The following is a 57,671-nucleotide window of genomic DNA, read 5'->3' on the forward strand; positions in this document are numbered from 1 at the left end:
TTAATCCTTCAGTGGTTGGGTAAATAGGCGTTAGTGTTTCATCAACTGTAATATCTTGTTCATTGGCTAAAATTCGATATTCGGGATGAATCATTGCAAATTGATTAGCAAATTCGCGTACTTCACCAAAAGCACGTAACCATGTATTCGTTTTAAGAGTATGTAATTGTTGCTTATTAAAATGAAAAAAGCGTAGCCTTAAGAGTCCACTTGTTTTATCCTGGACATAACAATCAAGCATCGTTCGTTTGCCATATTTAACTTCAATTTTGCAAATTTGTCCGACGATAACACAGTATTCATTGGGACGTAGGTCTTGAATAGGGGTAATGCGTGTTCTATCTTGATAACGATAGGGAAGATGAAAGATAAGATCGCCAATCGTTTTAATACCGCATCGACTAAGCTTATCGACTAATGCAGGCCCGACGCCCGGTAATATTTCACAAGATTGAGACAGCACGTTATGATAATTAAGATAAAAGAAAGAATAATAGCAGGAAATGGGGCAAGTGTTGAATTGGAAAGTGAAAATTAGGGGAGTTAGGGGATGAATCGTACTGTTACCTTTGCTGCAGGTACTGTTTTAGTCTGTTTGATTGGATTTTTATTAATTGTCGGCAGCGGTTTACTTATCCCACTTGTTTTAGCCATTTTTATTTGGAACTTACTCAATACAATTAATGTGTCGATGCAGCATATTCCTGTGTTCGGCGTGCGCTTACCAAGCTGGCTTAGGATGGTACTGTCTCTACTAGTAGTTACTTTACTAGTGATGATTTTAGTCAACATTATTTCTAATAATGTCATAGAAGTAATTGATGCAGCTCCCCGCTATCAAGAAAATTTAATGGGAATTTTTAAAGGTATCGATGATTTTTTTCATATTAAAATGTTAGCTCGCTTTGATAGTTTTATTAAAAATCTTAGCGTGCAAAATTTATTAGTTGGTGTCTATTCTGTCTTTACTACCGTGACAGGCTCAGCTGTTCTTATTACGTTATATGTTGTTTTCTTATTTGTTGAGCAACATTTTTTGAGGCAAAAAATGGATGCGCTTTTTCCACAAACGGAACATCGGGAAATTGTAGATAATATTATTAATCATATCGTACACGATACCCAGACTTACTTAGGTATAAAAACCCTTCTAAGTGTGATAACAGCACTTACCAGTTGGGTATTAATGAAAATAGTTGGTTTAGATTTTGCGGAGTTTTGGGCACTGCTTATTTTTTTCTTAAATTTTATTCCTAATATTGGCGCTATTATTGCCACCGTTTTTCCCGCTCTATTAGCGATGATCCAATTTGATAACTGGTTGCCCTTTTTAATTATTTCCATAGGGTTTGTATTTATTCATTTTATTATTGGCAATTACCTTGAACCAAAGTATTTAGGGAAGTCTTTAAATTTAAGCCCTCTGATTATTTTATTTTCATTAGCACTCTGGGGAGCAATCTGGGGTGTATTAGGGATGTTTCTGGCTGTACCAATTACGGTCATGATGATGATTGTCTTTGCTCATTTTGATAAAACGAGACCGATTGCGATTATCTTATCGCAAGATGGTTACATTAGAAAAGCCTATGAGAAATTGCCAGTTGAGGAGTAGAAAATACAAATCTTTACCTAAAATAGTAATGAGCAATTAGATTAATTAGTAAAGCTTTGCTTCTGGCATGAAAAAGCGCATAATAGTTGCCTTTTGATAAACGAAAAATCTAATGAAGTACATTGTCGAACAGTTATTGACAGATGCGCTCGCTAAGCTTAAAGCGCAAAATATCCTTCCTACCGATCTGGCTATCGATATTAAGGTTGATCGTACTAAAGAGATTAGTCATGGTGATTTTGCTACCAATTTAGCTTTATTATTAGCAAAACCTTGCCAAAAATCCCCAAGACAGATCGCTGATTTGATTATTAATACAGTTGCTCCCCATCCGTCGGTTGAGCGCATAGAAATTGCAGGTCCCGGATTTATTAACTTTTTTCTACGCAATGACACGTTATTAGAAATAATTGCTCACATCTTAAAAGAGCAAGACCGATTTGGCTGCTCTAATCTTGGCCAAAATAAAAAAATTATTCTTGAATTTGTGTCGGCAAACCCAACTGGCCCACTACATGTTGGTCATGGCCGTGGCGCGGCTTTCGGAGCGACCTTAGCTAATATCTTAAAAGCGGCAGGCTACCATGTTAGTTGCGAATATTATGTCAATGATGCTGGCCGACAAATGGATATTTTGGCTGCCAGCGTATGGCTTCGGTATGTGGCGTTAACAGGCGAGGACATTGTATTTCCTACTAATGCTTATCGCGGTAGCTATGTGCAAGATATTGCCAAAGACTTTCTCCATAACCATGATCGCCAATACAGTTATCCGTGGTCAGTGATTAGCCAAGAGTTACCGCCTGATGAGCCGCAGGGTGGCGATAAAGAAATTTATATTGATGCCATCATCGCACGAATGAAATCATTATTAGGTATTTCAGGTTTTAACTTATTTCACAAGCAGGCGCTTGATTGTGTCCTTGCTGATATTAAAGATGATTTAGATGAGTTCGGTGTGCATTTTGATTGTTGGTTTTCTGAGCGCTCATTGCTAGAGGGTAAAGCAATTGAAAAAGGAATTAATACTCTAAAGCAGTCAGATCATACCTATGAAGATGAGGGCGCTTTATGGTTTAAAGCACGTGAGTTTGGTGATGAAAAAGACCGAGTACTAATTCGAGCCAATGGACAAACAACCTACTTTGCGTCAGATGTTGCTTATCACTGGGACAAATATAATCGAGGCTTTGACCGGGTGATTGATATTTTTGGCGCTGATCATCACGGCTATGTTACCCGAGTACGTGCTGCTGTGACGGCATTAGGCCATGATGAGCAGGCGTTAGATGTTATGTTGGTGCAGTTTGCTATTTTATATCGTGGTGGCGAACGCATGCAAATGTCTACCCGTAGCGGCTCATTTGTAACATTAAGGGAGTTGCGCGAAGAAGTTGGTAATGATGCAGCGCGCTTTTTTTATGTGATGCGCAAACCAGAACAACACATGGATTTTGATCTTGATTTAGCGAAGTCGAAATCCAATGAAAATCCAGTTTATTACATTCAATATGCTCATGCACGCATCTGCAGTGTTTTTCGTCAGTTACAAGAAAGAGGGCATACTTTTAATATGGAGCAAGGATTACAAGGTGTTAATCAATTGGCTGAGCCTGCTGAAATCGCGTTATTAACTCTTTTAAGTCGTTACCCAGAAACCATTAACTTAGCAGCGTCTAATTGCGAACCTCATCAATTAGCTTATTATTTACGAGAACTAGCTAATGGTTTACATAGCTATTACAATGCAATAATTTTATTATGTGACGATGAATCAATACGTAACGCCCGCCTGTGCTTACTTAGTGCGGTACGGCAGGTGTTAAGAAATGGATTACAATTATTAGGTGTTTCAACCCCTGAGAGCATGTGATGGCAAAGGATTATGTTAGAAAAAGACATGTTAGGCAGCGCAGTAATGTGCCTAAACAATTAGTGATGCTGCTGACTTCTTTTTTATGCGGTTATTTAACTGCAACCGTATTTGATTTTACAAGCTTAACCACGTGGGTTAATAAAAATGTTTTAAATAGTGACAAGCCTTCTGAAGTAAAAAAAGTAGTAAAACACCAGTCTGTTAAGCCAAAATTTGAATTTTACACACTTTTAGCGAAAGATAACTCGCCACCCATGCCAAGTAATCGTGTCATGGCAAATAGTAAGTCTTCTCGTCAAACGGTGTCATCGCCCTTATCTTCAACTAATTTAGCGACGCAAGGGGCTGCTGTACAAGGGGCTACGACGGCTCAACCCACTTTGCCGCAACCTGCATTTAATCAGCGAGGTGCTAGTTCGTTAGCCCAGGCAACTACCCAGCAAAGCCGACAGCTGCTCAATTCAGTTGATAATAAACCGATAATGCCGACTAATCGCCATGCGAAAGAGGCATTTTTAATTCAAATTGCTGCTTTTAATAAGCGTCAAGATGCGGAACACTTAAAAGCTTCTTTAGTATTGCGTGGTTTTGATGTTGCGATCTCTCCTTTTTTAAAAGAGAACATCAATTGGTATCGAGTAGTGGTTGGGCCTTTCCCATCCCGGGCTGAAGCAGAAAAAGCACAGCTTGCTGTGGCAAGGAGTGAACGTATGAAAGGCATGATTCGCAAAATTGATGTCTAGTAACCCCTTGCTAATCCACGGACATTGCTTTCTATCATTTGGTAAGTCATTTCATTAAATCTAGGCTGAACAGATAAAGCAAGTAGCGGCGCTTCTTTTCGGTGGTAATTATATACGAAGTATTTTAAAGTAGAGCGTTTTCTATTTGGTTATTTTTCCTATGAAAAAAAAGATTATCTTTCAAGATTCTTTTCTTGTTTCTGGCATTATGTGTCCTGAAAATTGTGGCAGTACCATTGAAACCCTTCTTCATTCGTGTATTGATGAGTGTATTGAAACAAAACTCCTTCCTGCCGATGCCAAGCTTATTATTTACTCTGAGCCTAGCGTTTTAGGTACTCACTACTACACAATCACTATTCAGAGTGAGGCAGATAATTTTTTTAAAGCAGACAATTTTCACACCATTTTGTCAGCCAAGATTAAAGAAGACATCGCATTTGAAGTCATTGATAATCCAAAAGAGCAGCAAAATAATCTACACAATAAGACTAATTGGATAAATATATTAATCAACCTTATTGCTCTGGGGGCGGTTACTACTCTGGCTCTTATTTTCCCACCTTCAATTTTATTGACGGTTGGTTTGACGGCATTTTCTTTTTTAACCACCGCATTTACCGCACGCGACTATTTGATTAACTTTTTTCGTAATTTACGTACTAAAAACGTAGTTAATATGTCGACTACCATTAGCCTTGGTTGGTTTTTATCATTAGCACATACACTCTTTCACAGTATAAGTATGCCTTTAGCCAGCAGTTTTTCCATGATCTTTATGAATTTTATGATGCCAATTATGTTAATAACGTGCATCAATGGTATGGATGAACTTAAACGCCTGATTTTTGAAAAATCTAAAAAAATACAATTAAAGGGGATAAAAACCTTATTCCCACAAATGGCTGAAAAATACCGCTGTTACCAATTATCAGAAATGGATGAATTAGCGCTTCAATCTCATATGAATGTCATCCTTAACCAGCAAAGTCAAATTGTTTCTGAGGCTGTTCCTTTAAATGAGGGAGATGATGACAAGGCATCGTTCATTCAAAAAATATTAACCACAGCAGAAACAAGAGAAGAACAGAAAAAATTATTAACAAAAGGCATGATTATTGAGGTTAAGCCGGGCGAGTGCTTTCCGGTGGATTGTATTTTAATTCAGGGCAACACAATTATTGATGCTTCCCTTTTAACAGGGGAGCCGCAACAAAGCAAGCAGCTGTGGCAGAACATTCCTGCAGGTGCAGTTAATCTTGGCCAAGCAGTCACCGTATATGCGACCAAGGCTGCTTATAATAGCACAGTTAATAATTTGCTACTTCGTGCAAACCGCGCTAGAAATACGTCTACCCCAGCCGCAGTACCTCAATTTGCCTACCTCTATACTGCTTTAATTATTATTGGTCTTATCGGGGCTATAGTCACGCCTGCTGCCTTTGGTTTGCTACCCTTCATTCTACCAAACGTCATTGGCTTCTTGTTTTCATTATGCCCATGCACTATTACGATTGCTCATCAACTACCAAGCTTACTCAGCATATTTTACCGCAGTAAAAAAGGAATTCATTTGCGTGATGAAAGTTTATTAAGTACGCAATCAGATGAAATACATACGATTGTATTTGATAAAACAGGAACGTTAACTACAGGCAACTCAGTCGTTGAATCTTCTGATATTCCTATAAATTCGCCACTGTGGCAAAGAATTTATTTATTAGAAAAAGCCTATGGTAGAGAGCATCCTTTGGCAAAAGCAATTAAAAAGCATTATGAAGTAAATGCAACAGGGCAAGTCCTTTTTGATGAAATTAAAGACTGCAAAATAGATGAGAAAAATCGTGGGTTCACGGCACGTGTACAAGAAAAAGTAATTCAGATAGGGAGTGCTGCCTATCTAAAAAATAATAACATTCTACTTCCAGAAATTAATAACTCAAAAATTGAACAAGGTTTTTCAGCGGTTTATGTCGCCGAAGATGGTGTCTATAAAGGGGTTATTTATATTAAACATGAGGTAAGAAAAGGTATTGTAGAAGCACTTGCCCGCTTAAAGAGCGAGGGCAAGAAAATAATTATGTTAACAGGCGATAATTACCTATCAGCTATAGGATTTAATAAGCAGATTAATTCTGTTTTTGCCGAAGAGGATATACACGCAGGTCAAACACCAAAAGACAAAGAATTATTTTTAACTAATCTTATAAATACGCCTGGCATTAATCCAAAAGGAGTCTGTTTTGTCGGTGATGGCTTAAATGATGCACCTTGTTGTCGCGTTGCACCATTAAGTTGTGCGATGGAGTCAAGTGATAAAACAGCCTTTTTTACGGACATCTGTTTAAATGGCTCATTAGATTATTTATTTAAACATAATCAATTAAATCGTTCTCTAAAGCAAAATATCGCTCAAAATCAAGGCATTTTAATTTATAGTACCCTTGCTTTTTTAGCGTTTATTATTAGTTTTTCTATAGCTGGTATCGCTGTTTCCCCATTAATTCCTATGGGTATCATGCTATCAACAACGCTTTTTGTTTTATTTAATTCTTATCGAACCCAGCTTGTTATTGACAATACGCTTGATGACGCTGTTTCATGGCCTAAAAAACTCTTGGGCTCGAATTTATCAATCGGTTTATTACTAGGTGCAAGTACCTTGCTTATTTGCAGCGTTTTAGCCGCCACTATTGCCACAGGTGGCTTGGCATTACCAATGATTGCATTTACCACCGCTGTTGCCGCGTTTAGTAGTGTGTGCACGTTATCTGCAATTGGCTTATTAAGTACTTTCGCTATATTATTTGCAACTTCTTTGTTGTCTGAACAAGGTCACTCAGTAACTAACGATGAGCCTAGTTTAACCAGTAAAGAAGACTTAAGTGCTCAGGCCTTAATAACTGATAGACCTGTGATTAGTGAAGAGCTAAATCATAGAAGCTTCATTTTTGACAAGTGTGTTAAAAACAATATTAACCAAAGGCCAGACATTGCTGAAGAAATCGTGTCGAATGGCTTTGTGGTCTAACTATTCAATTATATTTTAAATAGGTTAATTAGGGATTACCCGTAAATTAGAAGCTTAGCGGGTAACACATACTCGTACATCGTTGGCGTTTTTAATAGCATGTGGCTTACTAACACTAACACTCACCTGGCTTAGATTAAATTCTTTTTTAATTAACTGGGCGACACTATCTGCAATTGTTTCAATTAAATTAAATGAATTAGATTCAATGAAGGTGGTCACTAGCTCTGCTAATTTAGAATAATCGATTGTTTTATTAAGATCATCGGCGCAATCAGTAAAATCAGATGGGATAGAAATATTTAATAATAAACGCTGTATAATGCGTTTTTCCCAATTATGTACACCAACTTTTGTGGCAACGGTCAGGCCTGAGATTTCAATATGATCCATTTCATCTATCCGCTTAAAAAAAATTAGCATAGCAATTCATTATCGCTAGAGCAATAAAGAACAATTAACTTTTTTAATGGAATAATAATTTATGGTATAAGACACATTATCAAAATAATATTATTGAGCTCTCTTAAACTGCTGAGTTAAGTAATAAAAGAGAAGGTTAAAATATGTTTAGCAAAGTTAATTTACCGCTCATGCAGAAGAAGTCAGTGAGCGAACAAATATCTAATATTTGTGATCCCATTAGTCTTGTTATCCCTAATGATCCTGTATTTATTTATTACGGTGAGCACCTTCCTAATGTGCGTATATTTTCTAAACAAACATTAATAAGTTTACAACATCTACTAAAAACAAGCCGTCATTTATATACACAAGGGCTGGAAGATAAGTCATTTATTAAATTAGCGCTAGCCCAGCATACACCTCGTAATGAAGAAGAGGCAGTTTATAAGGAGCTCCTACTCTTAATGGTAGAAAAAAATCTTAACGGTATGAGCCTTACCACGGTCTGTCAACGGTTGGATGTTACTCTTTTTTTATTAATCAATCTGCCCCTCAATTTATCTATTACTCTCCAGCCAATTAACTGGTTTAGTGAATTTAATTTCATTCGTAATTACATTGTTCGTATTCATGAAATAGTACGTAATCGGCAAAGGTATGAAGGCAATACTGCAACTATTGAGCATCATCCTATTAGCGCCTTCTTAGAAGAGCTTATTCTGTTACAAACAGGAATCATAGAAGAAAATAGAAAAAAATTACTCTCTACTAAGGGAGAAATATTAAGCTTAAATCAAATTCTTTGCCCCTATACACGCTATGTGATTGATGTAGAAAAAACACTAGCAACGATTAACCAAGCTAATCTTTTTTTAAAATTAGTTGTAGCATTAGCAATGCTTACTGATCTTAAAGACGCAGAAATTGATAGCTTTTTACAGGCACAACCTCCCAATTATTTGCAAAATGCTTATAAGGAGTTAAAAGACTATATTGAGAACCAGCCTAATGTTTTTACTTTACAGCAACAAAAATTTTTAGCTGACATGGGTATACTAGACATTATCAAACAAACTCGCCTAACTGTTCTTAACAAGCGGTATCAGCATTTATGGAATGAGGCAAATAGCTTTAAAGACAATACACTAGCTATACTTAATGATTATTCTAAACTAACTTACCCTTCTCCTCAGTTCCAGCTATTTATTACTGGCCATTGGGCTAGGCATCATCATGTTATAGTAAAAAAGGCAATTGAGCAGATTGAAGAAGGTATAGCCCTTGAACATGTTCTTGCTAATTTAAGAGCACATGCTAGGTGCCATCCAGGTTTTGATCCTAAAGGTTCATTGGCTAGACGATTAGAATTTATTGACTTACATTCAATAGAGCCACTAAATACAGACACTAATTGTTCTATTCGCCCTTAGTCAGCATTGAAATTAATGATACTGCAAAAACCATGGATACCGGTCAAGCCATGGCATTTTGTGAATTATCATGTAGCCTGGGTGCAGGCCCAGAGGGCCGGAACCCGGGTTGCACTTCGTTTCACCCAGGCTACATTGCTTGACCGCGGTATCCAAGGATGTTGTGCGAGGGTAATGAAAGCTAAGTATTTTATAGGGCGTTCATTTAGCGATCCAAACTTTACGCTATCGTTTTTGTACCGAACTCACATTATTTAAGCAATTATTTTTATCCCTTATCAAAGTGATGATAGAATAAATTTTTTTATATTGGATAGATATGATTGATGTTACTAATTCTCTTTTAATAAGAGCGCTACGGCGTGAACCTATACCTCGTACACCTGTTTGGTTAATGCGGCAAGCAGGGCGCTATCTCCCTGAATATCGCCAAGTACGTGCCCAGGCCGGGGATTTTTTAAGTTTATGTAAGAATGCTGAATTAGCCTGCGAAGTCACCTTACAGCCCTTACGGCGCTTTCCCTTGGATGCAGCTATTGTATTTTCAGATATTTTAACTATTCCTGATGCGATGGGATTAGGTCTTTATTTTGTAGAAGGTGAGGGGCCTTGTTTTCATAAGCCACTCCATTCAATACAAGCGATTGAAGAAGTAAACGTCCCTAAGACAGAGCATGATTTAGCTTATGTGATGGAGGCAATCAAATTAATTCGGCGCGAAATGCCTACTGATTTACCCTTAATTGGTTTTTCTGGCAGCCCCTGGACTCTAGCTTGTTACATGGTTGAAGGTAAAAGTAGCCGTAACTTTAACCGAATGATGGCATTAATTAATAGTCAACCTAAGAGTGCTCATACTTTGTTAGCCAAGCTTGCGCAAGCGGTAACTGAGTATTTACTTGCACAAGCGTTGGCAGGTGTGAATGTTGTCATGATTTTTGATACCTGGGGTGGGCTATTAACGACCGAACAATATCAATTATTTTCTCTGAACTACATGCAGCAAATTGTTACATCCTTTAAAAAGCATTACCCACAGATCCCCATTATTTTATTTACTAAAGGGGGAGGGAAATGGTTGAAGGAAATGGCGGCGACTGGTTGTGATGCGTTGAGTATCGATTGGACTTGTGAATTAGCTGATGCCAGAGCTTTAGTTGGCGATCATGTTGCATTACAGGGAAATTTAGAGCCTAGCCTTCTCAATCAGGAAAATTCTGCCCTGCGCGATAGTGTAAAAAAAGTTTTAGCCTCTTATGGGCATGGGTCTGGGCATGTATTTAATTTAGGCCATGGCATTACACCTGATATAGCGCCTGAGAAAGTGGCTGTTATGATTGAAGCAGTACAAGAATTTAGTCCAGCATACCATACTTAATAAATGATAATTAATAGTAGTTTTAAACCAGCATGGTGGTTACCCTCTGCTCATACGCAAACCATTTATCCAACATTGGCTCGCAAAGTCAAAGCCCCTGTTGATAAAATAGAGCGTGTGGAATTATTAGATGGGGATTTTGTTGACTTAGCTTGGGCTAGTAACGGATTGCCCACTGATGCCCCTTTAGTCATTTTATTGCATGGTTTAGGTGGCAGTATGCAATCACCCTATGCTGGCGGCTTAATGCAGGCATTAAATAACTGTGGTTGGCGTGCAGTCTTAATGCATTTTCGTGGATCCAGCGGCGAGCCGAATCGTTTGGCTCGCGCGTACCACTCTGGTGATACCATGGATTTTGATTTTATTGTTAAGCGCCTAGCTCAAGCAGAACCACACAGCCTTAAAGCAGCGATAGGTATCTCACTTGGTGGCAATGTATTATTAAAATGGCTAGGCGAATCTGGTAAGCAGGATTTATTAGTCACCGCTGTAGCAGTATCTGTTCCTTTTCAGTTAAGATTGGTTGCGGACAGAATTAATCAAGGTTTTTCTCGTGTTTACCAAAACCATCTATTACGTCGTTTACAACATGTGTTTGGTAATAAGCGCGCAATTTTAACTAATAATTTACCCGAGGCTTTGCAAAATATAGAAAAATGGCGCTGTTTCTGGACATTTGATGAACATGTCACGGCACCTTTACATGGTTTTGCTAATGTTCATGATTATTATCGTAAGGCAAGTTCTTATAATTATTTACCAAATATTCTTACCCCAACACTAATTATTCATGCACAAGATGATCCCTTTATGACACCTGAAGTTATACCATCTGCTGAGCAATTACCAGATTGTGTGACCTTAGAATTAAGTAAAAAAGGTGGGCATGTAGGGTTTATTAGTGGTAATACGCCAGGTAAGCCTATTTACTGGCTAGATGAAAGAATACCTGATTATCTAAAATTATTTTTTACTTCTACCACCGTTTAATACCAAAAAGAGCGTTAAAGCAATCATTATTAACTTGCAACACTAAGGAGAGCTTATGCTAAGGTATAAAGGGAAAGTGTTAACTAAATTGAATGGCACTTTAGGTGGTAAAAATCAAATAAAAGGATTTTACGAAGATTCCGAAGGGCAGGTTTATTTTATTAAAAAACCAACTGATCTCAAAGAATTATTTACAGAATTATTAGCAGGTTTATTATTAAAAGAATTTAAAAAAAGGCACTTAATTCCCTCGCGTTACATGGATTCATTAATTGATGCCGATTGGATTCAATTTGAAGATGGCAGTTATGGGTTAATTCAACCAAAAATAGAGTTTACTGAATTACACAAAATCATTGGCACAGGGTTTAGAGATGGCTCTGATCGTAACCCACTTATTGAAATGCTAAGTGGCTCCAATCGTTATGCGCAACTAACCAAAAAATTAACGCCCTATTATGGTTTATCCATGGCACTTATGTTTTCCATACTGTTTGGAGATTATAGCGTGCATAGCGGCAATGTTGTTTGTTGCAGGCATCAGTCAACGCCTGAGGGTCAGTTAATCACACAATTTGCTCGCATTGATTGGGGCGCTGCATTTCGGTATTTTGGTTATTATGACGATATTCTTAATCCGTTTGAGTATCAGGGCTGGTTAAATTTTAAAATTTATTCGAAAGGTTATATCTTTAATTACAAAAAAATTAAAGGCTTATTTCCTGCTATGGCAGAGAAGGCAACGAATCTTTTAGAAAAAATTGATGAAGATTTAGTTCAAGAGATGATTTGTAGTGCCTTACAATCGCTGCCAGTAGATTTGTTGACAGCGTCAGTCCAAAAAGAATTAGCAACTTATCTTGGTATCCCTTCATTTGAAAAAGTAATGTTTGATGAGCAAGCGAGTTATCAGCCTTTTGCCATTGATTTTTGTAACATCTTATTTAAGCGTTTAGACAAATTACGTACCTTAAAAGATTTAACAGGAAATCATTCTTTCTTATATCAAAGTATGATTTTTGCAACCCCACTTACTGATATGATTTTTCATTCAGAAGATAAAGAATTAACTAACATATTAAAGGATAAAAATTTAGATCTTGTTTTAAAAAACGAAGCAAATAAAACAGAAAGAAATAAAATAGATATAGAGCAAGAAATGGTGTTGATGAAAAGATTTTATCATGAGTTGTTACAAGACCATATTTTTAAAAATACCCTATCTAGTTTGGAAGAAATAAATTTTTCTCTGGATCTAATAAAGGATTTATTAATTTTAAAAGATTTTTATAAGCTTAAAAGAGGATTAAATAATGATGATAATCTTGATAGATTTGATCATGATCTTTTAGATGAATTTTACAAAAATACATTACTAATTCGTTTATCAAAACAGGATAAGTTAAGCCAAGCACAAAGTTTATTAGCCATTGCTTATCAGTTCTTTGCGCCTAAATATTTGCGTGTAGCCATTTGGCAAGATATATTAAATATGTTGGGAAGTTTATTTAACGGTGAGAATTTAATTCTTAAAATAAATCATCAAATGAGTGAAAAAGAAAGGTTTTTTAAACCTGTTTTTACAACTCCTTACACTGAGTCATTGGATTTAACGAAGCATGGCCTAGCTTAATGATTTTAAAAATAGGAGATTAGATTAAAACTTTAGTGGGCCTTAAGGAAAGGGAAGGATAACTTATATAAACAAAAATGTTGCACTTAATCAAAATCTGAATTTGTAAAAATGACGTAGTAAGCTGCGTTTTATAGGTATTTGATTGATTATTTTTTTTTACAATGGCACAGTAATAATTGCAAGGATGTTAACTTTAAAATAAACAGGAGTTTATTATGCGAGTCAACAATTATATTGCACCATTTATTTTAAGTCCAATTTTAGCCTTCGCCAATCCAAAAGATATACCAGAAAATATAATATTTTCAATGCCTGTAGCCCCTGAAAATACTATTGTAAGCCACTATTCAAATGAAACAGATTCGCTACCACAAGATAACTTAATAACAAGAAAAAATTATCCAACACAGATTGTACGTATTAATGGCGTTATAAAAAATCGGAATTTAACTTGTGCGGAAGTAAATAAAGAAATTGATAAAATTTTTATTAACAAGATAAGGCCTAACCAGTTTTATTACAATACCTATATTTTTTGTGGTTATAATCCCGATAATTATTATGCAGTTAACTTTTCTATTAATAGCTATTTTGACCCACTAAACGATGACGCAATTGATTATTTACAAACTTATTTAAAAGAATTTAATGGCCGTGACTTGCTCGGTACAAAGTTTTATGTGGAAAGCGCAAAAGGGGTGATTGCCGCTTTAACCATTAATGTCGGTACAAAAAAGGCCTCCAAGGGGCCATTAATTTTATACCGACAAGATCACAGTAACTTTTATTTTAATAACAATCTTGAATTGCGCACGGAGCTCGTAAACGATATTCGGCAGCATTTTTTTTCTACGGATCCCGATGAGCTATTGGCTTTTTTCGATAAATGGGTTTTCCCTAATGCCGGCTCATTTTATCAACGTATTTTAATGGATTCTAACTACATGGAGGCCCAGCCTGAGGCAATCTTTTTAATGGATAATGAGCCTAATCTATTTGTATCTAATTTAAAGTATTACTATTCCAACAATTGCGCAACAAATCCTAATAAGCACTGTTTATAAGGAACATACGTTTGACACAAGAGCTAAGTAAGCTTTTGTGTCAATAAACGACAGTTATCTAGTTAAGAGATGATGCAGCAATTAGAATTAGAAGGTTCATCAGCATTTTTTGGTTCTTCTGCAGGAATACTAGGGCTGTGAAAACTATAAAGTGTATTACTTACTTTTTTTAAGCTTGTTGCTTGAATAGCACGCTTAGCTTCTAACCGAATGGTATTAGAGAGATGTTTTTGAAATTCTATATCTAGAAATAATTGCTTATCTAAGCTTATATGCTGACTTATAATTTTTGAACCATTATCAATATCCGTGTGCTGGAGAGTGGCATAGGCTTGCGGAAAAGCCGTGTTAATTCGGCTTACTAATCTATTGGCTGCGGCAGTCGAGATATTTAAGTAAATATCAATGTCAAATAGCGCATCCATCCTATTTTCACTTTGAAAAAAGTGCGTGTAAGTAGGTTTTTCCTCTATGTTAAATGCTGTTAATAATATTTCTACAAAAATGAACGGCGTAAAGGGCTTTTTTAAGGGAGTGCATTGGCTTTGAAATAACAATAAAAGATAATCAAGTGATATATTTTGATAGTAACTTAGATTCTGATAGGCTTCTTTAATTCTATTTTTAGCCAGTAACGTGTTAATTAGACAGACATGCCAGTCTGGTAAAATTTGTTCTATCAGGGTAGGCAGGTCGACTTTAATTCTTGGGTTTTGAAATGGATTTTCGCTCTGTGCAATAGATGCTGTTTTATCACCATAGCGAGTATTTAAATTGTCTACCAAGGCAATAAGATTATCTAGAGTTAAGTCTAGTTCAATAAAAAGATGCGTAGTAGGAGACACTAAATGATTAGGATGAGTCGTTTTATTCTCATAAATTTTGCAGAAAGTAGGAAATTGGTTGATTTCCGCTAATTGTGCCAAGACATAACCGAAGATATTGATACAATGTTTCGTGATGCCAATAGTATTAGTTAATTGGCCAAGTGCTAGATTAAAGTAGTTATAATCGTAATAGGAAGGTTTAAATTTAAATATCACTTTAGGATCAAGCGCAATATCATAATTTAAAGCGGCCTTACGCAAAGCAAAATGAGTAGCTTGTTGGAAGATAAGCTGATTAGGTATTTCATTATCTCGTTTTATAAAACTATTAACAATCATCCGCTCTAATTGCATTGTTCGAGTTAAGTTCTCAATATATTGTTTTATAACGTCATCGCCTGTAAGCGTGCTAAATTCATCGCTTAATAAATTATTAATTGCTTTAGATAATTCAGCTATTTTTGACTTAAAAGTAGTTATCGTAGAGCCTTTTAATTCATAATCGAAAAAGTTGATAAGCGAGGTCAACCATATACCTGTTTGCGAGACAAGGTCTTTCTGCAGTTTTTCCTGCAGAGGAAGAAAAGACGTTTGAATTTCTCCTTTTTTCTGCAGTTTTTCTTGTAGAGAAAGAGAAGACGCTTGAATTTCTTCTAATTTAGAAACAAGAAATGCATCCATCTGGCGCGATAACTTAAATAAGATATTTTTTTCTGATAAGAGTAAGCAGAAAGGAGCGCCAGCCATGTTACGTGTTATGCATTCTAGTGTTAAGCTTAAGGGGATTAAATCTTTTGGATTTATTGCTTGCTTGCTGTTTATTTTTTTTAGCGGCTCATTTAGTAATGTACCAATGATGCTATTTATTTGTTTAGGAAAATTTGGAATAGGTTGCAATCGATTTTTATCTGTTTCCGGTTTGCCTTTAGTGTTAACAATTTGTGAAAATGCTTGCCAGCTAGTAAAAATTTCCAAAGCCACTTCTTCGCGATTCATAATAGCAGCATTCATATTTGCCATGAGAACGTCTTTAACAGCCTCCCAGGTGCAAAAATCTGCTGCACCAACCTCTTTATCCACCTTTTGTGCAATAGCATAAAGAATACAGGCATTAGTAATATCATTTATAGGTTGGTTTACTCCCTGGTAATTAATTTGTTGTAAAACATTTAATGAGTAAAAATTAATATGACCAAGGTAGTCAAAAATAAGAGTATACGAACTATCATTAGATGGATTAGGAGCTAAACTAGAAAAATAGTGAGCATTAGTAGGCATAACATATCTCCATAAGGCGTCCCATGTACTTTAAGTCATTTTATTCCAAGTTGACCAGCACCTATTGCTTAAATTGCCTGCTAAGTTGAATAGCCATTTCTAATGATTGCTCATAATTAAGCCGTGGATCCACTAAGCTATGGTAAGCTTGCTTAAGATCATCTTCATTCAAACCACGTGCACCGCCAATACATTCAGTTACATTTTCGCCGGTAAGTTCAAAATGTACACCGCCTAGGTAGCTAGACATGCTATGGTGAATAGTTAACGCTTGTTGGAGCTCAGATAAGATATTATCAAAGTGGCGCGTTTTAATGCCTTCTGGGGTTGTTTCAGTATTGCCATGCATAGGGTCGCAAGACCAAGTTACTGGGATGCCTGTTTTTTTCACTTCTTCAATAAGCGGTGGCAGCAGCCTTCTAATGTCTTTAGCGCCTAAACGAGTAATAAGCACAAGTCGACCTTCTTCTCGCTTCGGGTTGATGATTTTTAATACTTCCTTAAGCCAATCGCTGGTGACTGAGGGGCCAACTTTAATACCAATAGGATTTTCTACACCTCGTAAAAATTCCAGATGAGCACTGTCTAGCTGCGCTGTTCGCATGCCTATCCATGGAAAATGGGTTGATAAATTATACCAACCATCTTCAAGTTGCCGAGTTAAAGCTTGCTCATAGTGTAAGTGTAATGCTTCATGCGAGGTATAAAAGTCAACTTTATTAATACTGCTGCTGCGAATGCCATCAATGGCTTCTAAAAACTCTAAGGAATCGGCTATCGATTTGACAATATCGTGATATTCACTGGCTTGTGGAGAATGCTCTACGAAACTTAAATCCCATTGCTGCGGGTGATTTAAATCGGCAAAACCGCCACTAACCAACGCACGAATAAAGTTCAAAGTCATTGCGGCACAACTATATCCTTGTAACATCAATTTTGGATTTGGAATACGAGATTGCGCATCAAATTGTTGTGAATTAACCAAGTCACCCCGATAACTAGGCAAGGTAACGCCATTTATGGTTTCAAAATCAGACGAACGTGGTTTTGCATATTGTCCAGCAATACGGCCAACCCGAATGATGGGTTTACGCATGCCATAAAGCAAAATTAAGCTCATTTGTAACATGATTTTTAGCTTATTGCTGATAACATCAGAACGACAATCATTAAATGATTCCGCACAGTCGCCACCTTGTAAAATGAAGGCATCACCTCGGCCTGCCAAAGCAATCGCTTTTTTTAGATTTTTGATTTCACCACTTGTGATTAAGGGCGGTAACATACTTAATTGATCAACAACTCGCGCAACTTGCGTTGGATCAGGATAAGTTGCAGCTTGATGATATGAGAATTGCTGCCAAGAAATGGGTGACCATGCACTCATAGAAAAACCTTTTTGCCTAGCTTAATAGCTAAGTATGCGATAAATGGGCATTAGCTGCAAGCCATGCCAAGGTGCTTAACGCTGGTCATTTAAAAAATCATACTAAGACAGATTAAAATTATAAAAAAATTTTTGCAAAGACTTGAATTTTTTATACTTGCCCCCAAATTAGGTGGTCAATTAATTCTGGAGTGTTTTTTCATGAGTGACAATACCACGAAAGATTGGAAAAAATTTAAAGAAAAGAATGAACAAAACGAAAATAATGAGCAGTTAGATGACTTGCAAAATGAAGAACAAGAAACGACTGATGAGGATGATGGCGAAGGAGAAGGCGGAGATAGCCAGGAGAGCGCCCTAGGTCACGCAAGTTATACCGCATTAGAGGAACAGCTAACATTAGCTGAACAAAAAGCGCATGAAAATTGGGAAAAAGCTGTGCGTGCTGTTGCAGAACTTGACAACTACAGACGTCGTGCTGAGCGTGATGTTGCAAATGCACACCGCTATGGCTTAGAAAAGTTCATCACCTCGCTACTCCCAGTATTAGATAGCCTTGAGCAAGCGCTACAAATAGCTGAAAAAGAGCAGCAAACTGGCATGTTAGAAGGTTTGCAGTTAACGTTAAAGTTATTTTTAGATGTTTTAAATAAATATGAAGTGACGCCAATTGATCCACAAGGAGAAGCATTTAACCCGCAGGAACACGAAGCGATGTCTATACAAGAAGTACCAGGCGCTGCGCCAAACAGTGTTTTAACGGTGTTCCAAAAAGGTTATAAACTTAGCGACCGAGTTATTCGGCCCGCACGGGTTATTGTAGCGAAAAAATAAATTTTAAGACAAAAATGCATGATTATAGCTTGAAATTGTTAAATTTTACCCCATATGTGAATCATTGCAGATTAAACTTCTTACTTGGAGCAAAATAAATATGGCAAAAATTATTGGAATTGACTTAGGAACAACAAACTCCTGTGTAGCAATCATGGAAGGCGATAAACCACGCGTCATAGAGAATGCTGAAGGATTACGCACCACCCCTTCAATCGTAGCATTTACAGATAACGATGAGATTTTAGTCGGCCAATCAGCAAAACGTCAGGCGGTCACCAATCCTGAAAATACTATTTTTGCTGCTAAGCGTTTAATTGGACGTCGTTTTGATGATGCTATTGTGCAAAAAGATATCAAGATGGTGCCTTACAAGATTGTTAAAGCGGACAATGGCGATGCTTGGATTCGAGTAAAAAGCCAAGATAAAGCGCCACCACAAATTTCTGCTGAAGTATTACGTAAAATGAAAAAAACAGCAGAAGATTACTTAGGTGAAGAAATTAAAGAAGCAGTGATTACCGTACCTGCTTACTTTAATGACTCACAAAGACAAGCGACTAAAGATGCTGGACGTATTGCAGGCCTTGAAGTTAAGCGGATTATTAACGAGCCTACAGCAGCAGCCTTAGCCTATGGTATGGACAAAAAACGTGGTGATTCAACCATTGCTGTCTACGACTTAGGTGGTGGAACATTCGATATTTCAATCATTGAAATTGCGGAAGTTGATGGCGAGCACCAATTTGAAGTATTAGCGACCAATGGTGATACCTTCTTAGGTGGTGAAGACTTTGACTTAGCTTTAATTGAATATTTAGCTGCAGAGTTTAAAAAAGACTCAGGCATTGATTTACATAATGATCCATTAGCACTACAGCGCCTTAAAGAAGCAGCTGAGAAGGCTAAAATTGAATTATCATCATCGCAACAAACAGATGTTAATTTACCTTACATTACCGCTGATGCATCAGGTCCAAAACACATGAACATCAAGCTAACACGCGCTAAGCTTGAATCATTGGTTGAAAAATTAGTAGAACGTACTATTGAGCCTTGCAAGATTGCCTTAAAAGATGCGGGACTCAATGTGTCACAAATTAATGAAGTCATTTTGGTCGGCGGTCAAACTCGCATGCCTTTAGTACAAAAAACCGTACAAGAGATATTTGGTAAAGAGCCACGTAAAGATGTTAACCCAGATGAAGCGGTAGCGGTTGGAGCGGCTATTCAAGCTGCGGTATTATCAGGTGATGTAAAAGATATTCTATTATTAGACGTAACACCATTATCTTTAGGTATTGAAACACTCGGTGGTGTAATGACTAAGCTTATCGAAAAAAATACCACTATACCTACTAAAGCTACGCAAGTATTCTCAACTGCGGAAGACAGACAAACAGCAGTGACTGTACATGTTCTGCAAGGTGAGCGTGATCAGGCTTCAGCGAATAAATCGTTAGGCCGATTTGACTTATCGGATATTCCACCAGCTCCACGTGGTGTGCCACAAATTGAAGTTACTTTTGATATTGATGCCAATGGTATTCTTAATGTTTCTGCTAAAGATAAAGCAACTGGTAAGGCACAATCCATTGTCATTAAAGCATCAAGTGGTTTAAGTGATGAAGAAATTAATGCAATGGTTAAAGATGCGCAAAGCCATGCTGAAGAAGATAAAAAATTCAAGGAAATGGCAGCGTTGCGCAACCAAGCAGATAGTTTAATTCATAGTAGCGAAAAATCACTGGCTGATTTAGCAAACGAGCTGGCTGAAGATGAGAAAAAAGGCATTGAAACAGCCATTGCTGAGTTGAAAGAGGCGGTTAAGGGAAGCGATAAAGCTCAAATAGAAGATAAAATGAAAATTTTAACGGATGCTTCAGGGAAAATGGCTGAGCGCATCTATGCTAAGAAATCAGCTGAAGGCCAAGCTAGTGGACCACAAGCTGGTGAAGCAGGTGGACAGGAGCAGGCTGAACAAGCGCCTAAAGATGATAGTGGCGTTGTTGATGCTGAATTTGAAGAAGTTCAGGATGATAATAAAAAGTAATTTATCTTACTTGATGAGATAGATATTGGGGAGGAGTGTGTATATCGCACTCCTTTGTATTTTTTGCAATTAGTTAAATAAATGCAGTTATTAAATTGGTGTAACTATGGACCAACGGGATTATTATGAGGTTCTTGGCGTTGATCGAGGCGCTGATGAGAATGCAATAAAAAAAGCTTATCGTAAATTAGCGATGAAATATCATCCGGATCGTAATCCCAATAATACAGAAGCTGAAGAGAAATTTAAAGAAATTCAAAATGCTTACGCGGTTCTCTCTGACTCCCAGAAACGAGCTATGTACGATCAATACGGTCACGCTGGTGTAAATGCAGCTGGCGGAGGAGGCTTTGGCGGTTTTGGTGGCTTTGAGGAAGTCTTTGGGGATATATTTGAGAATATTTTCTCCGGCGGCCGCACACGTCAGTCGCGGGCTCATCGAGGGTCTGACTTACAATTTAATGTGCAATTAACCTTAGAAGAAGCAGCAGTAGGCAAACAAATAGAAATTAATGTGCCTCGCCATACAACCTGTCAAACATGTAGCGGTTCTGGCTCTAAACCTGGTTCGTCACCTAAAAATTGTGAAACATGTAATGGTGTTGGCCAAGTGCGTATTCAGCAAGGCTTTTTTTCTATTCAACAAACCTGTCCTACTTGTCACGGTGAAGGTAAAGTCATTACTGATCCCTGTTCAGGCTGTCATGGTCAAGGGCGAGTACGAGAAAGTAAAAAGCTAACAGTAAAAATCCCAGCAGGCGTTGATAATGGTGACAGGGTACGTCTAAGCGGTGAAGGAGAGGCTGGAGTGCATGGGGGAGGGTCTGGTGATTTATATGTCCAGATTACTATTAAAGCCCATAGTATTTTTGAGCGTCATGAAAATGATCTACACTGCGATGTTCCTATTAGTTTTGGTACAGCAGCCTTAGGAGGTTCTATCGAAGTGCCTACCTTAGAAGGTCGAGTCACTTTGAAAATCCCCTCAGAAACACAAACCGGCAAGGTATTTCGTTTACGGGGTAAAGGAATGAAATCCGTACGAGGACATGCACCTGGTGATTTATTATGTAGAGTCGTGGTAGAAACACCGGTCAATTTATCTCGTGAGCAAAAAGAGTTATTGTCTAAGTTACAAGAATCATTAGAAAGCAGTAAAAAAACGCATTCGCCACGGTCAAGTACTTGGTTTGATGGGGTAAAAAAATTTTTTGAAGACATGAAATTTTAAAACTACACAATATTGCGCCTTTAAACTATAAATTTAGCAATTACTGCTTAAAAATGAGTACTGGTAAAGGCCTGAACTTGCGGTTTTTGTAAACACATAGGAGCTAGCTTGGTGCTCATAAAGTTTATAAATTTAAAAAACTTAAGCTAAGCTCTTCTCTTAGTAGCGATTAATTAGAATAATTGCTGCTATACCTTACTATTGTTTACGTTATAGTCACTTATGGTACTATACTTGCTAACAAGTCATTCGGTATAATATGCAACAATTAAACATTTTTAGTTTTCTATTGTCTTAGTATAGGGTTTTTTCATGCTTAATAAGCCAGCTATTTTAGCGCTTGCTGATGGCACCGTAGTCGAAGGTATTTCAGTAGGTGCCAGTGGTGATTGTGTCGGTGAGCTAGTATTTAATACAGCCATGACAGGCTATCAGGAAATGCTTACCGATCCTTCTTACGCAAAGCAGATTGTTATGTTAACGACAGCCCATGTGGGTAATACCGGCTGTAATAATGAAGATATGGAATCATCACGAGTCTGGGCTACAGGCCTTGTGATGCGTAATTATTCACCTATACCAAGTAATTATCGTTCGAATCAATCTTTGTCGGATTGGCTTAAAAAGAATAATATTGTAGCTATTGCTGGGATAGATACTCGCCAATTAACAACCTTAATCAGAGAAAAAGGCGCACTTGGCTGCTGCATTAGCACAAATGTTGCTAAACCTAAGTTAGCACTAGCGAAAGCTGAAGCTTTTTCAGGGTTAAACGATGCGGATTTAGCAACTGAGGTTTCTAGACAAACCATCGAACGTTGGGATCAGGGCCGCGGCCTGTGGAGTGAAGCCTCAAAGCCTTTACATTATCATGTTGTAGCATACGATTTTGGGGTAAAAAATACTATATTACGCATCCTTTATGATAAAGGTTGTTACATTACCTTAGTGCCTGCTCAAACAAGTGCTGAGGAAGTATTAGCTCTAAATCCTGACGGCGTTTTTCTATCTAATGGCCCAGGTGATCCTAAAGCATGCCAGTATGCTATTGATGCAACTAAAACATTTCTAAAAACTGAAATCCCAGTGTTTGGTATTTGTTTGGGCTTTCAAATTCTAGCTTTAGCCAGCGGCGCTAAATCAGCCAAAATGAAATTTGGCCACCATGGTGCTAATCATCCCGTTATAGCGACAGAAGAAGATAAGCAAGTGTTTATTACTAGCCAAAATCATGGATTTACCATTGATGAACATACGTTGACTGATAACTGGGATATTACTCATCGTTCTTTATTTGATCAAACATTGCAAGGCATTAAACATAAATTTAAGCCAGCTTTGGGTTTTCAGGGCCATCCTGAAGCAAGTCCCGGGCCTCATGATATAGAGGTTTTATTTGATCAATTTATAACGATGATGCACAATGCTAATAATCAAAGAGGAATAAAGTGAACGAATTTCATGTCTTTACTTCAGAGTCGGTTTCTGAAGGCCACCCGGATAAAATTGCTGATCAAATTTCAGATGCTATTTTAGATGCTATTTTGAGCAAAGATCCCAAAGCACGTGTTGCCTGTGAAACGTTAGTAAAAACTGGAATGGTTTTAATAGGTGGAGAAATTACTACTTCAGCGTGGGTTGATGTGGAAGAAATTACCCGCAGAGTGGTAAGAGACATTGGTTATAATAGCTCGGATATGGGTTTTGATTGGGCCTCTTGTGCAGTATTATCAGCAATCGGTAAGCAATCACCCGATATTTCGCAGGGCGTAGACAACCCAACTACTAATATATTGGGCGCAGGCGATCAGGGGCTCATGTTTGGGTATGCAAGCCGAGAAACAGATGTCTTTATGCCTGCTCCTATTGCTTATGCACACCGACTAATGGAAAGGCAAGCTTTACTTCGAAAGCAGAAGAAATTACCTTGGCTTAGACCAGATGCTAAGTGTCAATTAACTTTGCGTTATGAACAGGGCAAACCTGTTGGAATAGATACTGTAGTCTTTTCAACGCAACATGACCCTGATATTTCATATGAAAATATAGTAGAAGCGGTTCATGAAGAAATCATTAAACCCGTACTGCCAAACGATTGGTTAACAGCAGACACACGTTATTTCATTAATCCAACCGGCCGTTTTGTCATCGGAGGACCTTTGGGTGACTGTGGTTTAACGGGCAGGAAAATTATTGTAGATACATACGGTGGCATGGCAAGACATGGCGGCGGTTGCTTTTCTGGTAAAGATCCTTCAAAAGTAGATCGCTCAGCAGCCTATGCAGCGCGGCACGTTGCTAAAAACATTGTAGCTGCTGGAATCGCAGATAAGTGTGAAATTCAAGTGTCCTATGCAATTGGTATTGCCGAGCCAACTTCAATCAGTATTGATACCTTTAATACAGGTAAATTGTCTAATAAAGATATTATAAAATTGATTAATGATCATTTTGATTTAACCCCGCAAGGCATTATCAATCATCATGACTTGCTGCGTCCTATTTATCAACAAACTGCTACTTATGGTCATTATGGTCGAGCTAATTTGCCTTGGGAGCGCTTAGATAAAGTAGACGTACTAAGACAGGCTTTATAGCGTTAGTTTTTGTATTGCAATCTTGGGTATTTTGGTAACTAGCAATTTTGTTATCTATTGTTATTATTTAAACTCAGTTACTAAAGAAATAGACTGAAAGTTTAACTATGATTTATATACTGTATTTGGTAAAAGGATAATTTATGAACACAACCACTGTTGCGACTGCCAGTACGACTGCAGATGACTTTAAAGTAGCAGACATTTCCCTCGCTGCCTGGGGACGTAAAGAAATCGCTATTGCTGAAACTGAAATGCCAGGACTAATGGCACTACGTGAAGAATTTGCAGCCGAGCAGCCATTAAAAGGCGCGCGCATTGCTGGTTGTTTACATATGACTATTCAAACAGCTGTGTTAATTGAAACATTAACAGCTTTAGGCGCAGAGGTGCGTTGGTCTTCATGCAATATTTTTTCTACTCAAGACCACGCGGCAGCAGCGATGGCAGAAGCCAATATCCCTGTCTTTGCCTGGAAAGGGGAAACGGAAGGGGAGTATTGGTGGTGTATTGAGCAAACGATTTTAGCTAGAAACGGCTGGCGGCCTAATATGATCTTGGATGATGGGGGTGATTTAACGTTTGTAATCCATGATAAATACCCAGAACTACTTAATGATATACGAGGTATCTCAGAAGAGACAACTACGGGTGTTGCTAGGCTTTATGATATGGCGAAAAAAGGCTTGTTAAAAGCGCCAGCAATCAATGTAAATGATTCGGTTACAAAGTCTAAGTTTGATAATTTATATGGCTGTAGAGAGTCTCTTTTGGATGGTTTAAAGCGAGCCACCGATGTTATGGTTGCTGGTAAAGTAGCTATTATTCTTGGCTATGGCGATGTAGGTAAGGGGTGCGCTCAAGCCCTACGCGGGCAAGGTGCCACTGTTTTAATTGCTGAAATAGATCCTATTTGTGCACTACAAGCTGCAATGGAAGGGTATCGGGTAGTGACCCTAGATGATGTCGCTGAGCAAGTAGATATTGTGGTTACCGCAACGGGTAATTATCATGTCGTGACGCATGAGCACATGATACGCATGCGAAACCAAGCGATAGTTTGTAACATTGGCCATTTTGACTCTGAAATTGATATTCAGAGCTTGCGTCAATATCGTTGGGAAAATATTAAGCCACAAGTAGATCATGTTATTTTTCCTGATGGAAAGCGTATTATTGTTTTAGCTGAAGGACGATTAGTAAATCTTGGTTGTGCAACAGGCCACCCCAGTTTTGTCATGTCTGCTTCGTTCACGAATCAAGTATTAGCTCAAATTGAACTCTATAATAATCATCATTATAAGTGTGAAGTGTATACGCTACCAAAACATTTAGATGAGAAAGTAGCCCGTTTGCATCTAAATCGAATTGGCGCAAAGCTCACGCAATTAACTGAGCGACAAGCTAATTATATTGGCGTAGATATTAATGGACCCTATAAGCCAGATCATTATCGTTATTAATAATTATATTACCTTACTTTTAGCTAAGGTTTATCATTTAACTAACGATTACAGAGAGTATTTAAGCGACAACATGCAGGACTTAATTTATTTTATTTTACATATAGATACCTATTTAGTAAATTTTGCTTCGGCACATGGAGCTTGGACTTATTTAGCGTTATTTGCAGTAATTTTTTGTGAAACAGGCTTAATTATACTGCCTTTTTTGCCAGGAGACTCCTTACTCTTTGTTGCTGGGAGTTTTGCAGCTCACCCGGATAGCCCGCTTAATGTTATGGTATTGTTTTTATTATTAAGCTTGGCTTCTATTATTGGGAATCAAATTAATTATTTCGTAGGTAGATTAATTGGGCCGCGTGTTTTCACCGCGAAAGAAACACGCATCTTTAATAAAAAACACCTAATGCAAGCTCACCAATTTTATGAAAAGCATGGTGGTAAGACGATCTTTCTAGCTCGATTTTTACCTATTGTGCGTACGTTTGTGCCTTTTGTGGCAGGTGTTAGCTATATGAATTTAGTTCAATTTACCTATTATAATGTTTTAAGTGCCATATTATGGATTGGAAGCTTACTGGCTTTTGGCTATTTTTTTGGCAGTATTCCCATTATTAAAGAAAATTTCTCTGCAGTTATTTATGGCATCATTATCCTTTCCTGCTTGCCTCCTTTAGTCACTTTTCTTTTTGTGCAAAATAAAAAACCTTAACTACTTAAGCCCTTGAACTTGTCAAAAGTAAACTCATTAAACTGAGCTAAAATTAGTAGCAAGGGCATAAAATTTTATAGGGCTAAGCCTTGGTTTTTGCAAACTAAAATTCCAATTTACAGTTTGCAATAGTTAAATTTTTAAAGAGCTTTCTATTTAGAATATTTTAAATTGATTGAATATCAGCAGCTTAGGGAAATGAAATTAAATTTAAATGCCCTATACGTTCAGGATATGATTATGAAAAATATAAATAAATCAAGCTCATCAATGTTTAAAGCTAATGAATTAACTCATTTGATTGGCGCTGCTGATACTAAGTCGGCAATTACTGATAAGAATAATATTCAATTAAAGCAGATGCTAGGTAATTGCAGTCATACTATTTTCATTGGATTATTAACACCTGAAGGTACTTTTGCTTATGTTAATAAGATTGCCTTTGATTTAATAGGAATGAAGGCGGAAGATGTATTGAATAAGCCCCTGCCTAAAGTTGCTTGTTGGTCTTTCTCTCTTGTCACTCGCAAACTTTTACGCAAAGCAATTAAATTGGCTGCAAAGGGTAATGCCAGTCATTTTGAAATTACCATGCAGGATAAAGAGGGTAAGCTACATATTACTGACTTCTTTTTACATCCCTTATTTGGTTCTACAGGTGAAGTCAACTATTTAGTGCCTTCTATTCAAGACATTACTGCCCGACAACGTTTGGAGTCAAATCTGCAATTAACGCAATTTGCAGTTGATCATGCGGAAGATGCTATATTGCAAATTGGTGCGGATAGTAGAGTTAAGTATGCTAATGAATCTGCGTGCCGGCACCTAGGTTATTCACACAAACAGTTAATTGGTATGTCAGTCAATGAATTTGATCGATACAGTCGAGAAGTTAATTGGAAGTCTCAATGGCATGAGTTAAAAGCTAAAGGGGCAAGGCGGGGTGAATCCATTCATTGTCATTGTGATGGTCGAGAAATTCCTGTTGAAATTTCAGCAACTTATTTTGAGTACCAAGGTGAGGAATACTGCTTTATGTATGTTAAGGATATAAGTGAGCAGAAAGCAGCTGCTAAACGAATTGAATACCTAGCCCATTACGATCGCATGACGCGATTACCTAATCGGTTTTTATTTACTGAACGTTTAAATGAAGCGCTTAATATTGCAGCAAAAAATAAATCGTTATTAGTAATTTTTTGTATAGGGTTAGATCGATTTAAATTAGTCAATGATACCCTAGGTAATGCGGGTGGTGATGAGGTGTTACAAATAACCGCGAATCGATTAATATCTAGTGTTCGTGATTTGGATGTAGTGGCGCGCATTGGGGGTGATGAATTTGCGATTTTATTAGAAAAAAGTCCAAAAAATAATAATGAAGTCATAAAAACTGCGCAACGTATTATAGATATTTTTAATCAACCTTACTTAATAAATCGCCAAGAAATTTTTATTATGTGTAGTATCGGTATTGCTACTTACCCTAAAGGCGGCCGTGATGCCGATGAGATTTTAAAAAATGCGAGCGCTGCCTTACAGCAAGCAAAAAAACAAGGGGGTAATAGTTTTTGTGTGTATACATCAGCGCCTTGTAGTCGCGATCCTGCACGTTGGTACTGGGAAGCTGATTTACGCAATGCCTTAAAGAATAAGCAGTTTGAAATTTACTACCAACCACGGGTTGATTCTAATACCGGTAAAATTTTTGGAGCAGAGGCGCTCTTAAGGTGGCATCATCCGACTAAAGGATTGGTCCTACCCGATCAGTTTATAGGTATTGCAGAAGAAACGGGCTTAATTTTACCTATTGGTGAATGGGTTTTACTCAATGCCGCAAAACAACGAAAAGAATGGGAAAACCAAGGTTTTTCATTAGCAAGGCTTGGTATTAATTTGTCTGCACGTCAATTTCACCAAAAAAATTTGGTACAAATTATCCAACGTATTTTAATAGAGACAAATCTTGATCCTGACTTAATAGAATTAGAATTAACCGAAAGTTTAATTATGCAAGATGTAGGACTTGCTATAGAAACAATGAATAAATTAAAGGATTTAGGTATTCATATTGCGCTTGATGATTTTGGCACGGGGTATTCAAGTTTGAGCTATTTACGTTATTTTCCTATTGATACATTAAAAATTGATCGCTCCTTTGTTAATGAAATTACGTTTGATAAGAATAGCGTGGCCATTGCGGAAGCCATTATTATTATGGCGCATCGCCTAGATTTAACAGTGATAGCAGAAGGCGTAGAAACCTTTGAACAACTTATGGTGCTTCGCCAAGGCGGATGTGATCAAATTCAAGGATTTCATTTTTCAAAGCCCCTTCCCCCTGAGGAAATGACACTATTATTAGCCAGTGAAGTTTCAGTAAGAAATTGGGGTGAATCTTATTCTTATCGACATTAATGTGAATTTGGCACAGAACACTGTGAGAGCGTTTGTGTCACTAAATTTCTTTATTAAACCTATTTTTTACTTTAACCGTGCGGTTTTTTAAGTTCTGTAAATTATTTTTTTAATCGATAGGGAACATAAACTGGGTTCCAAATATGCTTTTTAAGGCATGCTTCAATTTCCTCATCACTCATGGGTTTGGCTAATTGAGAGCTTACAGCTTCTTTTGCTACAGCTAAGGCTACTTGATAAGATACTTCTCTTACCTCGGTTAAAGGGGGTAGTAAATTAGCGCTGGCATCTTTTTGGGCGGGTGAGCAGTTAGCTAGGGCTCTAGCTGCAACCATAAACATTTTATCGGTCACATGGCGCGCTTGCACAGAAATCAAGCCTAAGCCCATCCCTGGAAAAATATAAACATTGTTAGTCTGATCAACTCGAAACAATTTACCATTTTTGACAATATTGCCAAATGGACTTCCGGTGCCAATGACTGCCCGATTATCTGTCCAAAGCATTAAATCGGTAGGTACTGCTTCACTGTGGGTGATAGGATTAGAAAGCGGTAAAATGATAGGTTGTTTGACATGAGAGGTCATCTCGCGAATGATTGCTTCGGTAAATAAGCCTGGTTGGCCTGATACACCAAGTAAGGCATGCGGGTGCAAATTTTTGACCACATCCATAAGACTAATCATATTTTTATTTTCATATTTCCAGTCAGCAATTGCTGCACGTGACTGGGTTAATTTCTGTTGAAATGGGAGTAAGTCTTTCATTTCATCCAATAATAGCCCATTCCTATCGACCATAAAAATTTGCTTACGTGCTTGTTTCTCAGTTAAACCATCTTCCATCATGGCATGCACAATGAGTTCCGCTATACCACAGCCTGCAGTACCTGCGCCTAAAATAGCAATTCGTTGATCACGCAATGGAATACGCGTAACTTGTACAGCTGAAAGCAAGGTTCCTGTAGCAATGGCTGCTGTTCCCTGGACATCATCATTGAATGTACAAAGTTTATTACGGTATTTGTCTAATAATCGCGTCGCGTTTTGCAGAGCAAAATCTTCCCATTGGAGTAAAATGTGCGGGAATCTCTTCTTGATAGCTCGAATAAAAGCAGCAATAAAATCATCATAGTCTTGGCCACGAATTCGCTCATGTCGCCAGCCAATATATAATGGATCATTTATTAACTCAGCGTTATTGGTGCCTGTATCTAGTAAAATGGGTAAGGTAGCGCTTGGATGAATACCTGAGCAAGCGCAATAAAGAGCAAGTTTGCCAATAGGAATTCCCATACCGCCTGCGCCTTGATCACCTAGTCCTAAGATACGCTCGCCATCTGAAACAACGATTGCCTTCACAGAATCAAAACGTGGGTTAGCTAAAATTTGATCAATACGATCTTTATAAGGATAAGCAATAAAAATACCACGTGGACGACGGTAGATATGGCTAAATGATTGGCAAGCCTCACCAACTACTGGTGTATAAACGACGGGCATTATTTCCGTAATATGCTCAATTAATAAGCTGTAATAAAGTGTCTCATTGGAATCTTGTAAGTCACGTAAATAGATATATTGTTCAAGCTCGGTTTTTTTATTTTTAAAGGCTTCGTAAGAGCGGGCTCGCTGTTGCTCGATTGTACTTACTTCTGGAGGCAGTAAACCAAATAAGTTAAATGTTTCTCTCTCTTCATTAGTGAAAGCAGAGCCCTTATTTAAAATAGGATTTAAAATGAGATTAAAGTCTGTGACCTTAATTTCTTCAAAATCCTTTTTATTAGGTGACTTGCGCTTCATTAAAGCCTCCTAGCTATCTATTAATAAATAGATAATAGACCAAAAATTTGACAAAATCATCTTTTATACTACAATTAAAGTGTAGGTCAAATAAAGGTTTAAATACCTTAGTTAGACCTAATCAAAAACCACCTTCGGGTGGTTTTTGAGCTTATAGGGTTACTAATAACAACTTAAGATATCTATAACACAAGCGCGTTTAATCTAAGTTAATTTTTTGCGCAGTTACTTTAAAGTTAACTTGAACCTCATCTTTAATACTACTAACATCAGCCCATTCACCTTGACCTACACCAAAGGCAGTTCGCTTGATAGTCGTATTTCCTTGAACAACAGTATAGTCTCTATCATTTTCCTCCGCTGTAAAGGTTAGGGTTACAGGCACGGTTTTATTACGAATGGTCAGTGTTCCTGCAGCAGTATAAGTGTTTTCATTAATTTTATTAAAGCGCGTTGCTTTAAATGATGCAGATGGAAAACGGCTTACATCGAACCAGTCAGCTGAGAGCAGCATGGTAACGAGATCGTGATAGGAAGCAGATAAAGAAGTCATATCGATGGTAATATTAATTTGGCTAGATTCATAGCGCTTAGGATCAACGGCAATCTCGCCAGTAAAACGCTTAAATTGGCCTGATATAGGTGCATTATTTTGTATAGCCGTAAATGTTATATTACTTTGGGCAGGCAAAATTTCCCATTTGGGTAAATCGTTAGCATAAAGCATGACTGGAAACAGGCAAAAAAGGGCAGCCTTGTATTTACTTAAAGTAGATTGCCTTTTCATGGCAACATCCTCCGGATGGTATCGTCTTTATCATAAAAATGATGTTTTAGAGCAGCAAATAAATGCAATACAATTAATGCAATTAAAACATTAGATAAAACTTCATGTGTTTGCGCAAAAAAATCGCGTAAGTAATCATTAGGCGCAATTAGATTTGGTAGGGTAAATAAACCAAAGAAAGAAACAGGAAATCCTGCTGCCGAAGACATAAGCCAGCCGGTAAGGGGCATTGCTAACATCAAAATATACAATGTCCAGTGCACTGCTAGTGCCGCGTTTCTTTCCCAGCGAGGTATAGTTAATTTCGGCGTAATATTAAAAAAGCGCCATAAAACCCTGATTATAACTAAGGTTAAAACGACAATACCAAACTCTTTATGTAGACCATAAAGCTTAAGCTTCTCAGGACTTGTTTTTAGTGAGGTCATGTATAACCCAACGCAAAGTAAGGTAATAACAATAAGTGCTAAAAGCCAATGTAAGGTGATGGCAACTAGGCCATACCGAGTAGTCGTGTTTTTTAATTCCATAGTCCTTTACCTTATGATTGAGTTGGATTAACTTGATAAGCTTCAGCGCCAATTTCAATTTTTACATCATCACCCAGTGCTTCTTGTAGATTAGTCATGCCAAAATCTGAACGTTTAATGGTCGTTGTTGCTGAGAAGCCGGCTGTCATCCTTTCCTTCATTGGATGCTTACCTATGTTATTTAACATGACATCTAAAGTGACAGGTTTAGTTACGCCACGCAACGTTAGCGTGCCGTGAACTTTAGCTGTGTTTTTACTAAGCATTTCAACTCGGTTACTAGAAAAAGTAGCCGTAGGGTATTTAGCCGTATCAAAAAAAAGCTTTTCTCTTAAGTGCTTATCTAATTCCGGTATACCGGTAACAACATCAGCAACTTGAATGCTGGCTGTAACTTTGCTGTTTTGAGGGTTATTAGGGTCAAATATAATCTCGCCATTGGCAAACCATTTACCAGTCTGATAGGAAAAATTTAAATGCTTAATAGTCCATAAGACATAGGTATGCTGATTATCTAAAATCCATTTTTCAGCAGCATAGGAAGAAAAAGTAACAAGACTAATGAGTAATACTAAGAATAAACGGTTTAAATGCTGAGCCATAACTAACTCCAATGTTATTGTTATTTTTAATCTGGATTCCGTGTAAATGCCCCACATTGCACAGGATAACACTCGCTTACATTATTTAATTTCTTTAAGGACAGCTAGCTAACTGAATTTTAGCAAAAATCTTAGTTAAGTAGGAAGTGAAGATTACTGCAATTTATATTTTACAAATAGGTAATAACACGGCTAATATAAAAAGTGAATCACAATTCGCTGTGTGGAGGATTCATATTATTTTCCTGTAACGTAAGGAGTTAGCAAATGTTAGGATGGGCGTTAATATTTTTAATTGTTGCAATTATTGCCGGAGCTTTTGGATTTAGAGGAGCAGCTTCAACAGCGGCAAGTATAGCTAAAGTACTTTTCTTCTTATTCCTGGTAATCTTCATTGTCATGTTAATTATGGGATTATTAGGCGGTGGCACTCCTGCAGTACCAACACCTTAATTTTCAAAAATAGCCGCGATTGCGGCTATTTCATTTTTAATATAAGGGTTTAGATTCCAAAACAGGTTGTGTGGTTGATTTACTTTTTGATTTGGCATAGAGCCCATGGACATGAATACCGTCTTCTGTTTTGTTTATTGCATTAGAAGCTGGATTTATCGAAGATTCAGATAGGACGGAAATTCGTTGGTTTTCTGCTAAAAAAGCAGCGCGTTGTTGACGGAGCGTTTCTAGCTCTTCTCGTGCTTGTTTTAATTTTAATTCTGTCATACCCATTTTCTCTAAACGCTCTACTTGAGTTTCTTGCCGGTCTAATAACTCATGGTAGCGATTATTACTTTGCTCAAGCTGCTCTTTCACTTCCCTAAGTTCTTTTTCCAATGATTGGACTCTGTCATTGATAACTAAGAAACTTTGCTCACCACTATCAATAACCTCAGTGATTCTCTTTTGAAAAATTTCTCGATTTTTACCATCTTTGATAACGGTGCCAGATAAGGTTTTTACGGTACTTTGTAGCGCTGTGGCAACATTTTTAGCTTTTTTAACTTCGGCTTCTAAGGTGGTTTTAACTTCCACTAATTCGGTGACTTTTTCATTAAGTTGCCGCCGGCTTTGTTCATAATCTTTTCTTACTTGAGTTAGCTCAATGGCATTTTTTTCTAATAACACCTCATTCTCTGAGGCAGATTGTTTAAGCCTTTCGGCTTCTTTTTCTAATTTTTCCTGCGTTTCTTTTAGTAATCTTTCAGTAGCGACAAACAATTCAATCTGATTGGTAAGTGATTCAATTTTCTCACTTAATACGGCAACATTATTCGCTAATTTTTGGTTTTCAGTTTTAAATTTTTGAATTTCTACAGATAAATCTTCACGTATTTTATCTAATGCAGAAATGGTAATGGATAGTATATCAGCTAGGTAAAAGATTCCTTTTTTTAAATGCTCAGTGATATTTTTATTATAACTATGATGATCATCAAGGATAATACTGCCGGTTGCATAAACAACGACAGTTGCGCCGCTAAGAGCAAGTAAGACGCCTAAATGAGCAGCTACACCTGCAGCAAGGGTTGGAAATGATAGTACAACGCCTCCAATTATTTTTTGCCAGATGGGTAAATCTCCCCAATAATCAGATGCTTTAGTAAAAATACTTTTATCTTTAGAAAGGAGATCAATAATTGCACCCAGATTATTTTTAATTTGCAAAAGATGTTCTTGGGTTAATGCTATTTTCTTAAGATTATCTTGTTCAAATTTATAAGACTCTATTATAACTGCGTCAGAGAGTTGTTCTTCACCAATAAGATCTTTTGCGTTAGATGACATGGCCACTCCTTGTTGCAATTTTTTCCTTTGAAACTTATTTATAAGCATAAAATGCTTTATTGTGCAAGAAGAAATTCATTTTACTGAATTTTAATCAGGTAAAAATTAAGCTTTAAATCTAATAATTAACGCAATTTGGTAGGGATTTAACCAGCTTTAATTGCATAAGAACCATGACTTTAATAAGCCATGTGCCTTAATGTCAAAGGGCGTGAGGTTTTATCCAACCCATGCTAAATGCTAAGAAAAGAAAAAGAAATAACGCTAAAGATAAACCAATACGCCAAGTTAATGCCTTAACAGTGCGTTTTGTTTTGCCTTCATCGCGAACTAAGAAAATTAAACTACTTCCTAATGCAGCCAAAATAACTAGCATTACAGTAATAATAAAAATTTTGGTGAACATTTGTTATACTCCTCGATTTTATTGTAACGCTTTATCTGTTAATTATCTACTTAAGTGATCGTAAATACAGCAGATAGTTTACTAAATTGTTTTAGCATTTACTCAATTAGGAAAAAAGATGGCCAGTTTAACGTGTTTTAATCGTAGTTTCACCCCTAATTGGCTATTAGCATTAGTCGTTATTTTAATAAGCGCATTATTTATTTATTTAGGTATGTGGCAATTAAGGCGGGCAGAAGAAAAAAACCTGATGCTTGCGGCTTTCCAAAAACAAGCAACGCAACCACCATTGACATGGCAACCAGGTATTAAGCTTAAGCAATATCAACGCATTACAGTTAAAGGACATTACCTTACCCAAAATTTTTTATTAGATAATCAGCATCATCAGCATCAATTTGGTTATAATCTTTTAACGCCTTTGGTGCTTGCTGATGGCAAGGTCATATTGATTGATAGAGGATGGCTTCCAGGTGATTTAAATAGACGTAATCTACCGACCGTTTCTTTTCCAGAAGGGGAATTGCAATTAGCAGGGCAAGTTTATTATCCTTCCTCTAAAAATTGGGTTTTAGGGCAGAATTTGGAAGTAAAATCTGCAAATCTAGCCCTGGTAGAGCAAATAGATGTTTCACAGATTAGCCAATTTTTGCATAAATTTGTTTATCCATTTATCATCCGCTTGGATAAATTAGAAGAAGGTGGCTATGTCCGTGAGTGGGCAATAGTTTCTATGCCGCCGGCGCGCCATAAAGCTTACGCGCTGCAGTGGTTTACTATGGCGTTAGTAATTTGGTTAATTTTTATTGGATTGAGTGTAAAGAAAACGAATGAATAAATTAAGTAAGGGTAACTACATTGTATTAGTCATATTGATTTTAATATTTATTTTTCCTGGCGTTGCGGCTTATGTATTCTACACTCATCCGCAATGGTTACCAGGGCAATCTCTTAATAATAAAGGTAAGTTGCTAAATCCTCCCGAATTATTAGGTACAGCTCCTGGGCCCGCTAAATGGCGTTTAGTGTTGTGGAATCCTAATGATTGTAAGAAAAAATGCTTAAAACAAATTGATAAATTAGCTCGTGTCCGACTGGCCTTAGGCAGGCGCTTATTAAATGTTGATGAGTTAATTGTCCTAACTAAGCAGAGCCAATTCCCAAGCCAACTTAATGATGAACTTCATGAGAAAAATATTCATTTACTTTTACTCTCTAAAGAAGAGCAAGCTCGACAAAAACTGCTTGATGAACGTATGCGAATTTTTATTGCTAATCCTAATAATTATTTAGTGTTAGCCTATGAAGCTAAAACGAAGCCTGAAGATATTTTTCATGATATCCAACAATTATTAACTACCAGTGAAAAAGGTAAGTAATGTTTAAAGAAATAACAAAATTGCAGCGCTATGCCGTAACGTTAGCAGCAATACTTGCGTTAATTGTAGTGATGTTAGGCGCTTTTACACGGTTAACCAATGCGGGTTTGGGCTGTCCTGATTGGCCTGGGTGTTATGGGCATTTAGTTTTACCAAGTAATGAAAAGGCGTTAACTGCGGCCCAATTACAATACCCACAAAATCCTATTGAAGCAAGTAAAGCCTGGACTGAAATGGCGCATCGTTATGCGGCTGGTCTATTGGCTTTATTAATTTTTTCAATTGGATTTTATAACCTAAAGCTTTGGTATGATAATAACGCCGAGACTAAGGCTCTGCCTATAGTACTTATGTTACTTGTCTTATTTCAAGCGGCCTTGGGCATGTGGACGGTTACCTTAAAATTATTACCTATCGTTGTGATGGCTCATTTATTAGGAGGAATGGTAATTTTCTCATTGCTGTTATGCTTGAGAATGCAATTAACTCAGGTCAAAGCGCCTGTTAAGCGTTTCCCTAAGTGGCAATTTTGGGTTGGTTTGGGTGTGGTTTTAGTGTTTTGTCAGATTGCTTTAGGGGGCTGGGTAAGCGCTAATTATGCCGGTATCGCTTGTATAGGCTTTCCGCAGTGCAATGGTTCGTGGCTGCCGCCATTACATTTAAGCGAGGGTTTTTATTTATTCTCACCAGTTGGTGCTAATTATCAAGGCGGTTTGTTAGAAAATGAGATAAGGGTTACTATTCAATTTATTCATCGCTTAGGTGCATTGATTGTTACCCTGTACATGCTTTCTTTGGCGACTTTTTTATTGTTAAAAATTAGAGATAAAGCAATACGCATTACTGCTACGTTGGTTATATTATTGGTTTTTGTCCAAGTTACCTTAGGTATATTAAACGTCATTTACTTACTACCACTTAGTATTGCTGTTGCACATAACGGCATTGCTGCATTACTATTAGCAACTTCCTTATCGTTGCTTTATTTTACTCAAAGGAGAGTAAGTGATGTCTCCTAATGGGTCAACTGTATTGTCTATTGTATGGCGTGACTATTTAGAATTATGTAAACCACGCGTTGTTGCTTTGATGCTACTGACTGTTGTAGTAGGAATGTATTTGGCTGCTCCTGGCTGGGTGCCTATGCCGACTTTACTTGCAACGTTAGTCGGGATTGGTTGTTGTGCAGGCAGTGCTGCTGCAATTAATCATTTAGTAGATAAACGCATTGATGCGCTCATGCAGCGCACTAATAAAAGGCCAGTAGCCCAAGGGAGGGTTTCTGTTAAGCAAGCCTGCTATTTTGCATTCCTGCTAGGCGTTATTGGTTTAGGTATTTTAATCGCTTTCGTCAATAAGCTAACAGCGGTCATGACATTTATTACCCTCATTGGCTATGCAGGTATTTACACAGGTTATCTTAAGCGTGCCACGCCACAAAATATTGTTATTGGAGGTTTAGCGGGTGCCGCTCCCCCCTTGCTGGGATGGATAGCTATTACCAATCAGCTAGACCCTGAAGCGCTATTATTGGTTTTAATTATATTTACCTGGACTCCGCCCCATTTTTGGGCATTGGCAATTTATCGGCTTGAAGAATATAGGCATGCAGCTATTCCTATGCTACCTGTTACGCACGGGGTAAGATTTACTAAGTTAAATATATTACTGTATACGATTCTACTCTTAACCGTCAGTGTATTGCCATTTATCATTGGTATGAGCGGTAAATTATATTTAATTGGAGCACTTTTATTGGGAGGGCGCTTTTTATATTGGGCTATTCGCCTTTATTTGCAGGAAAAACCTAGTATAGCTATGGGTACTTTTCGATTTTCTATCATCTACCTAATGATGTTATTTATTTTCTTATTATTTGATCACTATACCGTTTAAATTTCTGAGGGTATATCCTGACTGAATTAGATGCTAAGCATAGAGGAGCATAACGTTAATGAAAAAAACTAAAGTAGTTGTATTGGGTGGTATATTTGCTTTTGTCGCTTTAATAGCTGGCATGGCTTTATCACAATATACTCAGGCTGAGAAAAAAATAGATCCTAGCCAATTTCATGGGACTTTATTACAAAAGCCGCGGGGGGTTGAACAATTCAACTTGGTTGGCGTGGATAATCAGCCTTTTAACAACAAGAGCTTACAAGGTAAATGGACCATGGTGTTCTTTGGGTTTACAAATTGTGGTTACTTATGCCCAACAACAATGAGTGAATTGGCAAAAATGTACCATATACTTGAGCATGAGGGCGTTAAACCGTTGCCGCAGGTAGTGATGATTTCTATTGATCCAAACAGAGACTCATTAGATACATTAAAAAATTATGTCTCTACATTCGATTCTCACTTTTATGGAGCTCGTGGGGATGAGGATAAAGTAAAGAAAATGACGCGTGAAATGGGTATAGCGTATAGTAAAGTAATCCTACCTAACGCTAAAGATAATAAAAATTATGATATGCAGCATAGCGGGGCAGTCATGTTATTTAATCCCAAAGGTGAATTACGTGCGTTTTTTACAACACCACATCAAGCTAATTTGCTTGCTAAGGATTATCAACTTTTAGTGGGCTAAACAACTTTAGCTAATTAGCTTACATCAATGGAAGAATTATATCCTTTTTTAGTTAATAAAAGGATATAATTTGGCTTTACTGATCAAGACATAATACTTTCTTTGCTTACTTTAACTTGGCTAACATCTTCTTAAACAACATTTATAGAAGTGAGCCAAGCTATACTTAGCTTATAAATGGATGTTAACAAATCTTTTGATTTGATCACTATTAATTGGTGAAAGTTGAGCACTGAAAAGCAGGAATGAATTTGTGGTCGTGCCCGCAATAAAATTATTTAGGAACCAATTGTTATGAGAATTGCGATTTTAGCCACTAATCCTAATTTATATTCACACCAACGGTTAAAACAAGCAGGAGAGGAGGCTGGGCATGAAGTTAGTATTATTAACCCGCTTTATTGCTATATGAATGTTGCTTCATCTTGCCCTAAAGTACATTATCGGGGCGGTGAGCCTTTACCCCAATATGATGCAGTCATTCCGCGTATCGGTGCTTCTATCACCTACTATGGCACAGCTGTACTTAGGCATATGGAAACCATGGGTATGTATGCTTTAAACGAGTCAATTGCTATTTCTAGATCAAGGGATAAATTTCGTGCTTTGCAATTATTAGCACGAAAAGGGCTGCCTATGCCCCTTACAAGCTTTGCTCAGTCGCCTGACGATACTGAAGATTTAATCAGGATGGTCGGCGGTGCACCACTGGTCATTAAATTATTAGAAGGAACACAAGGAAAAGGCGTGATTTTGGCTGATAGTCATCAAGCTGCCGTGAGTATTATTAATGCCTTCAAAGAGATGTCTGCTAATATTTTAGTGCAGGAATTTATTGAAGAATCTAGAGGCACCGACATCAGGTGTTTTGTTATAGGCGATAAAGTCATTGCTTCTGTTAAGCGTCAAGCAAAAGAAGGAGAGTTTAGAGCGAATGTTCATCAAGGAGGAAAAGCAATTAAAGTAGCCTTAACACCTCCAGAACGTGCTATTGCTGTGGGCGCTGCCAAAACCATGGGCTTAAAAGTGGCAGGTGTGGATTTAATTCGTTCAAGGCATGGGCCCCTGATTCTTGAAATCAACTCATCGCCAGGGCTTGAAGGCATAGAAAAGGCTACAAATGTTAATATTGCCGGTAAAATTATCCAATATATTGAAAAGCATGCTAAACCAAAGAGCTCTAAACAAAGATTTCAAGGGTAGGTTAGAAAGATTATGATTTTTTTTGCTCACTTTTCCCGAGTAACCAATCTGCACTTACTTCTAGCTCATCGGCTAAGATAGCTAATAAATTAGAATCTGGGATAGCTGCGCCATTTAAAAAAGCTTCAGCTTTAAATTTAGGCACCTTTAATAATTTGGCAAAGACTTCAACTCGCTCATTATTTAATAAAGGAACGCCTATATTATCTAATTCTTTATTAAGCCTATCAGCAAATTGCTTGTTAGCCATATTTGCTCCAAATATTTTTGTTATTAATTTCTATAGCATAAAAAAAGGGTTTTGCAATAATTTCAGGTCTCGACTATAAGCTTATAATAATGAATAGGAAAAAAGGACATAGTCTATTAAGCATGTTTTCAGGCATATAATTAACGTAAGTTCACTATAAAAGTGATGATATAATTTGCGTCTTGCTAGCAGAAAATGTGCAGTATTTAGATAGAATTAAGATTAAAGGCCAATTAATATAAGATTGTTTTTAATTGTGATGCTAATTAAATGGAGTAACTTGTGGAATCGTTAATTACCCTTATTTTACTGGCAATATTTGCTATAGCATTTGTATTAGCAGGTGTTAAAGTGGTGCCGCAGTCTGAAGAATGGACTGTTGAGCGCTTTGGCCGTTATACACACACCTTGCACCCAGGCCTTGGATTGATTATTCCTTTTATTGATCGCGTGACTTATAAAGTGAATATGCGCGAGCGCGTTTTAGATATTCCACCACAAGAAGTCATTTCTTCTGATAATGCAATGGTTACCATTGATGCTGTTTGTTTCTTCCAAATTATTGATACAGCAAAGTCTGCTTATCAGGTTGATGATTTGGAGCATGCTATTCGCAACTTAACAATGACTAATATTCGTACTGTTTTAGGTTCGTTGGAATTAGATTCTATGTTAAGCCAACGTGATGAAATTAACAGCCGCTTAATGCATATTGTCGATTTAGCCACTAATCCTTGGGGCGTAAAAGTTACTCGTATTGAAATTCGTGATATTAGGCCGCCCCAGGATTTAGTAGATGCGATGGCTAATCAAATGAAAGCAGAACGGGACAAGAGAGCCGCTATTTTAGCAGCTGAAGGTCATCGTCAAGCTGAGATTTTAAGAGCTGAGGGCGATAAACAAGGACAAATCTTGCGCGCTGAGGCAGCCAGGCAAGAAGCATTTTTAGAAGCTGAAGCACGTGAGAGAACCGCACAAGCTGATGCTAATGCAACACGCATGGTTTCTGAGGCAATTGCAAAGGGCGATATGAATGCTATTAATTATTTTATTGCTGAGAAATATGTCGAAGCGTTAAAAGGGATTGGTATGGCGCAAAATAGTAAAATGGTATTAATGCCTATTGAAGCCTCAAGTATCATTGGTTCATTAGCCGGCATGACCGAGCTTTTTAAGAATGTAAACTCCTCTAAGGAATAGGAATGTATGTGGAATCTATTATATTGGCATTGGTTGGCTTTAGCGCTCATTCTAATCATTGCTGAAACATTAGGAGCTGCTGGGTTTCTAGTAGCTTTAGGTATGGCAGCGGCAGCGACTGGGATAATAACCTGGGTTTTTAGTATAGGTTGGCAGTGGCAACTTATTTATTTTTCTTTATTATGTATTGTATTCGCTATTGCTTGGTGGCTTGTTTTAAAAAAACGAACTGCTAAAGATCCGTCGTTCATGAATAAGCCTTTTCATAGCATGCTAGATCAAACGGTTACCTTAGTTGAACCGATTAAAGACGGCAGAGGCGTTGTTCGTATTAATGATGCGCCTTGGTTTGTTAAAGGCCCTGAGCTACCAGCCGGTACCAAGGTTAAAATTGTAGCCATTGAAGGTACTATTATGATAGTTGAGCCACTTATTGCAAATGGCAAATGTCCATAATCGCTTCGGCCCACTGCTCAGAATCATTAAGACAGGGAATTAAAGTAAATACTTCTCCTCCTGCGGCAAGCCACTGTTCACGTGCCCTTATGCCTATTTCTTCAAGTGTTTCTAAACAGTCTGCTACAAATGAAGGACAAACAACCGCAAGGCGCTTTACTCCTTGGCTGCGAAGTTCAGATAAAACGTAATCAGTATAAGGTTTAATCCAAGGTGTTTTTCCTAAACGAGATTGAAAGGCCATACTAAATTTATCAGCAGGTAAAGAAAGCGCTTGTACTAATTCTTGGGTGGTTTGTTGACACTGTGCCTTATAGCAGACAGGGTTAGCTAATTTGGCTGGGGGGCAGGTTTTACAAATAGATTGACAGCCGATGGCTGTTAAATGTCGTTCAGGAATACCATGATAGCTAAATAATATATAATCATGGTTATTAATATGAGGCTTAATGAGGGCTGCTTGGGCAGTAATGAAACTAGGATGACAATAAAAATCGCTAATAACTTGCAGGGATGGATGAGTAGGATTCTTTGCTAAAAGCTTAAGCGTTTTTTCCAAAGCTGCCCCTGTCGCCGCCGAAGAGTATTGTGGGTAAAGGGGTAATATAGTGAGATGGGTACATTGTTGCAGTTCTTCTAATGCTTCATTGATTGAAGGCTTGCCATACTGCATGGCCAAAGCTACCTGAGTATAGTTTAATTTGGTTTTTAACTTAGCCATCAGTCGTTGATGATTAATTAATAAAGGTGAGCCTTCTTCTGTCCAAATGGCTTGGTAAGCGTGCGCAGACTGTTTTGGTCTGAAAGGAAGAATGAACAGGTAGAGTAGAAGATATCTTAGCGGGGCGCTTAAGTTGATTACACGCTTGTCAGCCAGAAATTCTCGTAAATAGCGGCGCACATCAGTTGTATTAGGCGAGTTAGGCGTACCTAAATTAATTAACAGTAAACCATTTTTCATCTAAATAACTTAAAAATAAAATAATGGGTATAATAATACATTAGAGTAATTTTTGCAGGAATTTATAAGAAATTAAGGTGAAGTTACTGTCAGTAAGGGACCTATAGGCGCATTTTAAATGTTAGCAAATTTATTAGCCTGACATTTAAGAGACAGCTGAGCCTTAAACAGGCTCTTGCTCTCTTTCTTCGGCGGTGACAACTACATTTGCCGCATGCAATCCGCGTTCACCTTTCACTAAATCATAACTTACAATTTGGCCTGGGTTTAGCGTTTTATAGCCAGTACCATGAATAGCAGAAAAATGAACAAAAATGTCTTCACCACCACCCTCAGGTATAATAAATCCCCACCCTTTGGCATTGTTAAACCATTTGACTTCGCCTGTAGCCATGAATCCTCCTTTTGCTAAAGCTTATCAATCGTCGGCTGAAGTAATCAGCTGGCCATTGCATTCGTCCTTAAATGACAATTGTTAGCCCATTTATATGGGGTTAATTCAACATAGCGCAAAAGGTTATAACCCACAATAGTTTTTAGATGATTTTTCTAAATTATTAATTAACAACTGCTTTTTTTTAATAAAGAAATAAAAAATTTAAGCTGACTTGAAAAAAAATAAGCATCAGAAAATTTAAACTAGTTGCCTAATTATAAATATTGATCTAATGGTTGCTGATCAGGAAACATTTCGGCTAAGGAAATGGAAAACCCATCTTCTCGAACGATTCGGGCATGACGCCTTTGCAACTGCCTGGGCTCATCAACACCGCAGGAATGGCAGATGATAGCCACTTCATGGGCCATGTTATTGGCATAATGAAAAACACGTTCTGCTTTATCTTCTATAACCAGCCCACGTTGTAAATTAGGATTATGGGTTGCAATGCCTGTAGGGCAAGTATTTTTATGGCATTTTAAAGATTGAATACAACCTAGAGCAAACATAAAGCCTCTTGCTGAATTAACAAAATCGGCCCCAGCGCATAATGAAAAAGCGACGGTAGCGGGAGTAATCATCTTACCACTGGCAATAACAACAATTCGTTTGCGTAAATTATATAAAATAAGAATATCAACTAATTTGGGTAATGATTCTTGAATAGGGATTCCCATATAGTCCATTAAACCTTGCGGCGATGCGCCTGTGCCACCATCAGCACTATCGAGGGTAATAAAATCCGGTGCATGATGAGTACCTCGTTTGTGAATTGCTAAACATAAATCATGAAGCCATTCATAACTCCCTAGAACAAATTTGCAGCCAACCGGTTTACCTGTAATTTTCCTTATATGCTCAATGGCATCTAAAAGCTCTTCTACATTAGCAATATCAGTATGGCGATTAGGACTAATTGAGTCTTGATGGGGCGGGATACCGCGTATCTGAGCCACTTCAGGTGTCACTTTAACAGCTGGTAAAATGCCGCCCTTACCTGGTTTTGCACCTTGACTAAGCTTTATTTCAAACATTTTTACATTGGGATGAGCCGCTAACTCCCGTAGTTTTTTATCCGACAAATTACCTTTTTCATCACGAACCCCATATTTAGCGGTGCCAATTTGTACAATTAAATCACACCCACCTTCAAAGTGATAAGGTGAAACACCACCTTCACCTGTATTAAGCCAGCAGCCTGCTTTTTTAGCCCCTCTGGAAAGCGCTTGGATAGCAGGCTTAGAAATTGCACCATAACTCATGGCTGAAATGTTAAATATATGATTACTAGTATACGGATGCTCACAATAAGGACCGATGGTTAGCGGTTTAATTGCAGCTTCAGTAATGAGCGGCGGAAAAGGCGCACTGACGAAGTAGACTGTTCCTGGTATATGAAGTGGGCGGGTAGAACCAAAGCCAATCGTTGTATCAACATTTTTAGCCGCGCGATACACCCAGGAGCGTTCCGCGCGGTTAAAAGGTAATTCTTCCCGCTCATCAGCAAAAAAGTATTGACGAAAAAATTCACCAAAAAATTCAAAAATATAACGGAAGTGGCCAAGGATAGGGAAATTACGTAACACAGAGTGGGATTTTTGAATCCTATCATAAACATAAAGGGCAATTAAACAAACTATTATTCCTAAGATAATCGTGAGAATAATAACTTCATTAAATTCAAATGCTCGAAAAATAAAAACATCTTTTTTACTTAAATCAATATTTTCCACAATCACACCTTTAACAAAAGGATTAATCTAAATTCAATTATGTTTAATAAATTTAGCTTAAGCCATTATTTCTTAAATATAATCCAATTATAGTCCTTTAAAAATAAAGCGTAAAAATAAGTTATTGGAATTTTGCCAGACAAATACCTAGCAAATTTTTTTTTCGACAGACCTCGTCTTGCTACTGACGGCTTAGAAACTAGCTTCTAACCTGGTGATTAGTCTTTTATTTAGCTAATTAAATCTTAAGATGACTTTATTTTAATATATTAGTATATAATTAAATCAACACTGATTGGTTTTAGGAGGAGGGATATGACAATAGAGACTTCGTTGGCTAACCATTTGTTAATCGCTATGCCTTCTTTAGCTGATCCTAATTTTGAAAGAAGTGTTATTTATGTATGTGAGCACCATCCACAAGGTACAGTTGGCTTAATTATTAATCGTCCAACTGAATATTACCTTAGCATGGTCTTTGAGCAACTACATATCTTGCCCGCACGGCCTGAACAAAGCCAACGTCCTCTATTATTTGGTGGACCAATTCAACCGGAACGAGGCTTTGTCATCCATCGCCCTAGTGGTGGCTGGCGTTCTAGTTTATCCTTACAAAATGATGTTACGGTAACCACATCTAATGATATTATACGTGCTATCGCAGAAGGCTCAGGCCCGCAAGATGCCTTAATTACTTTAGGTTATGTTGGCTGGACGGATAACCAATTAGAGCAAGAAGTGCAAGAAAATGTTTGGTTAGTTTGCCCGTATAAACCTGAGCTATTGTATGATGTTCCTTTCACCCAGCGCTGGGAGTATGCAGGCTCAATGATAGGCATTAAAATGTCTCAATTAAGCTCATCAGTTGGTCATGCTTAATAAAAGGTAAAATCAAAGCTGCCAATAGTTGGCATTGTATTAAAATAACTTGTTTTATAAGTTGCTAATATTGGAGTAAGCATGCCGACCGGTGTCTATCTAGGTTTTGATTTTGGGTTTAAACGAATTGGCATGGCTGTTGGGCAGAAAATTACGGCAACAGCGCGGCCTTTAGCAACAATTCAGGCGAGCCAGGGCGTTCCAAACTGGGAGGTACTGCGAAAATTAATTAAAGAATGGCATCCTGAGGCCCTAATTGTAGGGCTGCCTACCTGTATAGATGAAAGTGAACTCTACACAACCAAAGCGGCAAAGAGGTTTGCCAAGCAATTAGAAAAGCAGTTTAACTTACCCGTTCATTTAGTAGATGAACGTTTATCTACAATAGAAGCGCGTGCTTACTTGTTTGAAGAAGGAGGATATCGTAAGATTCAGGCTTCTCAAGTTGATAGTATTGCTGCTTGCATCATTTTACAGCAATGGCTGCAGCAAATTGAAAATAAGCCATGAATCATTTTTTAGAAATTAGTCAATTAACCACCTCTCACATTGAAAGGTTACTAAAGCGAGCGATGCTCTTTAAGCAAACAGGTAATTATCCTAATTTTTCTAGCTACAAGCTTGCCAATTTATTTTATGAAAACAGTACGCGTACGCGGGTAAGTTTTGAGCTGGCGGCTAATCACTTATCCATCTACTCTGTTAATCTTGCCTTAGCTGCTTCTTCTGAAGCGAAGGGCGAGATTATTGAAGATACGATTCATACGTTGGCTGCTATGGGTATTGACTTATTTGTGATTCGTCATAAACAAGAAGGCATACAGCAGCACCTAGCTGAACATATTAATTCAAATATCCATATCATTAATGCTGGTGACGGTAAGCACGCGCATCCTAGCCAAGCGATGTTAGATTTAATGACCATTATGGAGTATAAGCCGAATTTAGAGCAACTTAAAATTGCTATTGTCGGTGACTTACGTCATTCGCGCGTAGCAAACTCATTGCAATGCCTATTTGCATTAATGAGTGTTAAAGAATTAGTATTAGTTGCACCTTCAATGTGGCAACCGAGCCAAGTACACTATGGCAGGGTGACTAATTCTCTAAAGGATGGTCTTGCTGAGGCAGATGTGGTTATCTGTTTGCGCATTCAAAACGAACGGCTAACTGAAGATGAAAGCATAGACTTAGATGTTTATCGCGCAAATTATGCCATAACTTCACAAGCCCTATGTAATGCAAAAAACGATGTAATGGTCATGCATCCTGGCCCTATAAATCGAGGTGTTGAAATTGAAAGTGATGTCGCTGATGGCCCGCATTCAGCTATTTTGCATCAAGTAGCAAATGGTGTTTTTATGCGAATGGCCATTATAGAGAGTTTATTAATTTAGTATCTTAATAACATTGTCATTCTCGTATGGCATTGTTATGTGGATAAATTAAAATGTAGCTCAGGCGCAGGCCCATAGGGCTGGAACCCGGGTTTTACTTCGCACCCAGGCTTGTTTATTTAGTATGAAATAAATCACAATCGAATTACCGCGGCGTGTCTGCGGTATCCAGTGAAGTGGCACTGACGGGTATGGATACCGTGGTCAAGCCACGGTATTTCGGACTTCTCGTATGGCATTGTTGCGTGAATAAATTAAAATGTAGCTCAGGCGCAGGCCCATAGGGCCGGAACCCGGGTTTTACTTCGTGCCCAGGCTTGTTTATTTAGTATGAAATAAATCACAATCGAATTACCGCGGCGTGTCTGCGGTATCCAGTGAAGTGGCACTGACGGGTATGGATACCTTAGACACGCCACGGTATTTCGGACTTAAGTTAGATAAAGCAAGTAGAGGCTGTCTTAAAAAAACACAAAAACTTTTAATGAAATTTTGCTTGCTTTTAAAGACAGTATTTACTTGCTGTGCTTAACTCAACCTTTGGTAAGTCGTCATTGCGAACCTTTACACCGTAAAGGTGAAGCAATCCAGATCGGTGCTACTTATAACACCCGACCTGGATTGCTTCGCTTCGCTCGCAAAGACGAGCGCCATGCTAATAAATCCTATGTTTAAATCTAATGAAAAACATTTAAATAGATGGTGCCTGCAAGGTCTGCCTAAATGATAAGGCCTGCTTTAAAGTGTCTAGCGTTACTTCTTCTTGTTCCTCTAAATCGGCTATTGTTCTTGCGACTTTTAATAATCGATGGTAAGCACGGCCCGATAGTTTTAATTTTACCATGGCTTGATTTAAGAAATTTTGTTTTTTTTCATTGATATAACAGAGTTTCTCACAATCCTTAACTAAAAGATTAGTGTTAATCACACCTTGCCGTTTTAATTGTAAATGGCGAGTTTTTTCTACCTTTATTCTTATCTCACTACTGCTAATTTCATTAACGCTATGCTGTTTAAGAAGCTCTTCAGGCTTGAGGGCTTGTACTTGTATATGCATATCGATTCTATCGAGCAATGGCCCGGATAACTTAGCAAGATAGCGATTAATTCTATCTGGCGTACAACGGCAGGTACCTTGTGAATTCCCCCAGTGGCCACAAGGGCAGGGATTCATGGCTGCAATTAATTGAAATCGAGCTGGAAATTCAGCTTGAATTGCGGCTCTAGAAATACAAATATTGCCAGATTCTAACGGTTCGCGCAGGGTTTCTAAGACTTGTTTACTAAATTCTGGTAATTCATCAAGAAATAACACGCCATGATGAGCTAATGATATTTCGCCAGGTTTAGGTGGGTTACCGCCACCTACTAAAGATACTGGTGAGGCGGTGTGATGCGGTGCCCGAAATGGTGGAATACACCATAGCTGATAATTAGGAAGCCGTCCTTGAATTGAATGAATAGCAGCACATTCTAATGCTTGTTCTTCTGAAAGCTCAGGTAGCAGTGACTTAAAGCGCTTCGCAAGCATGGTTTTACCGCTACCAGGAGGGCCACTTAATAAAATACTATGTCCGCCTGCCGCAGCGATGATCATTGCTTTCTTAGCATGATATTGGCCTTTAATATCTGACCAATCAAGTTCTTCCTCACGCAAACTTAGTGGGCGCGTAGGTAATGGTTGTAGCGGCATCTCTTGGCAAAGATAATGACATACTTCTCGTAAACAGCTTGCTGTATAAATATTGTCATAGCCGGTAATGGCAGCTTCTGCTGCATTAGCTTCGGCAATAATCATTGTTTTTTGTTCACGCATCGCAGCAATAATCATAGGAATAACGCTAGGAACAGGTCTTATTTCTCCACTTAACGCAAGTTCGCCAATAAATTCATGATTAATTAGCTTGTCATTAGGAATCTGCTTAGAAGCAGCGAGAATTCCAATGGCAATGGGTAAATCAAATCCGCTACCAACTTTTGGTAAGTCAGCTGGTGCTAAATTAACTGTGATTTTACGGCAGGGAAATTCAAATTGACTATTGATAATGGCACTACGCACGCGATCTTTACTTTCTTTTACAGCAGTCTGAGCAAGGCCAACCATGGTAAAACTAGGTAAACCATTGGACAAATGCACTTCGACTGACACTAAACGCGCGTCAATGCCTAACGCACTACGCGTGGCACTACATGCAAAATTCATATTTTTCCTTAAATGAAGTTGGACGGTGTTATTGTTAACTGTTCTTAAGTTACGTCATTTTTATTATTCTTTTTAATTAATTCATCGACTTGTGTTTGTAATTGCTCGAGTTTCTCACGTGTGCGTGCTAACACCTTAAGCTGAATGTCAAATTCTTCACGTGTCACTAAGTCCAGGCGCGCAAAGGTTGTTTGTAACACGTCTTTAAATTTTTGCCGTGTTTCTTGCTCAATTGTTTGCAAGCTATTTGGCAGTACCGCAAAAAGTTTTTTCGTTAATTCATCGAATAGTTTAGAATCCAGCATGAAATTCCTTACAGTTAAGCCTTTAGCTAATTTTACAGAATATACTACAGCAGTCACTAATTTTAATACGAATTCCTTAGCTGAGAAATGAATTTAAATGATTTTTAAACTTTCCAGTTAAAGATAAAATGAGGATGAATGTTATGAAAATGCTTACGGCAATTATTAAGCCATTTAAATTGGATGATGTTCATGAGGCATTGATAGAGATAGGGGTGCCAGGGATTACTATTTCCGAGACACGTGGGTTTGGCAGACAACGAGGGCATACTGAGCTCTATCGCGGTGCAGAGTATGTGGTTGATTTTTTACCTAAAATAAAAATTGAACTTGCTCTGCCAGATAATATGGTTGAGTCTGCTATTGATGCAATTTGCAAAGCAGCTTACACCGGTAAAATAGGGGATGGGAAAATCTTTGTTTATGATCTTCAGCAAGTTGTGCGTGTGCGTACAGGTGAGGTAGGGGAAGATGCACTTGGGTAATTATTATAAGACCCCTGGCACTAAAAAAATCTACTAGCTATGCAAGAGGTCTAATGATTAACGTAGTTGCGAATTAATAAATAACCATTCTGCTTGGCTAACTGGCATGACAGATAAGCGATTGCCTTTGCGCAGCAGCGGCATATTAGTAAGCTCTGGGTATTGTTTTAATTGGCTTAAGGAAATGGTTTGATTAAATTTTTCTTTAAAGGTGATGTCTACCATAAACCAGCGTGGGTTCTCTAGTGTGCTTTTAGGATCAGGGTGGTCACTAAAAGGGTCAAAAGCGGTATGGTCAGGATAAGCTTGACTGCTTACTTCAGCAATTCCAACGATACCTGGTATGTCACAATTAGAATGATAAAAAAAGACTAAGTCGCCTATGGTCATTTTATCACGCATGAAATTACGGGCTTGGTAATTACGAACACCATCCCAATGTGTTGTTTTTTCTGGTGCATGATAAAGGTCATCAATACTGAAACAAGTAGGTTCAGATTTCATTAACCAATAATTATTCATTTTTACTCCAGTAAATATGATTTGGTGTAATAACTGCTGCTAAGGGGACATCCCATTCTTGGGGTGCTATAAAAGGCTGGCGCTGGAAATCATAGGCAACACCAATAAGTAAGGGGTTATCTTCTCCATTAGCCAACGTACGATCGTAATAGCCTGCGCCCATACCTAAACGTGTGCCATGTTCATCAAAAGCCACTAAAGGTAAAAATATTAAATCTAAATCTTTAGGTGCAATCGCATGAGTTAAATCAACATCCGGCTCAAGAATACCATAACGATTTTTTTTGAAAGGCGTAGCTGGAGTGGCTGGCAAAAATAAAAGCTTTTGTTCTTGATTAACAACTGGAAAATAGCAAAATTTTCCCTGCAAGGGGGCGGTTTTCCATAAGTGATGAAGCGTAATTTCTCCCCTATGAGCCTGGTATAAAGCAATTCGCTTAGCATAACGATACTGTTTAAGATGACGAATGTGGGCATATACCTTTTCGGAAGCTGCTATTTGATAATGACGTGGTAGTTTTCCCCTTATTGCGCAATTTGTATTGCGGAGAATTTGTTTAAATCGATCTGCCATAGTTAAAAAGTGAGCGTAAGATTGAATTAATTCATCTTTTATAATCAGGATCCCATATAAATGCTACACATTTATGGGATAACGTTCGTTTAGCATACTAACGAGCGCTGATTATGACTTGATTTGGTAATTATATACAAGTATTTAAGATTTCATTTTTTTTGCTTAACTATCTAGGCATCTTACAAAAAATGTTGTATATAGCCGTTCTAGCAATGTGTTGATAATTGCAATAAAAGATTGCTAGACATTAAGCTTACATATCAATCTATATTGAGCAGGTATGTTTTAATATTTAAGGTTAAGCTAACTTAAAGTAAGTGATTGCTTTTAAATAAAATAAATACTCAAAGACGTGCCTAGCCTATATCGGTCAAACTTATTAAAGTTATTCAATTAGCTAATGAGAGAAAGTAATGAGTGATTTATTTGATGAAGATGATGATCTAATGGAAGAAGTATTTAGTGCAGATGACACGGTCCCTATTGATTCGGAAGACATGCCATCTAAAAATACTGTTTTGGATGCTAGACGTCGTCTTGAACAAGTTTTAGAAGAGAAGCGTCTTCGTGATGAGCTTGATGATTTTGTAGATTATTAAACCATGTCTTTAAACATTGTCTTTCAAAGACAAGATAATGGCATAAGCTTTACAAGTCATGACCGTCTCTTATTAGGTGAAGGACTTTTTGAAACAGTAAAGGTTTTACATGGTGAGCCTTGCTATGCGAAGCTTCATTGGCAAAGGCTTAGTTATGCTGCTAAATTTTTAAGGATTCCATTTTACCTTTCTTTAAACGATTGGCTGGCTAATCTTTCCCTTTATATTAAAGCAGTAAATCTTAAAAATGGTGGTATTAAAGCTGTTTTAAGTGGTGGCAGTGCGCCAAGAGGTTTAAATGCTATAGGCCAAACCCCATACCTTTTTTTAGAAGCGTTCAACTATATACCTAATGATGCGCCAATAATTCTTACTAAGGCACCTTGGCTTCGTGACAGTAATAATCCCATTTATAGAGTTAAATCAATTAATTACCTTGAAGCAATTATGGCTTATCGCTATGCCCAAGAAAAAGGCGCAGAGGATGCGTTATTTTTCAGCCTAGATAATTTTGCCCTAGAAACGACTATCGCCAATATTTTTCTAATTATTAATGAGCAACTTATTACCCCACCTTTATCCTGTAACATTTTACCAGGCATCACGCGAGGTCGCATTTTAAAAATTTGCAAAAAATTAAAGAAAACCTGCTTTGAGCGTCAGGTTACTATAACTATGTTAGCGCAAGCAGAGGCTTTGTTTATTTGTAATACACTGCAAGCTATTCGTCCGGTTAAAGCTTTCGATGAATTTAGTTATTGTGAAAAGCATCCCTTGGTAGAGAAATTAAGGCAATTATTAACCTAATATCATTTTTAAGGGTTTTTTTCGCCACAAACTTGAAAAAATGTTTTATAAATTGAAAAAAGATGCTATAGCTTAAATATATTTAATAAAACCTTAATTTTGTTTTGCTACTCTTAACTTGTAAGAATTAATGAGAGGTGCTTTATGGCAAATAGCACAAAAAATATATTAGCAGGCTTAGTCAAAAATGAGCCTATAGGTACTAAAACAGTAATTAAGGGCGATGAACTCATGCCAAATAAGGCTGTCGTTGCAGGCCCAACAAGGTCTTTGGCTGATATTACTGAGATGTGTATGGCTAATTCTACGCCTCGTAAAGGGGATTTTGATTTAACGCCTCAGAGCTAATTAGCTGATTTAATCGTTCTATTAATAAGGCTAATTTTGCTTCTTATTTCATGTTCCTTCTTCTATAAAATTTAGTTTTCTTAAAAATTCACCCTTCATTAAATGAATAGCATCAGTATGATATATACTTACAAGAGTATTCGACATCAGAAATGTCTTTTGCTATCGTAGACCAAATTAAAAGAGCAATTGACGTTAAGTGATTTAAGGTTGTTGGAGGTAGCTTATATGGCTGGTTTTGCTGAGACATCACATTGGCGTGACTCTGCAAGAAGTGCTCGTTTTTTTATTGTAGATGCACGAGCAGCATTTCCTATTTTTTTATTTTTAATGCATATTCGATTCTGGACTGCTGCATTAGTTGTTATATCTGCTGTTTTTTTTGGGATCATTGAGCATTATGGTTTTACTGTGCCGGTGTTTTTAAGATGGATTAGAAGTTTTTTTGCAGGCCCTGTTAAATCATCTCAACCTTGGTGGCGATAAGTATGAGCACAGATATTCGTAAAAGCATGGCGCTAATTGCTGCTTCGATGAATGCTAAATTTTATTTAAACGATCGCTTTGTTAGTTTTGATGAAGTATTTTCAGAAACGGGTCTATTACCGGCTATTGCTCGACGTGCTGATCAATTATGCTCCCTTTGTTTAGGCTATGGGCTAGGGGCCACCTTTGACGAAGCGGAAAATGCACTGTTAGGAATTCGAGTTGTCTTTGATGAAGTAACCCCTAATTCATTACGTTTATTATGTATGACTGATGTTCTTAATGAACTTATTCAAGGCGGGCCAAGTCGCGATCACACGCCCCTTGATGAATTAATGTATGACTAGATATCGCAATACAGTAAAGGCTTAAATAAGTTATGACGCTTTATTTAAAAGAGTTGCTTGTTTTTTCTCACTTTATTCACAAAAAATTATTCAAATAGATTTAAAAATAACTAAAATAATCAATTGTTAAGCTTTTCGTAGTTAGAGAAGAAAGCTATTGAATGTTAACTGATGTTGTTGTATAATTAATGTACATAAAATGGATACCAAAACTTAACTTGCTATAAATTTTGGCGGAAAGAGATATTAATCAATCGATTGTAAAAAAATTGCAATTTTTATGTGTTTTTAAGTTTCTCTTAAGCAAAATTCTGTTAAGCTATAACTGTCATCTAAAGGGTTGGGATTTACAATGAGTAATTACAGCGCAGCTTCTCAAAGGTTTAGCCTCTTTCAAAAAAATACTACATCTACCGCTGAAAAAGGCCAAGCTAGTGTAAAAACAGAGGCTATAGGAAAAGAAATTGTACAAGAGGGTAGAGCAGAAATGACCAGATTTTTGGGTGCTCTGGATAAGTTTTTGACTATAAATAACAATAGTAATAATAAACAAGCCCGTTCAATTTTAAGTGAAACTAACCGTGGTATTGAAACAATTGTTACCAAAGGCCCTGAATTTAACGCTGAAAAAGAACTACAAGCTCAAGCTAATGAGCAAAATAACGAGCATTTAACTGAATCTCAAGATGTTACCCCTTCTTATTCACGTCCTTAAAATTTAAAACAGTATTCAACTTTTCCTAGTTGAATGCTGTTATACTTCCTTTATATTTAGTTCAACCTATTTGTTTTTAAGAAATTCGTGCTATGAATAATAACGATCTAACTGAGCAACAAATAAAAGCAATCCTAAAGCTATTAGAAAATGCGATTAACCAAGGCCCTTGGGAAGGATCTAATTTTCTAAAAGTGATTGGAAAGAGCTTGCAAGACTTTCATAGCAAGCTTGCTACTCATTTAGATTCTGCAGAGCAGTTAAAGAATAAGCCTAGTCATGTAGGTGGTAAATCGCCTAATCAAAACCAACAAGAAGTATTTATTTCTTTGTATACGACGGAAGGTAATAATATCCAAGCTTGGGAACGCATTTTAATTAATTTACCTCGTCACATGATTTCTCGGCCTATTTACGAAAACGAAGAAGATGTTAAAAATTTAGTTAAATCAAAGGAAAATAAATTAAACGAGGCTTATGTTTCTATTTTTGTAGATAAAAGCCATATTTTATCCGTCCCTCCGGATAGGGCGCCTAGGGATAAATTTGGTAAAGTGCTTTTGACCTTAAGGGATAAGTCGCTAGATCTTAATCATGTCAACTATTTCGTCCATCTTTCTGGTACTTATCATTATGTAAGAGGGCGTTTAATAATGGCTGCTTAGTTGTATCTCGCGATATAAAATGTAATTTAATTGTATTAATTATTAAAGTGGATAGAAGTACAAGCAAGTGTTACATAATTTGAGGAAGAAATTTTAGTTAAAGAGCGGGTTATATAGGCAGCTGCTCAAGGTGTAGAACATTCATTGCAAAGTAATTAAAATCTCTACAATTTTAGCTGCTGCAAGTATAATGATAAGTATATACTTGAATAAAATAACTGAGTTTAGGTAGCCAATGGCCCAACAACCACAGCAAGGGGGTGGCGGAAACACCGATAATTCCATGGCGCCAGTGTGGATTACAATACTGGTATTTTTGGTTTTATTTGTCATCTGGCACACTGCCCATCAATATATTGTATCTTTTATTTTTAATTTAAATGTTATACAGGCTAAATTAATCAATTTATTTATTGAAGATTCTAAGCTTGCTAATGATGTTTACTTAATGCAGACCTTAAATCCTGCGTCTGTTCAGTGGCAGCAACTTGTGCAGCTTACAGAAAGTGTGGGTGATTATATTCGTTATCCGATTGTTGTTATTTTAGTTTGCCTAGCTATTTTATTATACAAATCAAACATTACGTTAAAATTTCGTAGAGCCCATGACATGAAGTCATTGCGCGCACAAGAGCAATTTAACTGGCCAGCTATCATGCCAGTAGTTAAAGAAGATATTGTGAGTGAGGATGTTAGTAAAGGTCCATGGGCAATGGCGCTATCCCCTATGGAGTTTGCACGTAAATATAATTTACTCAAAAAAGATGATGCTATACTAGATAATCCAGTTCCAGGCATGGAATTTACGGCTGGTGTTCGCCGTGGTGATGCAAAGCGAGTTTTTACGCTACAACTAGGCCCTTATTGGGAAGGTTTTGAGCGTTGTCCACCACAAGCTTATGCGCTAGCCGCTGTATTTATGGCGCGTATTAATCGGGATCGTGCCGCTGCAAGTATGATTTTAGAAAGGTTAGATAAAACCTGCGCCGAAGGTAAACCAGATTTTTCAGTAGCAAGGCCTATTTTAAAAAAATATGAAAATACTGAGCTTATTCAAGAAATAACAAACGGCCACGCTTATATGTTGACTGTAATGGCTTCTTTATTAGCAAGTGCACGTAAAGACGGTGTTGTCCCTAGCGCAGAATTTTTATGGTTAAAGCCCCTAGACAGGCGATTATGGTATATGCTTAATAGTGTTGGTAGACAAACGCCATTTGCTGAGGTAGCAGGCCCATTTGCGCATTGGGTTGCAGAGAAAGCACTAGGTAGGCGTTCGTTAGTACCTATGATTGATGAAGCGATTAAAGCGCTAGAGATAGCCGTGAAGGAAGTTAAGTTGTCTCCGCGTGAATTGCAGGAGTTAAAGCCATGATGCGTGGTATTGATTCAAGGCATGAAATTGATCCGACGTTGCTTTTACGAGACACTCGTACTATAGGGCAGCGTATTGCAGATTTTTTTTCAGACCCAACGAATATATCAATAGTGTTAGTTACCTTAGCAGGCGTAGCCTATTATGCTTCTGCGGTTGCTACACTCATGTTAATTGTCGGATTTCTTAGTTTTCTGTATAGCTATACTCGAAAACAAACGCTTCCTTTTAGATTACCACGAATTGCCCACGTAAAGGATTACAATGATTTAAAGCCTGGTATCCAAACACCGAATGTTGCGCGCGGCATCACCTATTTTGGTAATGATAGAAAAACAAATGAAGAGCTTTGGTTTGCTAATGAAGATATGCGAACGCATGCATTGATATTTGGCTCAACCGGTAGTGGTAAAACAGAAGCCTTAGTTTCATTGGCATTTAATGCGTTAGTTCAAGCCAGTGGATTTATCTATGTAGACGGTAAAGGCGATAACTCACTGTATGCTAAAGTTTTCTCTATGGTACGCAGCATGGGGCGTGAGGACGATCTACTCCTTATTAATTTCATGACGGGCGCTAGAGATATTATCGGCCCACAAGAAAAACGCCTGTCTAATACACTTAATCCTTTCTGCCAAGGATCATCAAGCATGCTAACGCAATTGGTTGTTAGCTTGATGGGTTCATCTAACCAATCCTCGGATGGTGATATGTGGAAAGGCCGGGCAATAAGCTTCGTGGAAGCCTTAATGAAATTGCTGGTTTATATGCGAGATGAAGGCGCTATTTTACTAGATGCTAATACTATTCGTAATTATTTTGATTTAAATCGCTTAGAAGCGATTGTTATTGATAAAGTTTTCC

General features: G+C 37.6%; 57 protein-coding genes (2 of these 57 running past the window's edge). 39 read left to right on the plus strand and 18 right to left on the minus strand.

Annotated features, from left to right (window positions below; genetic code table 11):
• Positions 1–463, minus strand: partial view of an ATP-dependent DNA helicase RecG gene (gene recG, locus DYE47_RS03105; RefSeq protein WP_115301863.1) — the start only. 1,613 nt of this gene lie to the left of the window's left edge; 463 of the gene's 2,076 nt are visible here — the first part of the coding sequence; it begins with the start codon at positions 461–463; its stop codon lies beyond the left edge, outside the window.
• A gap of 87 nt (positions 464–550) precedes the next feature.
• On the opposite strand from recG, the gene DYE47_RS03110 reads away from it, so the two are divergent.
• The 4 genes from DYE47_RS03110 (at position 551) to DYE47_RS03125 (ending at position 7,265) form a co-directional block, all read left to right on the plus strand.
• Positions 551–1,615, plus strand: a complete 1,065-nt coding sequence (locus tag DYE47_RS03110) for an AI-2E family transporter (RefSeq protein ID WP_115301864.1) — start codon at positions 551–553, stop codon at positions 1,613–1,615.
• Positions 1,616–1,727: 112 nt separating this feature from the next.
• Positions 1,728–3,488, plus strand: a complete 1,761-nt coding sequence (gene argS, locus DYE47_RS03115) for an arginine--tRNA ligase (RefSeq protein WP_115301865.1) — start codon at positions 1,728–1,730, stop codon at positions 3,486–3,488.
• Positions 3,488–4,234: an SPOR domain-containing protein gene (locus tag DYE47_RS03120; RefSeq protein WP_115301866.1), complete on the plus strand. Its 747-nt coding sequence runs from the start codon at positions 3,488–3,490 to the stop codon at positions 4,232–4,234. Before argS ends, DYE47_RS03120 begins: the two co-directional genes overlap by 1 nt.
• Positions 4,235–4,394: 160 nt before the next feature.
• Positions 4,395–7,265, plus strand: a complete 2,871-nt coding sequence (locus DYE47_RS03125) for an HAD-IC family P-type ATPase (RefSeq protein ID WP_115301867.1) — start codon at positions 4,395–4,397, stop codon at positions 7,263–7,265.
• 54 nt (positions 7,266–7,319) lie between these two features.
• Here the strand turns inward: DYE47_RS03125 and folB are convergent, their stop codons facing one another.
• On the minus strand, positions 7,320–7,658 hold the full coding sequence (gene folB, locus DYE47_RS03130; RefSeq protein WP_115303997.1) for a dihydroneopterin aldolase: 339 nt from the start codon (positions 7,656–7,658) through the stop codon (positions 7,320–7,322).
• 173 nt (positions 7,659–7,831) lie between these two features.
• Here folB and DYE47_RS03135 point away from each other — a divergent pair, with 173 nt between their 5' ends.
• From DYE47_RS03135 to DYE47_RS03155, 5 genes are all read left to right on the plus strand, one after another.
• Complete coding sequence (locus DYE47_RS03135; RefSeq protein ID WP_115301868.1) at positions 7,832–9,100, plus strand: DUF5617 domain-containing protein; 1,269 nt, start codon at positions 7,832–7,834, stop codon at positions 9,098–9,100.
• A 319-nt stretch (positions 9,101–9,419) separates the two neighbouring features.
• Positions 9,420–10,478, plus strand: coding sequence for a uroporphyrinogen decarboxylase (hemE, locus tag DYE47_RS03140; protein WP_115301869.1), 1,059 nt, complete (start codon positions 9,420–9,422; stop codon positions 10,476–10,478).
• A gap of 3 nt (positions 10,479–10,481) precedes the next feature.
• Positions 10,482–11,471, plus strand: a complete 990-nt coding sequence (locus DYE47_RS03145) for a hydrolase (RefSeq protein WP_115301870.1) — start codon at positions 10,482–10,484, stop codon at positions 11,469–11,471.
• A gap of 55 nt (positions 11,472–11,526) precedes the next feature.
• Positions 11,527–13,104 (plus strand): hypothetical protein, encoded by a 1,578-nt coding sequence (locus DYE47_RS03150; protein WP_115301871.1) that lies wholly within the window; start codon positions 11,527–11,529, stop codon positions 13,102–13,104.
• Between the two features lie 218 nt (positions 13,105–13,322).
• Positions 13,323–14,171: an Lpg0189 family type II secretion system effector gene (locus DYE47_RS03155; protein WP_115301872.1), complete on the plus strand. Its 849-nt coding sequence runs from the start codon at positions 13,323–13,325 to the stop codon at positions 14,169–14,171.
• 62 nt (positions 14,172–14,233) lie between these two features.
• On the opposite strand, the gene DYE47_RS03160 is transcribed toward DYE47_RS03155, so the two are convergent.
• On the minus strand, positions 14,234–16,276 hold the full coding sequence (locus tag DYE47_RS03160; RefSeq protein ID WP_115301873.1) for a hypothetical protein: 2,043 nt from the start codon (positions 16,274–16,276) through the stop codon (positions 14,234–14,236).
• Positions 16,277–16,337: 61 nt separating this feature from the next.
• The gene (locus DYE47_RS03165; protein ID WP_115301874.1) at positions 16,338–17,666 is read right to left on the minus strand and encodes a 3-deoxy-7-phosphoheptulonate synthase class II; all 1,329 of its coding nucleotides are present in this window, start codon (positions 17,664–17,666) and stop codon (positions 16,338–16,340) included.
• 201 nt (positions 17,667–17,867) lie between these two features.
• On the opposite strand from DYE47_RS03165, the gene grpE reads away from it, so the two are divergent.
• The 8 genes from grpE to DYE47_RS03205 all read left to right on the plus strand — a co-directional run bounded on the left by grpE (position 17,868) and on the right by DYE47_RS03205 (position 28,974).
• Positions 17,868–18,500, plus strand: coding sequence for a nucleotide exchange factor GrpE (grpE, locus tag DYE47_RS03170; RefSeq protein WP_115301875.1), 633 nt, complete (start codon positions 17,868–17,870; stop codon positions 18,498–18,500).
• Positions 18,501–18,600: 100 nt separating this feature from the next.
• A complete protein-coding gene (gene dnaK, locus DYE47_RS03175; protein ID WP_115301876.1) occupies positions 18,601–20,553 on the plus strand; it encodes a molecular chaperone DnaK in 1,953 nt (650 codons plus the stop codon).
• A 106-nt stretch (positions 20,554–20,659) separates the two neighbouring features.
• Positions 20,660–21,784, plus strand: coding sequence for a molecular chaperone DnaJ (gene dnaJ / locus DYE47_RS03180; RefSeq protein WP_115301877.1), 1,125 nt, complete (start codon positions 20,660–20,662; stop codon positions 21,782–21,784).
• Positions 21,785–22,096: 312 nt separating this feature from the next.
• Entirely contained in the window at positions 22,097–23,236 is a 1,140-nt protein-coding gene (gene carA, locus DYE47_RS03185) for a glutamine-hydrolyzing carbamoyl-phosphate synthase small subunit (protein WP_115301878.1), read from the plus strand.
• Positions 23,233–24,381: a methionine adenosyltransferase gene (metK, locus tag DYE47_RS03190; protein WP_115301879.1), complete on the plus strand. Its 1,149-nt coding sequence runs from the start codon at positions 23,233–23,235 to the stop codon at positions 24,379–24,381. Before carA ends, metK begins: the two co-directional genes overlap by 4 nt.
• Positions 24,382–24,524: 143 nt before the next feature.
• A complete protein-coding gene (gene ahcY / locus DYE47_RS03195; RefSeq protein WP_115301880.1) occupies positions 24,525–25,844 on the plus strand; it encodes an adenosylhomocysteinase in 1,320 nt (439 codons plus the stop codon).
• 73 nt (positions 25,845–25,917) lie between these two features.
• Positions 25,918–26,556, plus strand: a complete 639-nt coding sequence (locus tag DYE47_RS03200) for a DedA family protein (RefSeq protein ID WP_115303998.1) — start codon at positions 25,918–25,920, stop codon at positions 26,554–26,556.
• Positions 26,557–26,796: 240 nt separating this feature from the next.
• A complete protein-coding gene (locus DYE47_RS03205; RefSeq protein WP_160149832.1) occupies positions 26,797–28,974 on the plus strand; it encodes a sensor domain-containing protein in 2,178 nt (725 codons plus the stop codon).
• 101 nt (positions 28,975–29,075) lie between these two features.
• Here the strand turns inward: DYE47_RS03205 and DYE47_RS03210 are convergent, their stop codons facing one another.
• The 4 genes from DYE47_RS03210 to DYE47_RS03225 form a co-directional block, all read right to left on the minus strand.
• Positions 29,076–30,776 (minus strand): NAD-dependent malic enzyme, encoded by a 1,701-nt coding sequence (locus tag DYE47_RS03210; protein WP_115301882.1) that lies wholly within the window; start codon positions 30,774–30,776, stop codon positions 29,076–29,078.
• A 199-nt stretch (positions 30,777–30,975) separates the two neighbouring features.
• Positions 30,976–31,563 carry a YceI family protein gene (locus tag DYE47_RS03215; RefSeq protein WP_115301883.1) on the minus strand — a complete coding sequence of 196 codons (588 nt, stop codon included), beginning with the start codon at positions 31,561–31,563 and terminating at the stop codon, positions 30,976–30,978.
• A complete protein-coding gene (locus DYE47_RS03220) occupies positions 31,560–32,093 on the minus strand; it encodes a cytochrome b (RefSeq protein WP_115301884.1) in 534 nt (177 codons plus the stop codon). Before DYE47_RS03220 ends, DYE47_RS03215 begins: the two co-directional genes overlap by 4 nt.
• A gap of 11 nt (positions 32,094–32,104) precedes the next feature.
• Entirely contained in the window at positions 32,105–32,695 is a 591-nt protein-coding gene (locus DYE47_RS03225; protein WP_115301885.1) for a YceI family protein, read from the minus strand.
• A gap of 267 nt (positions 32,696–32,962) precedes the next feature.
• Here DYE47_RS03225 and DYE47_RS03230 point away from each other — a divergent pair, with 267 nt between their 5' ends.
• Positions 32,963–33,148 carry a DUF1328 domain-containing protein gene (locus DYE47_RS03230; RefSeq protein WP_115301886.1) on the plus strand — a complete coding sequence of 62 codons (186 nt, stop codon included), beginning with the start codon at positions 32,963–32,965 and terminating at the stop codon, positions 33,146–33,148.
• A 36-nt stretch (positions 33,149–33,184) separates the two neighbouring features.
• Here DYE47_RS03230 and DYE47_RS03235 read toward each other — a convergent pair whose 3' ends face one another.
• Both DYE47_RS03235 and DYE47_RS03240 read right to left on the minus strand, forming a co-directional pair.
• Positions 33,185–34,480: a LegC2/C7 family Dot/Icm T4SS effector gene (locus tag DYE47_RS03235; protein WP_115301887.1), complete on the minus strand. Its 1,296-nt coding sequence runs from the start codon at positions 34,478–34,480 to the stop codon at positions 33,185–33,187.
• A gap of 202 nt (positions 34,481–34,682) precedes the next feature.
• Entirely contained in the window at positions 34,683–34,886 is a 204-nt protein-coding gene (locus tag DYE47_RS03240; protein WP_115301888.1) for a twin transmembrane helix small protein, read from the minus strand.
• Between the two features lie 118 nt (positions 34,887–35,004).
• Between DYE47_RS03240 and DYE47_RS03245 the strand changes: the two genes are divergently transcribed.
• The 6 genes from DYE47_RS03245 (at position 35,005) to rimK (ending at position 40,058) form a co-directional block, all read left to right on the plus strand.
• Positions 35,005–35,724 (plus strand): SURF1 family protein, encoded by a 720-nt coding sequence (locus DYE47_RS03245; RefSeq protein ID WP_115301889.1) that lies wholly within the window; start codon positions 35,005–35,007, stop codon positions 35,722–35,724.
• Positions 35,717–36,265 carry a hypothetical protein gene (locus DYE47_RS03250; RefSeq protein ID WP_115301890.1) on the plus strand — a complete coding sequence of 183 codons (549 nt, stop codon included), beginning with the start codon at positions 35,717–35,719 and terminating at the stop codon, positions 36,263–36,265. Before DYE47_RS03245 ends, DYE47_RS03250 begins: the two co-directional genes overlap by 8 nt.
• Positions 36,265–37,284 carry a COX15/CtaA family protein gene (locus tag DYE47_RS03255; protein WP_115301891.1) on the plus strand — a complete coding sequence of 340 codons (1,020 nt, stop codon included), beginning with the start codon at positions 36,265–36,267 and terminating at the stop codon, positions 37,282–37,284. Before DYE47_RS03250 ends, DYE47_RS03255 begins: the two co-directional genes overlap by 1 nt.
• A complete protein-coding gene (gene cyoE / locus DYE47_RS03260) occupies positions 37,274–38,161 on the plus strand; it encodes a heme o synthase (protein ID WP_115301892.1) in 888 nt (295 codons plus the stop codon). The genes DYE47_RS03255 and cyoE overlap by 11 nt, the downstream gene beginning before the upstream one ends.
• 58 nt (positions 38,162–38,219) lie before the next feature.
• Entirely contained in the window at positions 38,220–38,855 is a 636-nt protein-coding gene (locus DYE47_RS03265; protein WP_115301893.1) for an SCO family protein, read from the plus strand.
• 294 nt (positions 38,856–39,149) lie between these two features.
• Positions 39,150–40,058, plus strand: a complete 909-nt coding sequence (gene rimK, locus DYE47_RS03270) for a 30S ribosomal protein S6--L-glutamate ligase (RefSeq protein ID WP_115301894.1) — start codon at positions 39,150–39,152, stop codon at positions 40,056–40,058.
• Positions 40,059–40,068: 10 nt separating this feature from the next.
• Here the strand turns inward: rimK and DYE47_RS03275 are convergent, their stop codons facing one another.
• The gene (locus DYE47_RS03275; protein WP_115301895.1) at positions 40,069–40,308 is read right to left on the minus strand and encodes a hypothetical protein; all 240 of its coding nucleotides are present in this window, start codon (positions 40,306–40,308) and stop codon (positions 40,069–40,071) included.
• Positions 40,309–40,590: 282 nt separating this feature from the next.
• Here DYE47_RS03275 and DYE47_RS03280 point away from each other — a divergent pair, with 282 nt between their 5' ends.
• Together DYE47_RS03280 and DYE47_RS03285 are read left to right on the plus strand one after the other, a co-directional pair.
• Positions 40,591–41,508 carry an SPFH domain-containing protein gene (locus DYE47_RS03280; protein WP_115301896.1) on the plus strand — a complete coding sequence of 306 codons (918 nt, stop codon included), beginning with the start codon at positions 40,591–40,593 and terminating at the stop codon, positions 41,506–41,508.
• A 6-nt stretch (positions 41,509–41,514) separates the two neighbouring features.
• Entirely contained in the window at positions 41,515–41,964 is a 450-nt protein-coding gene (locus tag DYE47_RS03285) for an NfeD family protein (protein WP_115301897.1), read from the plus strand.
• On the opposite strand, the gene hemH is transcribed toward DYE47_RS03285, so the two are convergent.
• The 3 genes from hemH to DYE47_RS03300 all read right to left on the minus strand — a co-directional run bounded on the left by hemH (position 41,939) and on the right by DYE47_RS03300 (position 45,097).
• On the minus strand, positions 41,939–42,925 hold the full coding sequence (hemH, locus tag DYE47_RS03290) for a ferrochelatase (protein ID WP_115301898.1): 987 nt from the start codon (positions 42,923–42,925) through the stop codon (positions 41,939–41,941). The genes DYE47_RS03285 and hemH overlap by 26 nt on opposite strands.
• A gap of 163 nt (positions 42,926–43,088) precedes the next feature.
• Positions 43,089–43,319: a cold-shock protein gene (locus DYE47_RS03295; RefSeq protein WP_115301899.1), complete on the minus strand. Its 231-nt coding sequence runs from the start codon at positions 43,317–43,319 to the stop codon at positions 43,089–43,091.
• A gap of 257 nt (positions 43,320–43,576) precedes the next feature.
• Positions 43,577–45,097 (minus strand): FMN-binding glutamate synthase family protein, encoded by a 1,521-nt coding sequence (locus DYE47_RS03300; RefSeq protein ID WP_242604253.1) that lies wholly within the window; start codon positions 45,095–45,097, stop codon positions 43,577–43,579.
• A gap of 315 nt (positions 45,098–45,412) precedes the next feature.
• Here DYE47_RS03300 and DYE47_RS03305 point away from each other — a divergent pair, with 315 nt between their 5' ends.
• From DYE47_RS03305 to DYE47_RS03315, 3 genes are all read left to right on the plus strand, one after another.
• Positions 45,413–45,976 carry a YqgE/AlgH family protein gene (locus tag DYE47_RS03305; protein ID WP_115301900.1) on the plus strand — a complete coding sequence of 188 codons (564 nt, stop codon included), beginning with the start codon at positions 45,413–45,415 and terminating at the stop codon, positions 45,974–45,976.
• Positions 45,977–46,057: 81 nt separating this feature from the next.
• A complete protein-coding gene (gene ruvX / locus DYE47_RS03310; protein WP_115301901.1) occupies positions 46,058–46,486 on the plus strand; it encodes a Holliday junction resolvase RuvX in 429 nt (142 codons plus the stop codon).
• Entirely contained in the window at positions 46,483–47,373 is an 891-nt protein-coding gene (locus DYE47_RS03315) for an aspartate carbamoyltransferase catalytic subunit (RefSeq protein WP_115301902.1), read from the plus strand. Before ruvX ends, DYE47_RS03315 begins: the two co-directional genes overlap by 4 nt.
• Before the next feature lie 691 nt (positions 47,374–48,064).
• Here DYE47_RS03315 and DYE47_RS03320 read toward each other — a convergent pair.
• Complete coding sequence (locus DYE47_RS03320; protein ID WP_115301903.1) at positions 48,065–49,576, minus strand: YifB family Mg chelatase-like AAA ATPase; 1,512 nt, start codon at positions 49,574–49,576, stop codon at positions 48,065–48,067.
• Between the two features lie 44 nt (positions 49,577–49,620).
• Positions 49,621–49,881, minus strand: coding sequence for an accessory factor UbiK family protein (locus tag DYE47_RS03325; RefSeq protein WP_115301904.1), 261 nt, complete (start codon positions 49,879–49,881; stop codon positions 49,621–49,623).
• A 143-nt stretch (positions 49,882–50,024) separates the two neighbouring features.
• On the opposite strand from DYE47_RS03325, the gene DYE47_RS03330 reads away from it, so the two are divergent.
• Complete coding sequence (locus DYE47_RS03330; protein ID WP_115301905.1) at positions 50,025–50,366, plus strand: P-II family nitrogen regulator; 342 nt, start codon at positions 50,025–50,027, stop codon at positions 50,364–50,366.
• Between the two features lie 57 nt (positions 50,367–50,423).
• On the opposite strand, the gene DYE47_RS03335 is transcribed toward DYE47_RS03330, so the two are convergent.
• Positions 50,424–50,888: an EVE domain-containing protein gene (locus DYE47_RS03335; RefSeq protein WP_115301906.1), complete on the minus strand. Its 465-nt coding sequence runs from the start codon at positions 50,886–50,888 to the stop codon at positions 50,424–50,426.
• Positions 50,881–51,462: a 5-formyltetrahydrofolate cyclo-ligase gene (locus DYE47_RS03340; RefSeq protein WP_115301907.1), complete on the minus strand. Its 582-nt coding sequence runs from the start codon at positions 51,460–51,462 to the stop codon at positions 50,881–50,883. The genes DYE47_RS03335 and DYE47_RS03340 overlap by 8 nt, the downstream gene beginning before the upstream one ends.
• Positions 51,463–51,878: 416 nt before the next feature.
• On the opposite strand from DYE47_RS03340, the gene DYE47_RS03345 reads away from it, so the two are divergent.
• From DYE47_RS03345 to DYE47_RS03385, 9 genes are all read left to right on the plus strand, one after another.
• Positions 51,879–52,064, plus strand: coding sequence for a PA3496 family putative envelope integrity protein (locus DYE47_RS03345; RefSeq protein WP_115301908.1), 186 nt, complete (start codon positions 51,879–51,881; stop codon positions 52,062–52,064).
• A 3-nt stretch (positions 52,065–52,067) separates the two neighbouring features.
• On the plus strand, positions 52,068–52,871 hold the full coding sequence (locus tag DYE47_RS03350) for an aminotransferase class IV (protein ID WP_115301909.1): 804 nt from the start codon (positions 52,068–52,070) through the stop codon (positions 52,869–52,871).
• 144 nt (positions 52,872–53,015) lie between these two features.
• Entirely contained in the window at positions 53,016–53,219 is a 204-nt protein-coding gene (locus DYE47_RS03355) for a hypothetical protein (protein ID WP_115301910.1), read from the plus strand.
• Between the two features lie 228 nt (positions 53,220–53,447).
• The gene (gene icmT, locus DYE47_RS03360) at positions 53,448–53,705 is read left to right on the plus strand and encodes an IcmT/TraK family protein (protein ID WP_115301911.1); all 258 of its coding nucleotides are present in this window, start codon (positions 53,448–53,450) and stop codon (positions 53,703–53,705) included.
• A 2-nt stretch (positions 53,706–53,707) separates the two neighbouring features.
• On the plus strand, positions 53,708–54,052 hold the full coding sequence (locus DYE47_RS03365) for a type IV secretion IcmS family protein (RefSeq protein WP_115301912.1): 345 nt from the start codon (positions 53,708–53,710) through the stop codon (positions 54,050–54,052).
• 352 nt (positions 54,053–54,404) lie between these two features.
• Entirely contained in the window at positions 54,405–54,767 is a 363-nt protein-coding gene (locus DYE47_RS03370) for a hypothetical protein (protein WP_115301913.1), read from the plus strand.
• A gap of 92 nt (positions 54,768–54,859) precedes the next feature.
• Positions 54,860–55,432: a Dot/Icm secretion system protein IcmQ gene (gene icmQ, locus DYE47_RS03375; RefSeq protein WP_115301914.1), complete on the plus strand. Its 573-nt coding sequence runs from the start codon at positions 54,860–54,862 to the stop codon at positions 55,430–55,432.
• 235 nt (positions 55,433–55,667) lie between these two features.
• The gene (gene icmP, locus DYE47_RS03380; protein ID WP_115301915.1) at positions 55,668–56,807 is read left to right on the plus strand and encodes a type IVB secretion system coupling complex protein DotM/IcmP; all 1,140 of its coding nucleotides are present in this window, start codon (positions 55,668–55,670) and stop codon (positions 56,805–56,807) included.
• Positions 56,804–57,671, plus strand: partial view of a TraM recognition domain-containing protein gene (locus DYE47_RS03385; RefSeq protein ID WP_115301916.1) — the 5' end (the start) only. 1,478 nt of this gene lie beyond the right edge of the window; only the first 868 of its 2,346 coding nucleotides appear in the window; its start codon is at positions 56,804–56,806; its stop codon lies off the right edge, out of view. Before icmP ends, DYE47_RS03385 begins: the two co-directional genes overlap by 4 nt.

Source organism: Legionella beliardensis (genome assembly GCF_900452395.1).
Classification (GTDB): Bacteria; Pseudomonadota; Gammaproteobacteria; order Legionellales; family Legionellaceae; genus Legionella_C; species Legionella_C beliardensis.

Bases quoted from the DNA above. Each gene is read 5' to 3' on its own strand.
- grpE (WP_115301875.1), top strand. From the start codon at position 17,868: ATGAGTGACAATACCACGAAAGATTGGAAAAAATTTAAAGAAAAGAAT.
- icmT (WP_115301911.1), top strand. From the start codon at position 53,448: ATGGCTGGTTTTGCTGAGACATCACATTGGCGTGACTCTGCAAGAAGT.
- DYE47_RS03355 (WP_115301910.1), top strand. From the start codon at position 53,016: ATGGCAAATAGCACAAAAAATATATTAGCAGGCTTAGTCAAAAATGAG.
- DYE47_RS03230 (WP_115301886.1), top strand. From the start codon at position 32,963: ATGTTAGGATGGGCGTTAATATTTTTAATTGTTGCAATTATTGCCGGA.
- DYE47_RS03250 (WP_115301890.1), top strand. From the start codon at position 35,717: ATGAATAAATTAAGTAAGGGTAACTACATTGTATTAGTCATATTGATT.
- ruvX (WP_115301901.1), top strand. From the start codon at position 46,058: ATGCCGACCGGTGTCTATCTAGGTTTTGATTTTGGGTTTAAACGAATT.
- DYE47_RS03145 (WP_115301870.1), top strand. From the start codon at position 10,482: ATGATAATTAATAGTAGTTTTAAACCAGCATGGTGGTTACCCTCTGCT.
- DYE47_RS03135 (WP_115301868.1), top strand. From the start codon at position 7,832: ATGTTTAGCAAAGTTAATTTACCGCTCATGCAGAAGAAGTCAGTGAGC.
- DYE47_RS03365 (WP_115301912.1), top strand. From the start codon at position 53,708: ATGAGCACAGATATTCGTAAAAGCATGGCGCTAATTGCTGCTTCGATG.
- DYE47_RS03340 (WP_115301907.1), bottom strand. From the start codon at position 51,462: ATGGCAGATCGATTTAAACAAATTCTCCGCAATACAAATTGCGCAATA.
- DYE47_RS03110 (WP_115301864.1), top strand. From the start codon at position 551: ATGAATCGTACTGTTACCTTTGCTGCAGGTACTGTTTTAGTCTGTTTG.
- DYE47_RS03160 (WP_115301873.1), bottom strand. From the start codon at position 16,276: ATGCCTACTAATGCTCACTATTTTTCTAGTTTAGCTCCTAATCCATCT.
- hemH (WP_115301898.1), bottom strand. From the start codon at position 42,925: ATGAAAAATGGTTTACTGTTAATTAATTTAGGTACGCCTAACTCGCCT.
- ahcY (WP_115301880.1), top strand. From the start codon at position 24,525: ATGAACACAACCACTGTTGCGACTGCCAGTACGACTGCAGATGACTTT.
- dnaJ (WP_115301877.1), top strand. From the start codon at position 20,660: ATGGACCAACGGGATTATTATGAGGTTCTTGGCGTTGATCGAGGCGCT.
- DYE47_RS03325 (WP_115301904.1), bottom strand. From the start codon at position 49,881: ATGCTGGATTCTAAACTATTCGATGAATTAACGAAAAAACTTTTTGCG.
- DYE47_RS03165 (WP_115301874.1), bottom strand. From the start codon at position 17,666: ATGAGTGCATGGTCACCCATTTCTTGGCAGCAATTCTCATATCATCAA.
- dnaK (WP_115301876.1), top strand. From the start codon at position 18,601: ATGGCAAAAATTATTGGAATTGACTTAGGAACAACAAACTCCTGTGTA.
- DYE47_RS03345 (WP_115301908.1), top strand. From the start codon at position 51,879: ATGAGTGATTTATTTGATGAAGATGATGATCTAATGGAAGAAGTATTT.
- rimK (WP_115301894.1), top strand. From the start codon at position 39,150: ATGAGAATTGCGATTTTAGCCACTAATCCTAATTTATATTCACACCAA.
- DYE47_RS03305 (WP_115301900.1), top strand. From the start codon at position 45,413: ATGACAATAGAGACTTCGTTGGCTAACCATTTGTTAATCGCTATGCCT.
- DYE47_RS03295 (WP_115301899.1), bottom strand. From the start codon at position 43,319: ATGGCTACAGGCGAAGTCAAATGGTTTAACAATGCCAAAGGGTGGGGA.
- argS (WP_115301865.1), top strand. From the start codon at position 1,728: ATGAAGTACATTGTCGAACAGTTATTGACAGATGCGCTCGCTAAGCTT.
- DYE47_RS03275 (WP_115301895.1), bottom strand. From the start codon at position 40,308: ATGGCTAACAAGCAATTTGCTGATAGGCTTAATAAAGAATTAGATAAT.
- DYE47_RS03220 (WP_115301884.1), bottom strand. From the start codon at position 32,093: ATGGAATTAAAAAACACGACTACTCGGTATGGCCTAGTTGCCATCACC.
- DYE47_RS03225 (WP_115301885.1), bottom strand. From the start codon at position 32,695: ATGGCTCAGCATTTAAACCGTTTATTCTTAGTATTACTCATTAGTCTT.
- DYE47_RS03255 (WP_115301891.1), top strand. From the start codon at position 36,265: ATGTTTAAAGAAATAACAAAATTGCAGCGCTATGCCGTAACGTTAGCA.
- DYE47_RS03320 (WP_115301903.1), bottom strand. From the start codon at position 49,576: ATGAATTTTGCATGTAGTGCCACGCGTAGTGCGTTAGGCATTGACGCG.
- DYE47_RS03235 (WP_115301887.1), bottom strand. From the start codon at position 34,480: ATGTCATCTAACGCAAAAGATCTTATTGGTGAAGAACAACTCTCTGAC.
- DYE47_RS03245 (WP_115301889.1), top strand. From the start codon at position 35,005: ATGGCCAGTTTAACGTGTTTTAATCGTAGTTTCACCCCTAATTGGCTA.
- DYE47_RS03370 (WP_115301913.1), top strand. From the start codon at position 54,405: ATGAGTAATTACAGCGCAGCTTCTCAAAGGTTTAGCCTCTTTCAAAAA.
- DYE47_RS03155 (WP_115301872.1), top strand. From the start codon at position 13,323: ATGCGAGTCAACAATTATATTGCACCATTTATTTTAAGTCCAATTTTA.
- folB (WP_115303997.1), bottom strand. From the start codon at position 7,658: ATGGATCATATTGAAATCTCAGGCCTGACCGTTGCCACAAAAGTTGGT.
- DYE47_RS03350 (WP_115301909.1), top strand. From the start codon at position 52,068: ATGTCTTTAAACATTGTCTTTCAAAGACAAGATAATGGCATAAGCTTT.
- DYE47_RS03215 (WP_115301883.1), bottom strand. From the start codon at position 31,563: ATGAAAAGGCAATCTACTTTAAGTAAATACAAGGCTGCCCTTTTTTGC.
- DYE47_RS03120 (WP_115301866.1), top strand. From the start codon at position 3,488: ATGGCAAAGGATTATGTTAGAAAAAGACATGTTAGGCAGCGCAGTAAT.
- DYE47_RS03205 (WP_160149832.1), top strand. From the start codon at position 26,797: ATGAAAAATATAAATAAATCAAGCTCATCAATGTTTAAAGCTAATGAA.
- DYE47_RS03335 (WP_115301906.1), bottom strand. From the start codon at position 50,888: ATGAATAATTATTGGTTAATGAAATCTGAACCTACTTGTTTCAGTATT.
- DYE47_RS03200 (WP_115303998.1), top strand. From the start codon at position 25,918: ATGCAGGACTTAATTTATTTTATTTTACATATAGATACCTATTTAGTA.
- DYE47_RS03265 (WP_115301893.1), top strand. From the start codon at position 38,220: ATGAAAAAAACTAAAGTAGTTGTATTGGGTGGTATATTTGCTTTTGTC.
- DYE47_RS03210 (WP_115301882.1), bottom strand. From the start codon at position 30,776: ATGAAGCGCAAGTCACCTAATAAAAAGGATTTTGAAGAAATTAAGGTC.
- DYE47_RS03125 (WP_115301867.1), top strand. From the start codon at position 4,395: ATGAAAAAAAAGATTATCTTTCAAGATTCTTTTCTTGTTTCTGGCATT.
- DYE47_RS03315 (WP_115301902.1), top strand. From the start codon at position 46,483: ATGAATCATTTTTTAGAAATTAGTCAATTAACCACCTCTCACATTGAA.
- icmP (WP_115301915.1), top strand. From the start codon at position 55,668: ATGGCCCAACAACCACAGCAAGGGGGTGGCGGAAACACCGATAATTCC.
- DYE47_RS03330 (WP_115301905.1), top strand. From the start codon at position 50,025: ATGAAAATGCTTACGGCAATTATTAAGCCATTTAAATTGGATGATGTT.
- DYE47_RS03240 (WP_115301888.1), bottom strand. From the start codon at position 34,886: ATGTTCACCAAAATTTTTATTATTACTGTAATGCTAGTTATTTTGGCT.
- DYE47_RS03285 (WP_115301897.1), top strand. From the start codon at position 41,515: ATGTGGAATCTATTATATTGGCATTGGTTGGCTTTAGCGCTCATTCTA.
- carA (WP_115301878.1), top strand. From the start codon at position 22,097: ATGCTTAATAAGCCAGCTATTTTAGCGCTTGCTGATGGCACCGTAGTC.
- icmQ (WP_115301914.1), top strand. From the start codon at position 54,860: ATGAATAATAACGATCTAACTGAGCAACAAATAAAAGCAATCCTAAAG.
- hemE (WP_115301869.1), top strand. From the start codon at position 9,420: ATGATTGATGTTACTAATTCTCTTTTAATAAGAGCGCTACGGCGTGAA.
- DYE47_RS03150 (WP_115301871.1), top strand. From the start codon at position 11,527: ATGCTAAGGTATAAAGGGAAAGTGTTAACTAAATTGAATGGCACTTTA.
- cyoE (WP_115301892.1), top strand. From the start codon at position 37,274: ATGTCTCCTAATGGGTCAACTGTATTGTCTATTGTATGGCGTGACTAT.